The sequence below is a fragment of the Comamonas sp. FG99 genome (assembly GCF_057808605.1).
The window spans coordinates 1-53,857 of sequence record NZ_JBMDII010000011.1; the positions used below are offsets into that span (position 1 = coordinate 1).

The 53,857-nt window shown below is 67.7% G+C and carries 58 protein-coding genes, 1 tRNA gene and 1 pseudogene (1 of these 60 cut by a window edge); 26 read left to right on the forward strand and 34 right to left on the reverse strand.

Annotation, left to right across the window (positions count from 1 at the left end):
* The 3 genes from ggt to ACODRX_RS09285 form a co-directional block, all read left to right on the forward strand.
* Positions 1 to 1,674, forward strand: a 1,674-nt coding sequence (ggt, locus tag ACODRX_RS09275) for a gamma-glutamyltransferase (protein WP_488871134.1), incomplete at its 5' end; no start/stop codon positions are given.
* A 154-nt stretch (positions 1,675 to 1,828) separates the two neighbouring features.
* Positions 1,829 to 3,112: an O-acetylhomoserine aminocarboxypropyltransferase/cysteine synthase family protein gene (locus tag ACODRX_RS09280; protein ID WP_488871136.1), complete on the forward strand. Its 1,284-nt coding sequence runs from the start codon at positions 1,829 to 1,831 to the stop codon at positions 3,110 to 3,112.
* 159 nt (positions 3,113 to 3,271) lie between these two features.
* A complete protein-coding gene (locus ACODRX_RS09285; protein WP_488871137.1) occupies positions 3,272 to 3,910 on the forward strand; it encodes a TetR/AcrR family transcriptional regulator in 639 nt (212 codons plus the stop codon).
* A gap of 26 nt (positions 3,911 to 3,936) precedes the next feature.
* On the opposite strand, the gene ACODRX_RS09290 is transcribed toward ACODRX_RS09285, so the two are convergent.
* The 6 genes from ACODRX_RS09290 to ACODRX_RS09315 form a co-directional block, all read right to left on the reverse strand.
* Positions 3,937 to 4,629, reverse strand: coding sequence for an SDR family NAD(P)-dependent oxidoreductase (locus ACODRX_RS09290; protein WP_488871139.1), 693 nt, complete (start codon positions 4,627 to 4,629; stop codon positions 3,937 to 3,939).
* Positions 4,626 to 5,504 (reverse strand): phenylalanine 4-monooxygenase, encoded by an 879-nt coding sequence (gene phhA, locus ACODRX_RS09295; RefSeq protein WP_488871141.1) that lies wholly within the window; start codon positions 5,502 to 5,504, stop codon positions 4,626 to 4,628. Before phhA ends, ACODRX_RS09290 begins: the two co-directional genes overlap by 4 nt.
* Positions 5,505 to 5,509: 5 nt before the next feature.
* Positions 5,510 to 5,818: a 4a-hydroxytetrahydrobiopterin dehydratase gene (locus tag ACODRX_RS09300; RefSeq protein WP_488871142.1), complete on the reverse strand. Its 309-nt coding sequence runs from the start codon at positions 5,816 to 5,818 to the stop codon at positions 5,510 to 5,512.
* A 12-nt stretch (positions 5,819 to 5,830) separates the two neighbouring features.
* Positions 5,831 to 6,931, reverse strand: coding sequence for a 4-hydroxyphenylpyruvate dioxygenase (hppD, locus tag ACODRX_RS09305; RefSeq protein WP_488871143.1), 1,101 nt, complete (start codon positions 6,929 to 6,931; stop codon positions 5,831 to 5,833).
* Positions 6,932 to 6,954: 23 nt separating this feature from the next.
* On the reverse strand, positions 6,955 to 8,355 hold the full coding sequence (locus ACODRX_RS09310; RefSeq protein WP_488871144.1) for an amino acid permease: 1,401 nt from the start codon (positions 8,353 to 8,355) through the stop codon (positions 6,955 to 6,957).
* Positions 8,356 to 8,595: 240 nt separating this feature from the next.
* On the reverse strand, positions 8,596 to 9,375 hold the full coding sequence (locus tag ACODRX_RS09315; RefSeq protein ID WP_488871146.1) for an IclR family transcriptional regulator: 780 nt from the start codon (positions 9,373 to 9,375) through the stop codon (positions 8,596 to 8,598).
* A gap of 110 nt (positions 9,376 to 9,485) precedes the next feature.
* Between ACODRX_RS09315 and ACODRX_RS09320 the strand changes: the two genes are divergently transcribed.
* Genes ACODRX_RS09320 through ACODRX_RS09335 form a run of 4 tightly spaced genes read left to right on the forward strand, consistent with a single transcriptional unit; the run spans position 9,486 to position 12,196 of the window.
* A complete protein-coding gene (locus ACODRX_RS09320) occupies positions 9,486 to 10,241 on the forward strand; it encodes an SDR family NAD(P)-dependent oxidoreductase (RefSeq protein WP_488871147.1) in 756 nt (251 codons plus the stop codon).
* A gap of 27 nt (positions 10,242 to 10,268) precedes the next feature.
* Complete coding sequence (locus ACODRX_RS09325; RefSeq protein ID WP_488871148.1) at positions 10,269 to 10,601, forward strand: NIPSNAP family protein; 333 nt, start codon at positions 10,269 to 10,271, stop codon at positions 10,599 to 10,601.
* 19 nt (positions 10,602 to 10,620) lie between these two features.
* Entirely contained in the window at positions 10,621 to 11,184 is a 564-nt protein-coding gene (locus ACODRX_RS09330) for a VOC family protein (RefSeq protein ID WP_488871149.1), read from the forward strand.
* A gap of 28 nt (positions 11,185 to 11,212) precedes the next feature.
* A complete protein-coding gene (locus ACODRX_RS09335; protein WP_488871150.1) occupies positions 11,213 to 12,196 on the forward strand; it encodes a tripartite tricarboxylate transporter substrate binding protein in 984 nt (327 codons plus the stop codon).
* A gap of 9 nt (positions 12,197 to 12,205) precedes the next feature.
* Here the strand turns inward: ACODRX_RS09335 and ACODRX_RS09340 are convergent, their stop codons facing one another.
* Positions 12,206 to 14,680 carry a heavy metal translocating P-type ATPase gene (locus tag ACODRX_RS09340; protein WP_488871151.1) on the reverse strand — a complete coding sequence of 825 codons (2,475 nt, stop codon included), beginning with the start codon at positions 14,678 to 14,680 and terminating at the stop codon, positions 12,206 to 12,208.
* Between the two features lie 146 nt (positions 14,681 to 14,826).
* Between ACODRX_RS09340 and ACODRX_RS09345 the strand changes: the two genes are divergently transcribed.
* Together ACODRX_RS09345 and ACODRX_RS09350 are read left to right on the forward strand one after the other, a co-directional pair.
* The gene (locus ACODRX_RS09345) at positions 14,827 to 15,114 is read left to right on the forward strand and encodes a BrnT family toxin (protein WP_488871152.1); all 288 of its coding nucleotides are present in this window, start codon (positions 14,827 to 14,829) and stop codon (positions 15,112 to 15,114) included.
* Position 15,115: 1 nt separating this feature from the next.
* Positions 15,116 to 15,406 carry a BrnA antitoxin family protein gene (locus ACODRX_RS09350; protein ID WP_488871153.1) on the forward strand — a complete coding sequence of 97 codons (291 nt, stop codon included), beginning with the start codon at positions 15,116 to 15,118 and terminating at the stop codon, positions 15,404 to 15,406.
* A 186-nt stretch (positions 15,407 to 15,592) separates the two neighbouring features.
* Here the strand turns inward: ACODRX_RS09350 and ACODRX_RS09355 are convergent, their stop codons facing one another.
* The 3 genes from ACODRX_RS09355 to ACODRX_RS09365 all read right to left on the reverse strand — a co-directional run bounded on the left by ACODRX_RS09355 (position 15,593) and on the right by ACODRX_RS09365 (position 18,775).
* On the reverse strand, positions 15,593 to 17,107 hold the full coding sequence (locus tag ACODRX_RS09355) for a tripartite tricarboxylate transporter permease (RefSeq protein WP_488871154.1): 1,515 nt from the start codon (positions 17,105 to 17,107) through the stop codon (positions 15,593 to 15,595).
* Positions 17,107 to 17,694, reverse strand: a complete 588-nt coding sequence (locus tag ACODRX_RS09360) for a tripartite tricarboxylate transporter TctB family protein (RefSeq protein WP_488871155.1) — start codon at positions 17,692 to 17,694, stop codon at positions 17,107 to 17,109. Before ACODRX_RS09360 ends, ACODRX_RS09355 begins: the two co-directional genes overlap by 1 nt.
* A 115-nt stretch (positions 17,695 to 17,809) precedes the next feature.
* On the reverse strand, positions 17,810 to 18,775 hold the full coding sequence (locus ACODRX_RS09365; RefSeq protein ID WP_488871156.1) for a Bug family tripartite tricarboxylate transporter substrate binding protein: 966 nt from the start codon (positions 18,773 to 18,775) through the stop codon (positions 17,810 to 17,812).
* 131 nt (positions 18,776 to 18,906) lie between these two features.
* On the opposite strand from ACODRX_RS09365, the gene ACODRX_RS09370 reads away from it, so the two are divergent.
* Genes ACODRX_RS09370 through ACODRX_RS09380 form a run of 3 tightly spaced genes read left to right on the forward strand, consistent with a single transcriptional unit; the run spans position 18,907 to position 21,528 of the window.
* Positions 18,907 to 19,590 carry a response regulator gene (locus ACODRX_RS09370; protein ID WP_488871157.1) on the forward strand — a complete coding sequence of 228 codons (684 nt, stop codon included), beginning with the start codon at positions 18,907 to 18,909 and terminating at the stop codon, positions 19,588 to 19,590.
* A gap of 21 nt (positions 19,591 to 19,611) precedes the next feature.
* On the forward strand, positions 19,612 to 21,063 hold the full coding sequence (locus tag ACODRX_RS09375; protein WP_488871158.1) for a sensor histidine kinase: 1,452 nt from the start codon (positions 19,612 to 19,614) through the stop codon (positions 21,061 to 21,063).
* A gap of 27 nt (positions 21,064 to 21,090) precedes the next feature.
* On the forward strand, positions 21,091 to 21,528 hold the full coding sequence (locus ACODRX_RS09380; protein ID WP_488871159.1) for an RNA-binding S4 domain-containing protein: 438 nt from the start codon (positions 21,091 to 21,093) through the stop codon (positions 21,526 to 21,528).
* Between the two features lie 22 nt (positions 21,529 to 21,550).
* Here ACODRX_RS09380 and ACODRX_RS09385 read toward each other — a convergent pair whose 3' ends face one another.
* The 5 genes from ACODRX_RS09385 to ACODRX_RS09405 all read right to left on the reverse strand — a co-directional run bounded on the left by ACODRX_RS09385 (position 21,551) and on the right by ACODRX_RS09405 (position 24,168).
* The gene (locus tag ACODRX_RS09385) at positions 21,551 to 22,279 is read right to left on the reverse strand and encodes a response regulator transcription factor (RefSeq protein ID WP_488871160.1); all 729 of its coding nucleotides are present in this window, start codon (positions 22,277 to 22,279) and stop codon (positions 21,551 to 21,553) included.
* A 175-nt stretch (positions 22,280 to 22,454) separates the two neighbouring features.
* The gene (locus tag ACODRX_RS09390; RefSeq protein ID WP_488871314.1) at positions 22,455 to 22,964 is read right to left on the reverse strand and encodes a hypothetical protein; all 510 of its coding nucleotides are present in this window, start codon (positions 22,962 to 22,964) and stop codon (positions 22,455 to 22,457) included.
* Positions 22,965 to 23,186: 222 nt separating this feature from the next.
* Entirely contained in the window at positions 23,187 to 23,684 is a 498-nt protein-coding gene (locus ACODRX_RS09395) for a GNAT family N-acetyltransferase (protein WP_488871162.1), read from the reverse strand.
* A gap of 89 nt (positions 23,685 to 23,773) precedes the next feature.
* Positions 23,774 to 24,007 (reverse strand): BrnT family toxin, encoded by a 234-nt coding sequence (locus ACODRX_RS09400; RefSeq protein WP_488871163.1) that lies wholly within the window; start codon positions 24,005 to 24,007, stop codon positions 23,774 to 23,776.
* Positions 24,004 to 24,168, reverse strand: coding sequence for a hypothetical protein (locus tag ACODRX_RS09405; RefSeq protein WP_488871164.1), 165 nt, complete (start codon positions 24,166 to 24,168; stop codon positions 24,004 to 24,006). The genes ACODRX_RS09400 and ACODRX_RS09405 overlap by 4 nt, the downstream gene beginning before the upstream one ends.
* On the opposite strand from ACODRX_RS09405, the pseudogene rdgC reads away from it, so the two are divergent.
* The 4 genes and pseudogenes from rdgC to ACODRX_RS09425 all read left to right on the forward strand — a co-directional run.
* A pseudogene (rdgC, locus tag ACODRX_RS09410) lies at positions 24,159 to 24,331 on the forward strand (recombination-associated protein RdgC); the annotation flags it as partial. The gene ACODRX_RS09405 and the pseudogene rdgC overlap by 10 nt on opposite strands.
* A gap of 288 nt (positions 24,332 to 24,619) precedes the next feature.
* Positions 24,620 to 24,850, forward strand: a complete 231-nt coding sequence (locus ACODRX_RS09415) for a DUF4160 domain-containing protein (protein ID WP_488871166.1) — start codon at positions 24,620 to 24,622, stop codon at positions 24,848 to 24,850.
* Positions 24,847 to 25,305 carry a DUF2442 domain-containing protein gene (locus ACODRX_RS09420; RefSeq protein WP_488871167.1) on the forward strand — a complete coding sequence of 153 codons (459 nt, stop codon included), beginning with the start codon at positions 24,847 to 24,849 and terminating at the stop codon, positions 25,303 to 25,305. The genes ACODRX_RS09415 and ACODRX_RS09420 overlap by 4 nt, the downstream gene beginning before the upstream one ends.
* Positions 25,306 to 25,730: 425 nt before the next feature.
* Entirely contained in the window at positions 25,731 to 26,003 is a 273-nt protein-coding gene (locus ACODRX_RS09425) for a tyrosine-type recombinase/integrase (protein ID WP_488871168.1), read from the forward strand.
* Positions 26,004 to 26,027: 24 nt separating this feature from the next.
* Here ACODRX_RS09425 and ACODRX_RS09430 read toward each other — a convergent pair.
* The 5 genes from ACODRX_RS09430 to tolB form a co-directional block, all read right to left on the reverse strand.
* Positions 26,028 to 26,103: transfer RNA gene (locus ACODRX_RS09430), tRNA-Lys, on the reverse strand.
* 48 nt (positions 26,104 to 26,151) lie between these two features.
* Positions 26,152 to 26,973 (reverse strand): tRNA threonylcarbamoyladenosine dehydratase, encoded by an 822-nt coding sequence (locus tag ACODRX_RS09435; RefSeq protein ID WP_488871170.1) that lies wholly within the window; start codon positions 26,971 to 26,973, stop codon positions 26,152 to 26,154.
* Entirely contained in the window at positions 26,973 to 27,734 is a 762-nt protein-coding gene (gene ybgF, locus ACODRX_RS09440) for a tol-pal system protein YbgF (RefSeq protein ID WP_488871171.1), read from the reverse strand. Before ybgF ends, ACODRX_RS09435 begins: the two co-directional genes overlap by 1 nt.
* Positions 27,735 to 27,742: 8 nt before the next feature.
* Complete coding sequence (pal, locus tag ACODRX_RS09445) at positions 27,743 to 28,282, reverse strand: peptidoglycan-associated lipoprotein Pal (protein ID WP_488871173.1); 540 nt, start codon at positions 28,280 to 28,282, stop codon at positions 27,743 to 27,745.
* 73 nt (positions 28,283 to 28,355) lie between these two features.
* Positions 28,356 to 29,672: a Tol-Pal system beta propeller repeat protein TolB gene (gene tolB / locus ACODRX_RS09450; protein ID WP_488871175.1), complete on the reverse strand. Its 1,317-nt coding sequence runs from the start codon at positions 29,670 to 29,672 to the stop codon at positions 28,356 to 28,358.
* Between the two features lie 200 nt (positions 29,673 to 29,872).
* Between tolB and msbA the strand changes: the two genes are divergently transcribed.
* Positions 29,873 to 31,684 (forward strand): lipid A export permease/ATP-binding protein MsbA, encoded by a 1,812-nt coding sequence (gene msbA, locus ACODRX_RS09455; RefSeq protein ID WP_488871177.1) that lies wholly within the window; start codon positions 29,873 to 29,875, stop codon positions 31,682 to 31,684.
* 96 nt (positions 31,685 to 31,780) lie between these two features.
* Here the strand turns inward: msbA and ACODRX_RS09460 are convergent, their stop codons facing one another.
* The 5 genes from ACODRX_RS09460 to mltG are packed head-to-tail and all read right to left on the reverse strand — an operon-like array spanning position 31,781 to position 36,153.
* Positions 31,781 to 32,512, reverse strand: coding sequence for an ankyrin repeat domain-containing protein (locus tag ACODRX_RS09460; protein WP_488871179.1), 732 nt, complete (start codon positions 32,510 to 32,512; stop codon positions 31,781 to 31,783).
* Positions 32,513 to 32,520: 8 nt separating this feature from the next.
* Positions 32,521 to 33,327, reverse strand: a complete 807-nt coding sequence (locus ACODRX_RS09465; protein ID WP_488871180.1) for a TatD family hydrolase — start codon at positions 33,325 to 33,327, stop codon at positions 32,521 to 32,523.
* Positions 33,328 to 33,359: 32 nt separating this feature from the next.
* Positions 33,360 to 34,439 carry a DNA polymerase III subunit delta' gene (locus ACODRX_RS09470; RefSeq protein WP_488871181.1) on the reverse strand — a complete coding sequence of 360 codons (1,080 nt, stop codon included), beginning with the start codon at positions 34,437 to 34,439 and terminating at the stop codon, positions 33,360 to 33,362.
* Positions 34,436 to 35,086: a dTMP kinase gene (tmk, locus tag ACODRX_RS09475; RefSeq protein WP_488871182.1), complete on the reverse strand. Its 651-nt coding sequence runs from the start codon at positions 35,084 to 35,086 to the stop codon at positions 34,436 to 34,438. Before tmk ends, ACODRX_RS09470 begins: the two co-directional genes overlap by 4 nt.
* Before the next feature lie 44 nt (positions 35,087 to 35,130).
* Positions 35,131 to 36,153, reverse strand: a complete 1,023-nt coding sequence (gene mltG / locus ACODRX_RS09480; protein WP_488871184.1) for an endolytic transglycosylase MltG — start codon at positions 36,151 to 36,153, stop codon at positions 35,131 to 35,133.
* A gap of 10 nt (positions 36,154 to 36,163) precedes the next feature.
* On the opposite strand from mltG, the gene ygfZ reads away from it, so the two are divergent.
* A complete protein-coding gene (ygfZ, locus tag ACODRX_RS09485) occupies positions 36,164 to 37,075 on the forward strand; it encodes a CAF17-like 4Fe-4S cluster assembly/insertion protein YgfZ (protein ID WP_488871185.1) in 912 nt (303 codons plus the stop codon).
* Between the two features lie 446 nt (positions 37,076 to 37,521).
* Here ygfZ and ACODRX_RS09490 read toward each other — a convergent pair whose 3' ends face one another.
* Positions 37,522 to 38,379, reverse strand: a complete 858-nt coding sequence (locus tag ACODRX_RS09490; protein ID WP_488871187.1) for a LysR family transcriptional regulator — start codon at positions 38,377 to 38,379, stop codon at positions 37,522 to 37,524.
* A gap of 98 nt (positions 38,380 to 38,477) precedes the next feature.
* On the opposite strand from ACODRX_RS09490, the gene ACODRX_RS09495 reads away from it, so the two are divergent.
* Positions 38,478 to 38,864 carry a tautomerase family protein gene (locus ACODRX_RS09495; RefSeq protein ID WP_488871189.1) on the forward strand — a complete coding sequence of 129 codons (387 nt, stop codon included), beginning with the start codon at positions 38,478 to 38,480 and terminating at the stop codon, positions 38,862 to 38,864.
* A gap of 1 nt (position 38,865) precedes the next feature.
* Here ACODRX_RS09495 and ACODRX_RS09500 read toward each other — a convergent pair whose 3' ends face one another.
* From ACODRX_RS09500 to ACODRX_RS09530, 7 genes are all read right to left on the reverse strand, one after another.
* Complete coding sequence (locus ACODRX_RS09500) at positions 38,866 to 39,732, reverse strand: YbgC/FadM family acyl-CoA thioesterase (RefSeq protein ID WP_488871190.1); 867 nt, start codon at positions 39,730 to 39,732, stop codon at positions 38,866 to 38,868.
* Between the two features lie 5 nt (positions 39,733 to 39,737).
* The gene (locus ACODRX_RS09505; RefSeq protein WP_488871191.1) at positions 39,738 to 40,715 is read right to left on the reverse strand and encodes an alpha/beta hydrolase; all 978 of its coding nucleotides are present in this window, start codon (positions 40,713 to 40,715) and stop codon (positions 39,738 to 39,740) included.
* A gap of 125 nt (positions 40,716 to 40,840) precedes the next feature.
* On the reverse strand, positions 40,841 to 41,704 hold the full coding sequence (locus tag ACODRX_RS09510) for a 2-keto-4-pentenoate hydratase (protein ID WP_488871192.1): 864 nt from the start codon (positions 41,702 to 41,704) through the stop codon (positions 40,841 to 40,843).
* A gap of 55 nt (positions 41,705 to 41,759) precedes the next feature.
* Positions 41,760 to 42,881, reverse strand: coding sequence for a CaiB/BaiF CoA transferase family protein (locus ACODRX_RS09515; RefSeq protein ID WP_488871193.1), 1,122 nt, complete (start codon positions 42,879 to 42,881; stop codon positions 41,760 to 41,762).
* 71 nt (positions 42,882 to 42,952) lie between these two features.
* Positions 42,953 to 43,969: a tripartite tricarboxylate transporter substrate binding protein gene (locus ACODRX_RS09520; RefSeq protein ID WP_488871194.1), complete on the reverse strand. Its 1,017-nt coding sequence runs from the start codon at positions 43,967 to 43,969 to the stop codon at positions 42,953 to 42,955.
* A 30-nt stretch (positions 43,970 to 43,999) separates the two neighbouring features.
* A complete protein-coding gene (locus tag ACODRX_RS09525; protein ID WP_488871195.1) occupies positions 44,000 to 44,989 on the reverse strand; it encodes a Bug family tripartite tricarboxylate transporter substrate binding protein in 990 nt (329 codons plus the stop codon).
* A gap of 105 nt (positions 44,990 to 45,094) precedes the next feature.
* Positions 45,095 to 46,804: an acyl-CoA dehydrogenase family protein gene (locus ACODRX_RS09530; protein WP_488871196.1), complete on the reverse strand. Its 1,710-nt coding sequence runs from the start codon at positions 46,802 to 46,804 to the stop codon at positions 45,095 to 45,097.
* A 105-nt stretch (positions 46,805 to 46,909) separates the two neighbouring features.
* On the opposite strand from ACODRX_RS09530, the gene ACODRX_RS09535 reads away from it, so the two are divergent.
* From ACODRX_RS09535 to ACODRX_RS09545, 3 genes are all read left to right on the forward strand, one after another.
* Positions 46,910 to 47,800, forward strand: coding sequence for a LysR family transcriptional regulator (locus tag ACODRX_RS09535; protein ID WP_488871198.1), 891 nt, complete (start codon positions 46,910 to 46,912; stop codon positions 47,798 to 47,800).
* A gap of 100 nt (positions 47,801 to 47,900) precedes the next feature.
* The gene (locus ACODRX_RS09540; RefSeq protein WP_488871199.1) at positions 47,901 to 48,422 is read left to right on the forward strand and encodes an ATPase; all 522 of its coding nucleotides are present in this window, start codon (positions 47,901 to 47,903) and stop codon (positions 48,420 to 48,422) included.
* Complete coding sequence (locus tag ACODRX_RS09545; protein WP_488871200.1) at positions 48,419 to 48,616, forward strand: hypothetical protein; 198 nt, start codon at positions 48,419 to 48,421, stop codon at positions 48,614 to 48,616. The genes ACODRX_RS09540 and ACODRX_RS09545 overlap by 4 nt, the downstream gene beginning before the upstream one ends.
* Positions 48,617 to 48,691: 75 nt before the next feature.
* Here the strand turns inward: ACODRX_RS09545 and ACODRX_RS09550 are convergent, their stop codons facing one another.
* Positions 48,692 to 49,210 carry a MarR family winged helix-turn-helix transcriptional regulator gene (locus ACODRX_RS09550; RefSeq protein WP_488871202.1) on the reverse strand — a complete coding sequence of 173 codons (519 nt, stop codon included), beginning with the start codon at positions 49,208 to 49,210 and terminating at the stop codon, positions 48,692 to 48,694.
* Between the two features lie 132 nt (positions 49,211 to 49,342).
* Between ACODRX_RS09550 and badH the strand changes: the two genes are divergently transcribed.
* The 4 genes from badH to aliA form a co-directional block, all read left to right on the forward strand.
* Complete coding sequence (gene badH, locus ACODRX_RS09555) at positions 49,343 to 50,110, forward strand: 2-hydroxycyclohexanecarboxyl-CoA dehydrogenase (protein ID WP_488871204.1); 768 nt, start codon at positions 49,343 to 49,345, stop codon at positions 50,108 to 50,110.
* Positions 50,111 to 50,153: 43 nt separating this feature from the next.
* Positions 50,154 to 50,936, forward strand: coding sequence for a 2-ketocyclohexanecarboxyl-CoA hydrolase (gene badI, locus ACODRX_RS09560; protein ID WP_488871206.1), 783 nt, complete (start codon positions 50,154 to 50,156; stop codon positions 50,934 to 50,936).
* Positions 50,937 to 50,961: 25 nt separating this feature from the next.
* Positions 50,962 to 52,119, forward strand: a complete 1,158-nt coding sequence (gene aliB, locus ACODRX_RS09565; protein WP_488871207.1) for a cyclohexanecarboxyl-CoA dehydrogenase — start codon at positions 50,962 to 50,964, stop codon at positions 52,117 to 52,119.
* 121 nt (positions 52,120 to 52,240) lie between these two features.
* Positions 52,241 to 53,857, forward strand: partial view of a cyclohexanecarboxylate-CoA ligase gene (aliA, locus tag ACODRX_RS09570; protein WP_488871208.1) — the 5' portion only. Its footprint extends 27 nt past the window's final position; only the first 1,617 of its 1,644 coding nucleotides appear in the window; it begins with the start codon at positions 52,241 to 52,243; its stop codon lies off the right edge, out of view.

Genomic DNA, 53,857 nt, shown 5'->3' on the forward strand with positions numbered 1-53,857 from the left:
GCCAGCGCCGCCACGCTGGCCGCCGCCGCGGCCTACGACTTCGACATGGACGTGTTCCACCCCGTCATCGCCACCCAGGGCATGGTGGCGAGCGAGCAGGAACTCGCCTCCAAGGCCGGCCTCGACATCCTGAAGGCCGGCGGCAACGCGGTGGACGCGGCCGTCGCCATGGGCTTTGCGCTTGCCGTCACCCTGCCCAATGCCGGCAACATCGGCGGCGGCGGCTTCATGATGGTGCACGAAGCCAAGACCGGCAAGGACATCGCGCTCGACTTCCGCGAGATGGCGCCCCGCGCCGCATCGCGCAACATGTACCTCGACGCCAAGGGCAATGTGATCGACGACAAGTCGCTGCACACCCACTTCGCGGTCGGCGTGCCCGGCACCGTGGCCGGCATGGACCATGCGCTCAAGCGGTGGGGCACCATGCCGCTGTCGCGCGTGATGGCGCCGGCCATCGCGCTGGCCGACAAGGGCTACCCGGTGAGCGAAACCCTGGCCACCATCCTCAAGCAGGAACAGCAGAACATGGGCAAGTGGGATGCCACCAAGGCCATCTTCTGGAAGAACGGCGCGCCGCTCAAGCGCGACGACCGCCTGGTGCAGAAAGACCTCGCCAACTCCATGCGCCTGATCGCGCAGGGTGGCGCCAAGGCCTTCTACCAGGGCCCGATCGCCAAGAAGATCGCCGCCGAGATGGCCACGCACCAGGGCCCCATCACGCTGCAGGACCTGGCCGCCTACAAGGTGGTCGAGCGCGAGCCGGTGCGCGGCAGCTACCGCGGCTACCAGATCGTGACCATGCCGCCGCCCTCGTCCGGCGGCATCCACGTGGTGCAGATCCTCAACATGATGGAGCAGTGGCCGCTCAACCAGTGGGGCCACAACAGCGCCCGCAGCGTGCACCACATGGCCGAGGCGATGAAGCTGGCCTACGCCGACCGCTCCGAATACCTGGGCGACACCGACTTCGTGAAGGTGCCGGTCAAGGGCCTGCTGTCCAAACAGTACGCGGCCGAGCTGGCCCGGCGCATCAGCGACGAGCGCACCCTGCCCGCCAAGGACGTCAAGCCCGGCAAGCCCCAGCCCTACGAGAGCGACCAGACCACCCACTACTCGGTGATGGACAAGGCCGGCAACATCGTCGCCGTGACCTACACGCTCAACACCAACTTCGGCAGCGGCATCGTGGCCAAGGGCACGGGCATCATGCTCAACAACCAGATGGACGACTTCTCGGCCAAGCCCGGCGTGCCCAACGCCTACGGCCTGGTCGGCGGCGATGCCAACGCCATCGAGGCCGGCAAGCGCCCGCTGTCCTCGATGACGCCCACCTTCGTGCTCAAGGACGGCAAGCCCTGGCTGGTGACCGGCAGCCCCGGCGGCGCGCGCATCATCACCACCGTGCTGCAAGTCATCTCCAACAGCATCGACTTCGGCATGAACCCCGCCGAAGCCACCGCCGCGCTGCGCTTCCACCAGCAGTGGACGCCGGACGAGCTGCGCGTGGAAAAAGGCTTCTCAGTGGACACCATCAACCTGCTCAAGCAGCGCGGCGAGAACGTGGTGGTCAAGCCCTCGATGGGCCGCACCCAGACCATCCAGGTGCGCAACGGCGAGTTCTGGGGCTACTCGGACCCGCGCAACCCCGACGGCAAGACGCTGGGCTACTGAGCCACGCCCGCTCGGGCCAGACCGGAAGGAACGCCTGGCGGCGTTCCTTCTTTTTTTGTCATAAGCATAGGCCGATTGATTGTTTGGATACGTGGCCGAAAAGCTGCTACAAAGGCGGCTGCATCTTTACGACAACACCAAGGAGCCCGCTTCCATGCGCATCGAAACCCTGGCCGTCCACGCCGGCTATTCGCCCGACCCCACCACCAAGGCGGCGGCCGTGCCCATCTACCAGACCGTGGCCTACGCCTTCGACAACGCCCAGCACGGCGCCGACCTGTTCGACCTGAAGGTGCCCGGCAACATCTACACGCGCATCATGAACCCCACGACCGACGTGCTCGAAAAGCGCGTCGCGGCGCTGGAGGGCGGCATTGCCGCCGTGGCCGTGGCCTCGGGCATGGCGGCCGTCACCTACGCCATCCAGGCGATCGCCGAGGCCGGCGACAACATCGTCTCGGCCAGCACGCTCTACGGCGGCACCTACAACCTGTTCGCCCACACCTTCCCGCAGCAGGGCATCACCGTGCGCTTCGCCGATCCGCGCGAGCCGGCCAGCTTCGCACAGCACATCGACGAGAAGACCAAGGCCATCTTCATCGAATCCATCGGCAACCCGCTGGGCAACGTGACCGACATCGCCGCGCTGGCCAAGGTGGCGCACGAGCACGGCGTGCCGCTGATCGTGGACAACACCGTGCCCAGCCCCTACCTGCTGCGCCCCATCGAGCATGGCGCCGACATCGTCGTGCACTCGCTCACCAAGTACCTGGGCGGCCACGGCAACAGCGTGGGCGGCGCGGTGGTGGACAGCGGCAAGTTCCCTTGGGGCCAGCACAAAGCGCGCTTCAAGCGCCTGAACGAGCCCGACGTGAGCTACCACGGCGTGGTCTACACCGAGGCCCTGGGCCCGGCCGCCTACATCGGCCGCGTGCGCGTGGTGCCGCTGCGCAATACCGGCGCCGCCCTGGCGCCGCACAGCGCCTTCCTGATCCTGCAGGGCATAGAGACGCTCGCGCTGCGCATGGACCGCATCTGCGACAACACCCAGAAAATCGCCGAGACCCTGCAGAAGCACGCCAAGGTCGAATGGGTGCGCTACGCCGGCCTGCCCGATCATCCCGACCATGCGCTGGTGCAGCGCCAAAGCGGCGGCAAGGCCTCGGGCATCCTGTCGTTCAGCCTCAAATCCAGCGACAGCGATCCGCGCGCGGCTGGCGCGCGCTTCCTCGATGCGCTGCAGCTCTTCACCCGCCTGGTGAACATCGGTGACGCCAAGTCGCTGGCCACGCACCCGGCCTCGACCACGCACCGCCAGCTCGACGCCGCCGAACTCGCCAAGGCCGGCGTCAGCGAAGGCATGGTGCGCCTGTCGGTGGGCATCGAGCATATCGACGACCTGCTGGCCGACCTGAACCAGGCGCTGGACCAGGTCTAGCACCCCGCATTTCTTAGCCAAAATGGCTGCCTGCGCTTGTACAGCAAGCGCAGGCAGCTTTTGTTTTGATAGCAGTCGCCAAAGTGCCAACAACGCCGCCCATCCAGTGTAGGATGCACGCTGCATCATCCGTTAAATCAAAAATGTAAGGAGACGACGATGGACATCCAACCGCCCGGCGCAGCCAAGCCGATCAAGCGGCGCACGCAGGCGGAGCGCAGCCAGGAGACACAGCGCAAGATCATCGCCTCTGCACTCAAACTGCTGCAGGAGGTGGGCTACCAGCAGACCAACCTGCAGGAAATCGCCCGCGGCGCCGACGTGACGCTCGGCGCGGTGCAGCACCAGTTCGGCACCCGCAACGCGCTGATGGAGCGCCTGGTCGACGAGGTGATGGCGCCACTGGGCGAGCTGGGCTGGGTGGACGAAGGCGACATCAAGGGCGAGCCGCTGGAGAGCCGCGCGCAAATCTTCGTGCAGGCCGCGTGGGAGCGGGTGTACGGCACACCCAGCTACGTGGCGGCCTGGGGCATGTTCTTCGGCTGCAAGACCACACCGGCGCTGCTGGAGCGCATCGACGAGCACCGGGCCCAGCACGACCCGATGTATTTCGCGCACTTCGTCGACACCTTTCCCGAGATCGCCCGCAGCCACCCGCAGCCCGAGAACTTTGCGGCGGTGATCCTGGCGGCGCTGCGCGGCCTGTCGGTGCTGGGCCTGTTCAAGCTCGACCCCGAGGCCACGCGCCAGCAGCTGGCGGTGGTGGCGCAGATGATCGTGCAGGCGGGGCGCGGCTGATTGTCAGGGCAGGCACGGCCAGGAGCTCAGACCCGCCCGGTGACCGGGATGGCCGCGCCGTGCACGGCGCGCGCCGCGTCCGACGCCAGGAAGGCGATCACCTCGGCCAGCGCCTCGGGCGCGACCCAGCGGGCAAAGTCGGCATCGGGCATGCCGGCGCGGTTGTCCGGCGTGTCGATGATGGACGGCAGCACGCAGTTGACGTTGATGCCCTGGTCGCGCAGCTCGGCCGACATGGATTCGGTCAGCCGGATCAGCGCGCTCTTGGAGGCCGCGTAGGCGCCCATGTTGGCGCCGCCCTGGCGCGCCGCGCCGGCCCCCACCGTCACCACCTTGCCGCCGCCCTGCGCCACCAGCTGCGGCACGACCGCCGCCGCCACGTTCAGCAGGCTGCGGGCGTTCAGGTCCATCAGGAAGTCCCAGGTGGCGGGCGCCGTGGCGTGCACCGGCTCGCCCATGCGAAAGCCCCCGGCCAGATGGCATAGCACATCGATGCGGCCGGCGCCGCGCACGGTCTTGGCCAGCGCCTCGCGCTCCAGCAGGTCGGCGGCCAGCAATGTGGCGCCGGCCAGGTGGCCAAAGGCCTTGTTCAGCGCGCCGGCGTCGCGGTCGAGCAGTACCAGGCGCGCGCCTTGCGCCTGGAAGGCGGCGGCCACGGCCCGGCCCAGGTGGCCGGCGGCGCCGGTGATCATCACGGTTTGCGTTGCGCTATTCTTCATGCCACTGCCTGCTTGCGTTTTTGCTTGTGGTAGCTACCGGTGCCCCGGTGCAGCACGGTGTCGCCGGCCAGCACGTCGCCCGGCTCGTGGTCGCCGGCGGCCTTGACCCGCGCGTAGCAGGGGTCGAAGTCGATCTGCGCCAGCGCCAGCAGGTCGTCGAGCTTGTCGAGCACGAAATAGCTTTCCTGGAAGTCGTCGATGCGGTAGCGGGTGCGCATCACCCGCTCCAGCTCGAAGGCTATGCGGTTGGGCGAGGCATCCTCGACTGAGAACACGGTCTCGGTGGCCGACGAGACGATGCCCGCGCCGTAGATGCGCAGGCCCTCGGGCTGGCGCACCAGGCCGAACTCGACCGTGTACCAGTACACGCGCGCCAGCTTCTCCAGCACGCCCAGCTTCTTGGCGCGCAGCCCGCCCTGGCCATAGGCCTGGATGAACTCGGCGATCACCGGGTTCAGCAGCATGGGCACATGGCCGAACACGTCGTGGAACACGTCGGGCTCTTCCAGGTAATCGAGCTCGTGCGGCTTGCGGATGAACTGGCCGGCCGGAAAGCGGCGGTTGGCCAGGTGCTCGAAGAACACGTCGTCGGGCACCAGGCCGGGCACGGCCACCACCTGCCAGCCGGTGCGCTTCATCAGGATCTCGGACAGCTGCTCGAAGTTGGGGATCTGCTCGGGGCCGATGGGCAGGTGCTGCATGCCGGCCAGGAACTCGTCGCAGGCGCGCCCGGGCAGCAGGCGGCTTTGGCGCTCGAACAGCGTCTTCCACACCGCGTGCTCCTCGGCGCTGTAGTTGGCCCAGCCCTGGTCGATGGTCCAGTCGGGCCGCTCGGGCGCCTGGCCGCCGGCCAGGCCGTGCTTGGCGGATGACATATCGCTCACCTTTGCTGCGTGGCCAGTGCCTCGGCCACCTGGTCCATAGTGCGTGCCAGCTCGATGTCGTTCATCGACAGGCCGTCCACGTCGTGGGTGGTCAGCGTCACCGTCACCTTGTTGTAGACGTTGAACCACTCGGGGTGATGATTGCGCTTTTCGGCGATGACCGCCACCTGGGCCATGAAACCCATGGCCTGAGCGAAGTCATGGAAGCGGTATTCGCGCACGATGATGCCGCCGCGCTCGGCGGCGAAGCGCCATGCGGGCAGCTGCGCGAGCAGCGGCTGCAGTTGCTGGTCGGAGAGCTTCATCGTGGGTTCCTCTCAGGCAGTTTGGCCTTCTTCGTCGACCTTGAGCACGCCGCGGCTGATCTGGTCGCGCTCCATCGATTCGAACAAGGCCTTGAAGTTGCCTTCGCCGAAGCCTTCGCGGTAGTTGCCCTTGCGCTCGATGAACTCGAAGAACACGGGGCCCAGCAGCGGCTCGGAGAAGATCTGCAGCAGCAGGCGCGGGCGGCCGCCTTCGGTGGTGCCGTCCAGCAGGATGCCGCGCGATTGCAGCTCGCCCACCGCCTGGCCGTGGCCCGGCAGGCGCTTGTCGAGGTTGGCGTAGTAGATGTCGTTGGGCGCGGTCAGCAGCGGAATGCCGGCCATCTGCAGCTGGTCGATGGCGGTGGGCAGGTCTTCGCACAGCAGCGCGATGTGCTGGATGCCCTCGCCGTTGAACTGCATCAGGAATTCCTCGATCTGGCCACCGCCCTGGCGTGCTTCCTCGTTCAGGGGGATGCGGATCAGGCCGTCGGGCGCGGTCATGGCTTTGGAGGTCAGGCCGGTGTATTCGCCCTTGATGTCGAAGTACCGGATTTCCTGGAAGTTGAACAGCTTGTTGTAGAAGTCGGCCCAGTAGGCCATGCGGCCGCGGTAGACGTTGTGCGTCAGGTGGTCGACCACCTGGAAGCCGTGGCCCACCGGGTTGCGGTCCACGCCTTCGAGGTATTCGAAGTCGATGTCGTAGATGGACTTGCCTTCCTCGAAGCGGTCGATCAGGTACAGCGGCGCGCCGCCGATGCCCTTGATGGCCGGCAGGCGCAGCTCCATCGGGCCGGTGGGGATCTCGATGGGCTGCGCGCCCAGCGACAGCGCCAGGTTGTAGGCCTTGTGCGCGTCCTTCACGCGGAAGGCCAGGCCGCAGGCGCAGGGGCCGTGCTCGGCGGCGAAGTAGCCGGCCTGGCTCTTGGGCTCGCGGTTGATGATGAAGTTGATGCCGCCCTGGCGGTACAGCACCACGTCCTTGGAGCGGTGCTTGGCCACCAGCGTGAAGCCCATCTTCTCGAACAGGGGCTCCAGCACGCCGTGCGTGGGCGAGGCGAATTCCACGAACTCGAAGCCCATCAGGCCCATGGGATTGTCAAACAGGTCAGCCATGATTCATTCTCCAGAAAACAGGTTTAAGCAGACGCCCGAACCAGCGCGGACGACGGACGAACAATGGCGCGATAGGCTACGTAGACTAGCACTATCCACACCGGGATGGCGAGCGCCGAAGAGCGCACCGAAGGGGTCAGCAGCATCACGCCCACCACCAGCGCCATCGCCACCAGGCACAGGTAGTTGGACAGCGGAAACAGCGGCGCCAGGAAACCCAGCCTGGTGCCGCGCGCCACGTGCGCCTTGCGAAAACGCAGGTGGGCGATGACGATGATGGTCCAGGTGATGACCAGCGCCGCGACGATCAGCGACATCAGGATCTCCAGCACGCTGGCCGGCGCCACATAGTTCAGCACCACGCACAGCGCGGTGATGATGGCCGGATAGACGATGGCGCGCACCGGCACGCCGCGGCTGTTGACCTGCATCAGTGACTTGGGCGCATTGCCCTGCTGCGCCATGCCGTACAGCAGGCGACTGTTGCTGTAGACCATGCTGTTGTAGACCGACAGCGTGGCGGTGAGGATCACGAAGTTCAGCAGGTTGGCCGCCAGGTTGGCGCCCAGGCCCGAGAACACCAGCACGAAGGGGCTGCTGCTGTAGGTGTCGCCGCCGGCCTTGAGCTGGGCGACCAGCTCGGTCCAGGGCGTGAGCGACATCAGCACCGCCATCGAGCCCACGTAGAACACCAGCACGCGCAAGATCAGCTGGTTGATCGCCTTGGGAATCACGCGGCGCGGCTCCTCGGTCTCGGCGGCGGCAAAGCCCAGCATCTCGACCCCGCCGAAGGCCACCATGATGAGCGCGAAAGCCATCAGCAGGCCCGAGAAGCCATTGGGCAGGAAGCCGCCGTGCTTCCACAGATTGCTCACGCTTTGCTGCGGGTTGCTGCCGGTGGCCAGCAGGTAGATGCCGGTGGCGATCATGCCCACCACGGCCACGATCTTGATCAGCGCGAACCAGAACTCGAACTCGCCATAGGCCTTGACGTTGATGAAGTTCACGCCGTTGATCAGCACGAAGAACACCGCCGCCGTCACCCAGGTGGGAATGCCGGGCCACCAGAACTGGATGAACTTGCCCGCGGCCGTCAGCTCCAGCATGCCCACCAGCACGTACAGGGCCACGCAGTTCCAGCCCGACAGGAAGCCGGCGAAGCGCCCCACGTAGCGGTTGGCGAAATGGCTGAACGAGCCGGCCGTGGGCTCCTCCACCAGCATCTCGCCCAGGAAGCGCATGATCAGAAAGATCACCAGCCCGCACAGCGCATAGTCCAGCAGCACGGCGGGGCCGGCCAGCTCGATGGTGCCGGCCGAGCCGAGAAAAAGCCCGGTGCCGATCGTGCCGCCCAGGGCGATCAGCTGGATGTGGCGGCTCTTGAGCTTGCGCTCCAGGTGGCCGGAAGAGGAACTGCCGTGCATGGGAATGTGCTCCTTGGATATCTGTAGGTATGTTCCGGCCTGGCCTTGTGGGCACCGGCCTGTGCATGGACTGGGTTGCAATGGGCGGCAAGTTTATGCGCCGCAGATTCATGTTGCAATATACGTTTATTGTTTATTTATTAGGGATATTCCCCAATAGCACAGGCGGCCTGGCGCCGCCAGCCCGGAACGCAAGCGGGCGGGAAAAACCAGTGGCCATGGCGGGATCGGCGGCCGGGCTCAGCGCGCCGGGGTGCGCGCCCGCAGGCTCTGCGTGAGCTGCTGCGCGGCCAGCCGCACGCGCTGGGCAATGCCTTCCACCCGCGCAGCGGTCATGCGCTGCGACAAGGCCGCCACACTGACCGCGCCTATCGGCTGGCCCATGCTGTCGCAAAAATGCGCCCCCACCGCCGTGACCCCCAGGCTCACCTTGTTCTCGATGACGGCAACACCCTGCTGCGCGGTGCGCAGGCAGGCTTCGGCCAGGGCCTGTTCGCTCAAGCGGCCGAATGCCGGCAGGGCCGGGGCGACACGCGCGATGATTTCGGCGCGCTCCCCGGCCTCGATGGCCGCCAGCACCGCGAGGCCGCCGGCGCCCACGCCCAGCGGCCGGCGGCTGCCCACCTCGAGCACCAGGGTACGGATCGGGAACGAGCCCTCGATCCGGTGCATGCACACGGCATCGAAGCCGCTGCGGATGACCAGGTAGACCGTGTCCTCGGTGTCCCGCTCCAGCGCGGCCATGGCCGGCTCGCACAGGTCCCGGATGTCATGCATCGTCGATCCGGCAATGCCCAGCTCGAACGCCAGCGCGCCCAGCTTGTAGCGCTGCGTCTCGCCATGCTGCTGCGCCAGCCGCTCGGCAATCAGCTGCTTGAGGATGCGGTGCGCCGAGGAATGCGGCATGCCCGATTGCTGCGCCAGTTCGCTCAGCGGACAGCCCCTCGCCCCGGCCGTGGCCAGGAGCTTGAGCAGCACCACGCCGCGCTTGAGCGAGCCGGCATCGGAAGTGGTTTTCATGTTCATTTATCGGACATCACTGAGACACACAGGCAGTGATTACAAAACAATTCCTATACACCATCTCTCATCCCATCCAACTATCGGACATGCCAAGCGAGCCAGACTCCATGACCCACGTACAGACCCCAGCCCGCCTGGCGGGCAAGATCGCCCTTGTCACCGGCGGCAGCAATGGCATAGGCGCGGCCACCGTGCGCGTGCTCGCGCAGGCCGGCGCGACGGTGGTGATCGGCTACCACACCGGCCAGGAACGCGCCCTGGCGCTGCGCGACTCGCTGCCGGGCGAGCACCATGTGCTGCAGCTCACGCTGGACGATCCCTGCACCCATGCCGCAGCCGCGCAGTGGCTGCGCGAGCGCTTCGGCAGGCTGGACATCCTGGTGAACTCCGCGGGCCATACGCAGCGCATCGCGCATGCGGACCTGGCTACGCTCACGCCTGAGCTGTTCAACCGCATCCTGCTGTCCAACGCCGGCGGCAGCTATGCCATCACCCATGCGCTCATGACGCTGCTGCGCGCCAGCACGGACGCGGTCGTGGTGAACGTTTCCTCGGTATCCGCGTTCACCGGCAATGGCAGCAACATGGCCTACTGCGCGGCCAAGGCGGCGCTTGACACACTCACCCTGTCGCTGGCGCGCGCCTTCGGCCCGGTGCGTTTTCTCTGCGTCTCGCCCGCATCGGTGGACACCGGTTTCGTTGCCGGCCGCAGCCGGGAGGAAGTCGAGAAGAAGGCCGCCCAGACACCGCTGGGCCGCGTGGTGACACCGCAGGATGTGGCCGACAGCGTGCTGGCCTGCGTGGCACTGCTGCGCACCGCCACCGGCACACGCGTCGTCATCGACGGAGGGCACAGCCTGTGACCGCCACGCCCCCCCCGGAGGCCGGCCATGATCGTCGAGCAGCGCACCTACACGGCCCACCCCGGCAAATGGCGCGACTACCTGGCGCTCTACGAAGCCGAGGGCCTGCACATCCAGCAGCGCATCCTGGGCCGCATGGTGGGCTACTACACCACCGAGAGCGGCCCGCTCAACCAGATCGTCCACCTCTGGGCCTACGCCGATCTCAACGAGCGCGCCGAACGCCGCGCGCGGCTCGCCGCCCACCCCGGCTGGCAGGCCTATGTCGCCCGGATGCTGCCGCTGCTGCAAAGCCAGGAATCGAGGTACCTGCTGCCCGCCCGCTTCTTCACACCGCAATGGCAGCCGGCCAGAGACTGAACACACCAGGAGTCCATCCATGCTCTGCAAAAAGCTTCACCATGCCGCCTTTCGCTGCCAGGACGCGGCGGCCACCGTCAAGTTCTACACCGAGGTGCTGGGGCTCAAGTTCTCACACGCCATGGGCGAGGACCATGTGCCTTCCACCGGCAGGTACAGCCCGCACATCCATATCTTCTTCGAGATGGAGGACGGCAGCAATATCGCATTCTTCGAGTGCCCACTCGATGCCGGCGAGCCCTCGGGGCGCGACCCCCACACGCCGGGCTGGATACAGCACTTCGCCTTCGAGGTCGCCGACATGGACACGCTGCTGCGGGCCAAGGCCGAGCTGCAGGCCAAGGGCCTGTCCGTGGTAGGCCCGACCAACCATGACGACTTCATCACCTCGATCTATTTCTTCGACCCTTCCGGCCACCGGCTGGAGCTGACCACGCGCACCTGCGATGCATCGCGCTACCGGATCTTCGAGGCCGAAGCCCCGCAGGTGCTCGCGCTGTGGAATGCATCCCACGACTGGTCGCAGCGCGAGAAGCTCTACGGCGCCAAGACCGGGTATGCGCGCGCACCAGGCATGCAGTGAACACCAACACCATCCAGGAGACAAGACCATGCACCGTCACCACATCACACGCCGCCAGGCCTTGATGGGCACAGCCGCCGCCCTGGCGCTGCCGCGGGCAAGCCGGGCAGAGGAGGCCTATCCAAGCCGCCCCATCCAGCTGATCCACGGCTTTGGCGCAGGCGGCAATGCCGACGTGGTGGCCCGCCTGATCGGCCAGAAAATGGCCGAGGCGCTGAAACAGCCGGTGGTCGTGGACATCAAGAGCGGTGCAGGCGGCACCATCGCCAGCAATACCGTCGCCAAGGCCGCGCCCGACGGCTACAGCCTCGTCATGCTGACCGGGGCGCACACCGTATCCGCCGCACTGCGCCAGAAGCTGCCCTACGATCCGGTGAAGGACTTCGCCTTCATCTCCGGCGTATCCGCCTTCCCCTTCGTGGTGGCCGTGCGCGCCGAGCATCCCGCCAAGACGCTGGCCGAGCTGATCGAGGCCGCGAAACACAACCCCGGCAAGCTCACCTTCACCTCGGTCGGCGTGGGCTCCACGCAGCACATGGTGGGTGAGCTGCTCGGCTCCGCAGCCAAGGTGCAATTGCTGCATGTACCCTACCGCGGCGGCGGCGCGCCGGTGCAGGCCGTGATCGGCGGCGATGTGGACGTGCTCATCGACACGATCACCGTGGCCGCGCCGCACATCCAGTCGGGCCGGCTGCGCGCGCTCGGGGTGACCAGCGCCGCCGCCTGGCCCACGATGCCCGGGGTTGCGCCGGTAGCCGCCACGCTGCCCGGCTTCGAGGTGCGTTCCTGGCTCGGCCTGGCGGCGCCGGCAGGCACGCCGGCGCCCATCGTCGACCGTCTGGCCGAAGCCACCCACCTCGCGCTCCAGGATGCGGGCGTGCAAAAGACCCTGGCTGGCGCTGGCAGCATGCCGGCGCCAAGCACGCCGGCGGCCTTGCGCTCCATGGTGGAGAGCGAAATCGCCCGCTGGCATGCCGTCATCCGCCAAGTCGGCATTCCGCTGCAGGGCTGAGCGCCGTCGCTACCGCTGCTGCGCCATCGGCTGAAAGCGCTTGAGCCGCAGCGCATTGCCCAGCACGAACACGCTGGACATGGCCATCGCGCCCGCGGCGAACACCGGCGACAGCAGGGCTCCATTGACCGGATACAGCAGCCCGGCGGCCACCGGAATCAGCGCCACATTGTAGGCAAAGGCCCAGAACAGGTTCTGGCGGATGTTGCGCATGGCCGCGCGCGACAGCGCCACCGCCTGCGGCACGCCGCGCATGTCGCCGCCCATCAGCACCACGTCGGCCGACTCGATCGCCACATCGGTGCCGGTGCCTATCGCCAGCCCCACGTCGGCCTCGGCCAGCGCCGGCGCGTCGTTGATGCCGTCGCCCACATAGGCGATCGGGCCATGCGCGCGGCGCAGGCGCTGGATGGCCTGCACCTTGCCCTCGGGCAACACCTCGGCCACCACCTCGTCTATGCCCAGCCGGCGCGCAATCGCCTCGCCGGTGCGGCGGCTGTCGCCGGTGACCATCGCCACCTTCAGCCCCAGCGCATGCAGCGCGGCAATCGCATCGCGGCTGCTGGGCTTGATCGGGTCGGAGACCGCCAGCATGGCCGCGAACCTGCCGGCCATGGCCACGTACATCGGCGACTTGCCTTCGTCGCCCAGCCGCGCCGCATCGCCGGCAAAGCCCGCCAGCTGCGCGGCCAGGCCCAGCTCGCCCATCAGCCGGGCCGAGCCCACATGCACCTCGGCGCCATCCACCAAGGCGCGCACGCCGCGGCCGGTGAGCGACTCGAAACCCGACACCGTGCCCAGCGCCAGTTGCTCCTGCTCTGCCGCACGCACCAGGGCCTGCGCAATGGGGTGCTCGGACTGCGCCTCGACCGCCGCCACCGCGGCCAGCACCGCGGCCCGCTCGAAGCCCTGCGCCGCCAGCAGATCGGTCAGCTCGGGCTGGCCCTTGGTGAGCGTGCCGGTCTTGTCCACCGCCACCACGCGGGCAGCCTGCAGCGCCTGCAGCGCGTCGCCCTTGCGCAGCAGCACGCCCAGCTGCGCCGCGCGGCCGGTGCCCACCATGATCGAGGTGGGCGTGGCCAGCCCCATGGCGCAGGGGCAGGCAATGATCAGCACCGCCACCGCGTTCACCAGCGCCATGCTGAGCGCGGGCGAAGGCCCGAGCCACAGCCACAGCCCGAAGGTGGCCAGCGCCACCAGCATCACCGCCGGCACGAACCACATGGTCACGCGGTCCACCAGCCGCTGTATCGGCAGCTTGCTGCCCTGGGCCTGCTCCACCATGCGGATGATCTGCGCCAGCACGGTGTCGGCGCCCACCTGCGTGGCCCGAAAGCGCAGCGCCCCGGCCTGGTTGACCGTGCCGCCCACCACGCTGGCGCCCGCCGTCTTGCGCACCGGCACCGGCTCGCCGCTGATCATGGATTCATCGACGAAGCTGTCGCCCTCGCTCACCTCTCCGTCGGCGGGAATGCGCTCGCCGGGCCGCACCAGCACCTCGTCGCCCACCAGCACCTCGGCCACGGCGATGTCCAGCACCTCGCCGCCGCGCTGCACGCGCGCGGTGGTGGGCTGGATCTGCACCAGCCGCTGGATGGCCTGCGAGGTATGGCTCTTGGCACGCGCCTCCAGATAGCGCCCCAGCAGGATCAGCGCGATGATGACCACCGAGGCCTCGTAGTACACATGCACCGTGCCGGCCGGCAGCCACGCCGGCGCCCAGGTGGCCACCAGCGAATAGCTGAACGCCGCCAGCGTGCCCACCGCGACCAGCGAGTTCATGTCGGGCGCGGCGCGCAGCAGCGCAGGAATGCCCTTGGCATAAAAGTGCCTGCCCGGCCCCAGCAGCACGGCCGCGGCCAGCGCGCATTGCAGGTACCAGTTGAGCTGCTGCGGCAGATACTGCGCCAGCCAGTGGTGAAAGGCCGGCACCAGATGCCCGCCCATCTCCAGCACGAACACCGGCAGCGCCAGCGCCATGGCCCAGGCCATCGAGCGGCGCAACGCCACCAATTCCTGCCGCTGGCGCTCGGCCTGCGCCTGGCCGCCGTCAGCGCCGGCGAGCTGCGCCTCGTAGCCCGCCTTGGCCACGGCGGCCAGCAGCGCCGCCGCCGCCACGCCGCCATGCGCCTGCACCGTGGCGCGCTCGGTGGCCAGGTTGACGCTGGCGCTGCGCACGCCGGGCACGGCCCTAAGCGCACGCTCCACCCGGCCCACGCACGAGGCGCAGCTCATGCCCTTGACGGCCAGCGTGATGCTGGCATCGGGTACCTCATAGCCCGCGCGCTGCACCGCGCCTATCGCGCCCTGCAGCACGGCGGGCGCATCGCTGCCGGCGGCCAGCTCCAGGCTGGCGCGCTGCGTGGCCAGGTTCACCGCCGCGCCGGCCACGCCGGGCACCGCCTTCAGCGCCCGCTCAACCCGCCCCACGCACGAGGCGCAAGTCATGCCTTCGATCGGCAGTTGCATAGCTGTCTGGTTCATGCTCACTCCTATGCCCTGCACTCTAAACATTGCCATGGTGAGAGAGTCAAGCGATGAGGGCTCTGCGCCGGGCCCACCGCGATGACCATGCCAGCAGACGCGATTGGCACTTGTACCCCAGAATTTATGCATCTACAATAAATCAAATGAAAGCTCGGTTGATCTGGAGCGAGGCCAAGCGCAAACACAACTGGCGCAAACACGGACTGGATTTCGCCCATGCCCGATGGGTTCTCGATTCCCAGTACCGCCTGGATGTAGAAGTGGAGCGTGGCGGCGAGTTGCGGATTCAATCGTTTTCCTATGTGCTCGATGTGCTGGCCGTGCTGACGGTGGTGCATACCGGGCGCGAAGGCATGGCGCGCATCATCAGCTTCCGCCGCGCCAGCGCCGATGAACGCGAGGTCTACCATGAGTGGCTTGAAAGTGAATGACATGACGCGCAAGCAAGTGGCCGCAGCCGTGCAGGCCATCCCGGCTGGCACTGATTTCGTGTGGGACGGCAAGAATGAGGACGAGCGCCCGCTGACCAAGGAGGAAATGCGCGCAGGCATGGTGGCCGCGACCAAAAGGCGCGGCCGCCCCACAGGCAGCAACAACAAGGAGCAAGTGGCGATCCGCTTCGACCCCGAGGTGCTGGCAGCATTCCGCGCCGCCGGGCCGGGCTGGCAAACGCGCATGAACGATGCGCTCAAGGACTGGCTGCGCACGCATAGCCCGGCGTGAGCTGCCGGATTCGTGCGCCCAACCACATTCAGCCTGCTTGGCAAACCCAGCAAAGAAAACGCCGCACGAAGGCGGCGTTCCCTTTCAAAATCAGGAGCTGTCATCGCTTACAGTTCAATGATTTCAAATATATTTCATATAGAAACCTTTTCCTGGAAAGCGCCAGCAGCTCTCATTTTTAAAGCATCATGCGCCTTCGATCGCAGCCTCCAGGCGCTGCGCACGGCGCTTGAGCACGCGCGGCACGATCAGCACGGCCAGCACGATGACGATCAGCGCCAGCGACATGGGCCGCTGCCAGAAGATGCTCCAGCTGCCCTCGCCGATCGCCACCGCATTGCGCATCTGCGCCTCGGCCAGCGGGCCGAGGATCATGCCGACCACCACCGGCGCGGTCGGGAAGTCGAAGCGCCGCATCACCACGCCCAGCACGCCGATGGCCAGCAGCAGGAACAGATCGAACGTGCTCTGGCGCATGCCGTAGGCGCCCACGGTGGCGAAGATCAAAATGCCCGCGTACAGCTGCGGCTTGGGTATCTTTAGCAACTTGACCCACATGCCCACCATGGGCAGGTTCAGCACCAGCAGCATGATGTTGCCGATGTACAGCGACGCGATCAGCGCCCACACCAGCGCGGCCGAGGTGGTGAACAGCTGCGGGCCGGGGTTGATGCCATAGTTCTGGAACGCGCCCAGCAGCACCGCGGTGGTGTTGCTGGTGGGAATGCCCAGCGTCAGCAGCGGGATCAGCGCGGCGGTCACCGTGGCGTTGTTGGCGGCCTCGGGGCCGGCCACGCCTTCGATGGCGCCGGTGGTGCCGAACTCGGCCTTGTCCGCGCCCTTGGCCAGCTTCTTCTCGGTGGCATAGCTCAGGAAGGTGGGGATCTCGGTGCCGCCGGCCGGAATGCAGCCGAAGGGCGTGCCGATCACCGTGCCGCGTATCCACGCGGGCACCGAGCGCTTCCAGTCGCGGGCGGTCATGTGCACGCGGCCCATGCGGTTTTGCGTGTCGCGCGTCTTGCCTTCGTAGAGCGCAAAGTACAGCACCTCGGCCACCGCGAACAGGCCCACGGCCACGAGCACGATGTCGATGCCGTCGAGCAGCTCGGGCTTGCCCGCGGTATAGCGCGCCGTGCCGGTGATCTGGTCCATGCCCACGCAGCCCAGCGCCAGGCCGATGAACAGCGCGGTCATGCCGCGCAGGCTGCTCTTGCCCAGCACCGCGCTCACGGTGGTGAAGGCCAGCACCATGAGCATGAAGTACTCGGGCGGCCCGAGCTTGACCGCGAAGTCCGCCACATAGGGCGCGAACAGCGTCACCACCACGGTGGCGATGGTGCCGGCCACGAAGGAGCCGATGGCCGAGGTGGCGAGCGCCGCGCCGGCGCGGCCGCTCTTGGCCATCTTGTTGCCCTCCATGGCGGTCACCATGCTCGCCGTCTCGCCCGGCGTGTTCAGCAGGATCGAGGTGGTCGAGCCACCGTACATGGCGCCGTAGTAGATGCCGGCAAAGAAGATCATCGAGGCGGTGACTTCCACCTTGGCGGTAATCGGCAGCAGCATGGCCACCGCCACCGCGGGGCCGATGCCCGGCAGCACGCCCACGGCGGTGCCAAGCGCGCAGCCCACCAGCGCCCACAGCAGATTGACCGGCGTGGCCGCGGTGATGAAGCCCTGGATCAGTGCGTTGAAGATATCCATCACAGCCACCCCGTTTCCGTCAGCCCCGGCAGGTTGATCGCCAGGAATTGCGTGAAGGCCCAGAACACCGGCGCGGAGATCAAGGCGCCGGTGAGCACGTCCTTGCCAATGGTCTTGAAGCTGCCCACCTCGGACTGGCCCGTGGCGCGGCGCAGGCCCTGCGTAGCCAGCGCATAGCACAGGGTGCAGCTCAGGATGAAGCCCAGCGTGGTGATCAGCGCCGCGTTCATCAGCAGGCCGGCGCACACCCAGGCGAGCGCGCCCCAGTCGCCGTGCTGGGCGCCGTCGGGCGCATCGAGATGGCGAAAGCCGCCGCTCAGCGCCTCCCAGCACAGCCAGACGCCGCACAGGCCGAGCACGCTGGCGGCGAGCCAGGGCAGGAAGTCGGGGCCCACGCCGCTGTAGCCCGCCTGCGACGGGATGTGCAGCGCACCCCACGACAGCAGGCCGGCGGTGACGAGCACCGCAATGCCCACAAGCAGTTGCATCGAGGTGCGCGGCTGGTGCGCATGCTCGAAGTCAGGCGCAGCATCGGGCAGCGGCGAGGATACCGCAGCGCCCAAGGAGGAGGAAGGTAGTTCGGACATATGGCCTCAGGTATTTCTCTGTGGTCAAAAAAAGCCGCCTGCGCTTATGGCTAAAGCGCAAGCAGCTCTGCATTCAGGAGCAATCCGCATGCCGCAGGCGGCATGCGGGGGCCGGTCAGCCCTGCACCATGCCGGCGCGGGTCATGGTGTCGCGCAGGCTGGCGAACTCGGCGGTCACGAACTTGCTGAAGTCGTCGCCGGCCAGCCAGGCGGGCGTCCAATCGTTCTTCTTCACCGACTCGGCCCAGCTCTTGGTCTTCATGGCCTTGTCGATCATGTCGATCAGGTTCTTGCGCTGCTCGGCGCTGATGCCAGGCGCGCCGTACACGCCGCGCCAGTTGCCGATCTCCACGTCGATGCCCTGCTCCTTCAGCGTGGGCACGTCCACGCCGTCCAGGCGCTTGGCCGAGGTCACCGCGATCGGGCGCATCTTCTTGGCGGCGATGTATTCGGCGAACTCGCTGAAGCCGCTGCCGCCCACCGTCACATTGCCGCCCAGGATGGCGGCAATCGCCTCGCCGCCCCCGCGGAAGGCCACATAGTTGATCTTGGACGGATCCACGCCCACCGCCTTGGCGATCATGGCGGCGGCGATGTGCTCGGTCGAGCCGCGCGAGCCGCCGCCCCACTTGATGCTGCCCGGGTCTTTCTTGAGCTGGGCGATCACCTCGGCCATGCTCTTGTAGGGCGAGTTGGCCGGCAGCACGAACACGTTGTACTCGCTGGTCAGGCGCGCCAGCGGCGTGGCCTGGTTCAGATCCACCGGCGGCTTGCCGGTGATGATGCCGCCGAGCATCACCGCGCCCATCACCATCATGGCGTTGCCGTCGCCCTTGCTGCCGTTGACGAACTGCGCCAGGCCGATGGCGCCGGCCGCGCCGCCCTTGTTGTCGTAGGTCACCGAGCCGGCCACGCCGGCCTCCTGCAGTGCCTTGCCCAGGGCGCGGCCGGTGGTGTCCCAGCCGCCGCCGGGGTTGGCGGGCAGCAGCATCTTCAGGTTGGCGGCCGCACGCGCCGCCAGCGGCAGCGCGCCCACGGCGGCCATGGCCGCCAGCGATTTCAGGAATTGGTCACGACGCATGGCTGTCTCCTCGTTGAATGGTTTTCCGACAGCCGTGATCATCGGAGTCCAAGCTGTCATCTGGCTGTCACCCGGGGCCTCAATTCCTAGGGAAAACGCGCAACCCGATGGTTCAATGCTAAGGTTCGCGCATGCAATTGCTTTTGATCGAGGACGATGCCGCGATGCAGGCCACGCTGCAGCGCACCTTGTCGCGGCGCGGCATCCATGTGACCGCGGTGGGCGACGGCGCGCTCGCGCTGAATGCCTGGCAGGCCGCCAGGCCCGATGCGGTGGTGCTGGACCTGTCGCTGCCGGGCATGGACGGGCTGGAGGTGCTGGCCTCGGCCCGCGGCCGGGGTTGGGTCACACCGGTGCTGATCCTCACCGCGCGCGGCACTGTGGGCGACCGCGTGCTCGGGCTCAATACCGGCGCCGATGACTACCTGGCCAAGCCCTTCGACCTGGACGAGCTGGAGGCGCGGCTGCGCGCCCTGGTGCGCCGCGCCAAGCCCGACGATGCCGCCCTGCGCCCCGAGCAGGACGCCCTCGGCGCGGGCGGCGTGCGCTACGACAAGGCGGCCGGCGCCTTCTACCTGGGCAGCGAGCTGCTGGAGCTGTCGCCGCGCGAGGTGGCCCTGCTCAAGGCCTTGATGCAGCAGCTCGGCCAGGCCGTCACCAAGGAGCGGCTGTTTGCCGCGGTGTTCGCCGGCGAGGCCGAGGTGCAGCTCGAAGCCGTCGAGGTCGTGGCCTACCGCCTGCGCAAGAAACTGGCCGCCACCGGGCTGCAGCTGATGACCCTGCGCGGGCTGGGCTACCTGCTCAAGGTGGGCTGAAGCTACCATCCGCCTGCACCCGTGTCCGCCCCCGCCCTGCCCCTGCTGCGCACGCGCTCCATCCGCCGCGACCTGCTGTGGGGCATTTTGCTGCCCGTGGTGGTCTTCGTGCTCTACAACACCACCAGCCTGTACCGGCAATCGCTCGACGCGCTCAACACCGCCTATGACCGCAGCCTGCTGGCGTCGGCCAAGGTCATCAGCGAGCAGCTCGATGTGCAGGGCTACGACGATCTGGCCATCGTCAGCTCCACCGTGCCGTACTCGGCGCTGGAGGCCTTCGAGGCCGACAACCAGACGCGCATGTTCTACCGCGTCTCCACGCTGCAGGGCGAGATGATCTCGGGCTTTGCCGAGCTGCCCGCCTGGAAGGGCAGCATCCCGCAGCGCCCCGCCTATGCGGCGCTGGTGGACTTCTACGACACCCGCTTTCGCGGCATGCCGGTGCGCGTGGCCGCGCTGCTGCAGCCAGTAGCCAGCGCCAGCGGGCGTGGCATGGCGGTGATCCAGGTAGCCGAGACACTGGAGCAGCGCGAATCGCTGGCCCGCCAGATCCTGATCGCCACGCTCATCAAGCAAGGCCTACTGTTCGCCTGCATCGCCATCGTGGTGCTGGCCGTGGTGCGCCGCTCCACGCAGCCGGTGCTGCAGCTCAGCCGCCAGCTCACCGAGCGCTCGGGCGACGACCTGTCGGCGCTGCGCATTCCCGCAGACACGCCGCGCGAAATCCGCCCGCTGGCCGATGCCACCAACCAGGTGATGGCGCGGCTCGCGCACCTGCTGCGCCACCAGAAACGCTTTGTGCGCGACGCCTCGCACCAGCTGCGCACGCCGCTGGCCGTGCTCAAGACCCAGGTGCAGTCGGCACAGCGCGGCGACCTGCCCGCGCCCGAGGCGCTGGCCGAGATCGCCGCCACCGTCGAGCGCGCCACGCAGTTGGCCAACCAGATGCTGTCGCTCGCCAAGATCGAGCAGATGCGCCAAGAAGCGCCACCGCAGGACGAAGACCTGACCGAGATCCTGCGCGGCATGGTGATCGAGCTGTCGCCGCTGATCGCCGACAAGAACCTGCAGTTCGCGCTGGATGCGCAGCCGCTGCGCGTGCGCGCCCACCACTGGATGCTGCGCGAGCTGCTGCGCAACCTGCTGCACAACGCCATCCAGCATTCGCCGCCCGAGGCGCCGCTCGAAGTCAGCCTGCACACCACGCCGCGCCACATGGCCAACGGGCAGGTGCGGCTGTGCATCCGCGACCATGGCCCGGGCCTGAGCCCGGAGATGCAGGCCCGACTGTTCCAGCCCTTTGCCACCGCCAGCGGCGGCAGGCCCGGCGGCACCGGCCTGGGCCTGGCCATCTGCCACGAAATCGCGCAGGCCTGCGGCGCCACCATCCAGCTGCAAAACCGCAGCGAGCAAGGCCAGACCGTGGGGCTGGACACGGTGGTGGTATTTCCGCCAGCCGCCCCCATGTAGCATCAGTCACCGTTTTTCATCGACCCCATGACGGCACACGAAACCCCTGCCCTCACCACCTCCATGCGCCTGGACAAATGGCTGTGGTGCGCGCGCTTCTACAAGACGCGGGCCCTCGCCGTCGAGGAAATCGGCAAGGGCCGCGTCACGGTGAACGCCCAGGCGGCCAAGGCCGCCAAGGAGATCCGCGCCGGCGACACCATCGCGCTGCGCCAGGGCAGCGTGGCGCGCACCGTCGTCGTGCGCCAGCTCTCCAACTACCGTGGTCCCGCGCCGGTGGCCCAGCAGCTGTACGAGGAAAGCGCCGACAGCATCGCCGCGCGCCAGCAAGCCGCCGAGCAGCGCCGCCTCGCGCCCGAGCCGGCCGACACCATCGCCGCCGGCCGCCCCACCAAGCGCGACCGCCGCGACATGGACCGCGCCACCCGCTGGAACAACCGCTGGAGCGCCTCGCACGAGGAGTGATGCCGTCGCCAGGGCCTGGACGCTAGGCGTGCGGCTCTACCTCAAGAATGAAGCCCTTGCCGAACACATTGCGCACCGGCAAGGCCATGCCGGTGGACAGCTGCGTCTTGCGCCGCAGGCGGGTGAGCAGCGACTCGACGCGGTGGAAGGCATCCTTGTCGTGCTGGCACGCCATGGCGCGCAACAGATCGGCCTTGCCCACCAGCTCGCCGCGGGCCGCGAACAGGGCCTGCAGCAGCGACAGCTCGTTGTAGGTTAGCGGCACCGCCTGCTGATTGGGTGCCAGCAAGCGCGCCGAGCGCTGCTCTATCCGCCACGAGGCCGCGCCCCCTTTTTCGCCCTGCGCCGGCCCGCTTTCCCCCTCGCCTGGATGGGTATAGCGCAGGATGGCGCGCACGCCCGCGGCCAGCTCGCGCAGATCCACCGATCTGGCATGGCACTGCAGCGCCCCGGCCTCCAGCCCCGCAATGCGGCCCTGCAGATCGCCCCGGGGCATGAGCAGGACAGTCGGCACCCCTTGCGCCGCCAGGCGCCGCACCAGAGCCCGGCCATGGGCATCGGCACGGGCCCCATCCGCAATCACCAGGTCCGCCTTGCTGTGCAGCAGGCTGACATAGAAATCCTCCGCGCACGGCGCTCCCCAGGCCTGCAAACCGGCTTGCTGCAAAATGCCGCATATCGCGGCGCGAAGGCCGTCATCGGCACCGATGACGGCAACGGTGGATTGCGGCAGAGCGGACAGGGCTTGCATGAAAAATCTATACGAAGAAAATATTTATCGCAGTCAATCTTTCGATTATAGGAATACCGCACTGCAAGAGCGCATTCCGCATATTTCTTGAACATGGCCTGGCGCAACTACCCCCGAACAGTTGGGGGATGAAAGGCAGATGGCCTGGCCATGCGTGGCCTGCGGCGTCGAGGCCTCACCTCTCGCCCTGCACCTTGGAGTCCTCCTTCTTGGCATCCTCCATGGCCTCGGGCTCCAGCCTTTCGGCGGCGGTGTTGCAGCGAATGAACGCGCCCCAGCCCGCGAGCAAGACCCCGACCGCCACGATCAGGGCCGATGCATTGAGTATCAAGCCATGGTCTTCGGCGGCCTTGAAGGTGGTGATCAGGGCTTCGACGGCGAGCGCCACGACCAGCACCACCAGGAACCGCGAGAGAAAACGGCGCACGCGCGTGGGGCCGCTGATATGCGTGTCACGCACCACCTCTTCCTCCAGGATGGTCTGCGCGATCTGCAGCGCCACCACGCTGGCCGCCAGCACGCCCAGCGCCTCGACCAGCTTGAACATCTCGTCCTGGCCAAGCCCATTGTGCAAGGCGGTCCAACCCTTCCCCCCGGCGATCCACAGCAGGCCGATGGCGCAGAGGGTGAACATTCCCGCCATAACGCAATGTATGGCCATGAATACGGCATGCGCGAATTTCATAGGGCAATGGGTAGCGAACGGCTGGCAAGAAGCGATGCAGATGCAGCCGTATTGTTCGGCCCGCAGCGCGCGCCTCTTGTAGGAGAGCGGCTGCTGCATCTGGAAGCATTCGCACAGAGGTCGGCTGCCCGGCAGCGCCGCAGACGGCACAGGCATTCTCCGATGCGCCGGCCCACGCGCGGCACGCCAATCTGGGAGTTCAGGCAGCTTCGCGCAGCGCATTCAGCGCAGCATCAGCGCCATCAACACCTCATTGACATATGCCGAGTCGACCTTCAGCGCTCGCGGCTCCACCCCGTAAGCCTTGAAGCCGTGCTTTTCGTAGAGGCGGATCGCTGGCAAGTTGCTCTCCACCACCGACAGCATGATCTGCTCCACGCACTCGCGGCCGCAGTCGATGGCCGCCCCCAGCAGGGCATCAGCGGCGCCTCTACCCCGCATTTCGGGCTGGACAAAAACACTGGACAGGTGCGCCTTGTGGGCATCCTTGGGGCCGTCTTCTTGCGTCAAGACCGCCAGGCCCGCAAGCACCCCACCCTGGTATGCGCCGAACACCGATGAATACTCGAGGCGCTCCACAAATGCCTCCATGCCCTTCTTGACCTCGCGTTCATAGACGGAGCCGAACATTTCGGGAGATTTCCTCAGTGCGGCGAGCCTTATCTCACGGAATGCCACGGCATCGCCCACGGTCAAGCGCCGAATGATCACGTTGGCCACAGTACCTCCAAAGCAAGCCACTATAGCCCCATGCCGTGCAATGAGGCTGCTCGAAGAATGCATCTGTCAGCTCCGGTGCATCGTCCGGATCAACCCACTCTGTGGGCGTAGCGTGCTTGTTCGCGCTCATTGGCCTTCCTCATGCTGATAATGCGGCGGGCCTCGCCGCGCGGTGTCCACACCATGACAACCATCCGCTCATCGAGTTGCCCCACGGTGATGCAGCGCGGCTCGCTGTCGTCCTCTCGCAAGTCCTCCGCCGTGAAATGCCTGCCTGCAAACACATCGGCAGCGCGGGCAAAGTCCAAACCTCGCTCGGTCAACGCCTTTTGCCGCTTGGCTTCATGACGGCGAGCTTTTCGTCGATCAGCCGCTCCAGCTCTTTCAGGAAGGCCGGCTGCAATGTCTCCTGCATCAGTACATGGTCTTCATGGGCAGAACCAAACGCGGCCCTGGTGGCTGACTCAATGAACGATGCCTGCATCGGTGCTCGCGCGCAAGCCCAAGGAAAAAGTGGCGCAGATTGAGAGGGCCGCAAGCCCGGCAAGAAGGAGGCACAGGAGCTCAAGGATGAAATCAAGCTTGATCTGCTGCCCATGGCCTTCACCAAACAGGGCGGCACGTGGGTATGGATCGATCCCCAGGCGCTTCTGGGGCACACGACCGAAGCCATGAAATTTCCTTGGCATACATGACGGCATACATGCGCATGACACTGCCCTATGCCGCAGAGGGGTGTAGAGCATGATGAGCGCCATGGCTTGGCGCATCCAAGGCAGTCTTCGAGCATGTGCAACTCTGGCTTGCTCGGCCCTTCGGCTTTTTCGAGAATCCGGCAACCCGGGCGATGGCATAGCGGATTGGCTGGACGGGAAATTGCAGCCTTTATTGTGCAACCATTGCACAGTGCAATAGTTGCACATATAATAGAATCCATGCCGACACTCGCACGACTCACGCAAAGCACCATCGACATGTACGCTGGTGACCACCTGCCTCCGCACTTCCATGTGCGCATGAACGATGGCCGCGAAGCCCTGGTGGTGATTGCCAGCCTGGAAGTGTTGCGCGGCGCGATCCCCTCGCGTGAGCTGGCGGAGCCCATGAACTGGGCGCGTGCAAACGTCGAGTTGTTGGACCTCAAATGGAAGGAACTGAACCCATGAGCAAGGCATTCACTCTGGTGGCCGTCAAGGCCAAGGCTGGCCACGTGCTGCACCTCGAATTCGAAGACGGTGCGGAGTTCGATGTGGACCTGTCAGCCATCATCAAGAGGTACCCGACATTGGCGGCCCTGGCCGATCCAGCCGTGTTCAAGCGCGCCAAGCTGGGCGCCTGGGGAGGCACGGTGACATGGGGTACCAATGAACTGGAAATGGCCGCCGACAACCTGCGCGCCCGCGCTGTCGAACAGGCCGGTGGGTTCTCGCATGAGGATCTGCTGCAACTGATGCACCGGCACAAACTCACCCAGCAGCAGGCTGCCGACGTGCTAGGCCTGTCGCGGCGCATGCTGGGGTACTACCTGAGCGGCGAGAAGGTGGTACCTCGTACCGTGGCCCTGGCCTGCATCGGCTGGACGCACGCGGAGCACGATGAACGATTCCAGCTCGCCGCATAGCATCCGGCACCACCGCCGCGGGTAGGCCACCGCCGCCACCGACCACCTAAGGCCCGCCCAGAGCGGGCTTTGTCACGTTCGGCCGCCGGCCAGCAGTGCCAGGCCACATGCCCGCAATGGGCAGACCGATTGGCGGCATGGGCAGGGGCATTGCGCGCGCGCCTGCGCGGCGCTGACCAGCTGCAGGGACACGCAAGAGGGGTGGTAACCCGCCAGGAATCACCCGAAGCCCCCTCCACGCCCCCGCCGCGCGCAGTCGAGAAGCCACCCGCCGCCGTGCTGACACATGCGTAGCTGCAAGGCAGCCACCGGGAGCGCCTGCTACGCATTGATGCCGTGATGTTTCTCACCGGCTTGGGCCGCAGCGTGATCTATGGGTGCATGGCTGCCAGTGATTTTCCCAGCGCAGTGCGTGTGCATGGCAGGTGCGCCCGACAAAGTGGACGGCGAGCAAAGCATTCAAGGCGGGAGCCAGGGCCGCTGGCTATGGACACGCCCGCCTGCACGACTTGCGGCACAGCACGGCAAGCGAGATGATCAATGCAGGAGTTGATCTCTATACAGTAGGCGGAGTGTTGGGGCATAAGTCCGCGATCAGCACCAAGCGGTACAGTCATCTAGCCACGAAGCCACTCAAAAGCGCCGTTGCGTTGGTTGGCAAAAAAGCCCGCATACCACCAAAAAAGAAAGCCGCTTAAAAGCGGCTAACTTATTGAATTACATGGTGGGTCCTGCGAGATTCGAACTCGCGACCAACGGATTAAAAGTCCGCTGCTCTACCGGCTGAGCTAAAGACCCGTGTCTTTCATTGCGGCTTCATCAGCCCAAAATCCTGACAGCCTGAGATTATAACTTGGTTTTCGGCGCCTTCTGTTCTGCCGCCAATCTTTCGAAGACCAGGCTGGCGGCGCACATGCCGAAGGTGGCGGTGACCGCGACCGAGGAGCCGTAGCCGTGGCAGTTGAGCGAGCCATCGCCCACGGCATCGCTTGCGCCGTCCACGGCGCACGAGGCGTCGGGCCCGCGCACGGCTTCCTTGCTGAAGACGCAGGTGATCTTCATCTTCTTGCCATCCTTGGGCGCGCCGTAGTCCTTGCGCATGCGGTAGCGCATTTGCGCGAGCAAGGGGTCGTGCGTTGCCGTGGCCAGGTCGTCCGTCTGCACCAAGTGGGCCAGGCGCTTGCCGCCCGCGGCGCCCACATGCACCGCAAACACCGCGGCCCGGCGCGCCCAGGCCGCCATCGCGGCCTTGGCCCTGACCTGGTCGCAGGCGTCGATGAAGGCATCGACGCCGGCCAGCAGTTCGGCGCAGTTGTCGGCGGTGACGAAGTCCTCGACCACGTCCACGCGGCAGTGGGGGTTGATCTGCGCGATGCGCGCGCGCATCGCATCGACCTTGGCCATGCCCACGGTGCCGGTCAGGGCCTGGATCTGGCGGTTGATGTTGGATTCGGCGACGTTGTCCAGGTCGATGAGGCGCAGCCGCGCAACGCCGCTGCGCGCCAGCGCCTCGGCGGCCCATGAGCCAACGCCGCCGATGCCGACCACGGCCACGCTGGCACGGGTGATGCGCTGCGCCGGCTCCATGCCGTACAGGCGCTGCAGGCCGCCAAAGCGCCGCTGCAGGTCGATGGCGCCGCCCTCGGCGGGCTCGATCGGCTGCTGCATTACTTGAGCTTGGACAGGCGTTCCTTGGCGGCGTTGGCCGCTTCGGTCTCGGGGTAGGCCTTGACCAGGTCTTCGAGGGTCTTGCGGGCCGCCTTGGTGTCTTTCAGCTCGATCTGACAGTTGGCGATGGACAGCGCCGAATCGGGCGCGCGCAGGTGCTTGGGCGCGGTCGCCAGGATCTGCTTGAAGTTGTCGATGGCCGACTTGTAGTCGCGATTCGCGTACTGGGCATTGCCCAGCCAAAAGCGCGCCGACGGCAGGTACCCGCTTTGCGGGTAGCGCTGCACGAAGGTGCTGAAGGCCTGGGCCGCATCGGTGAACTTGCCGGCGCGGAAGATGTTCAGCGCAGCCTCGAAATCGCTCTTCTCCGCGGGCTCGGCCTTGAACTCCTGGCCATCGATGGTGACGCTGGCGGGCTCGAACTGGCGCAGCCGGTCGTCCATGCCCTTGGCCAGGTCCTTCTGGCCGCGCTGCAGTTCGGCCACCTGCCGCCGCAGGGCCTCGTTCTCGCCGCGCAGCGTGGCCACGTCGTTGCGCAGCGCGTCGAGCTGGGACTGGAAGTCCAGCAGGCTGCGGCGCACCTGCGAGGTGTCTTCGCCATTGCGCGAATTGCTCTGGGTCAACTGGTCCACGCGCTGGCGCAATTCGATGATGGCGTGGCGTGCATCCGTGTCTTCGAACAATGCGGCGTGGGATACCCCGCTGCACAGCACCAGGGCTGCGAGCGCGACGGAACGGGGAATGCGGCGGGCGAGGCTCATCGGCGGTATCAGCGGTAGTTCAGCTCAACACGGCGGTTCTGCGCGTAGGCGTCTTCGGATGCGCCCTGGACCGCGGGCTTTTCCTTGCCGAAGCTCACCGCCTCCATCTGGCTGTCCTGCACGCCCAGCACGCCCAGCGCGCGGCGCACGGCCTCGGCACGCTTTTGACCCAGGGCCAGGTTGTATTCGCTGCCGCCGCGCTCGTCGGTATTGCCTTCGAGCATGACCTTGCGCGACGGGTTGGCCTTCAAGAAGCGGGCATGGGCATCCAGCGTGGACTGGTCTTCGGGCTTGACGGTGTAGCTGTCGAAGCCGAAGTAGATGATGCGCGCGGCGCCGACCGGGCCCTGGCCGTTGGCGGCGCTGTTGTTCAGGTCCACGCCCGAGACACCGCTCTGGCCTGCGGCGCCGGATCCCGCACCGTTGTTGGTGGTGGAAGTGGCACCCTTGTCCTCCACGGGGGCCTTGTCCAGCGACGGTGCGGAACTGCAGCCGGCCAGCACGGCAGCGACGAGCACTGCCAAAGAAGCTTTTTTCAACGACAACATACGACTCTCCAAAAAATCCTCGAACAAAAACAGATCAACAGATCGCTTGATGCGACAAACCAACCAATGCAAGTCAGGGCTGATACGGGCCCCAGTCGGGCTCCCGGATGTCGCCATTCTGTCCAGCCAGCCGCGCCTTGATCTTGCCGTCGAGCGTGGTGGTCATCAGGGCATCACGGCCGCCCTGGCGCGTGGCATACACGATGAGCTTGCTGTTGGGCGCAAAGCTGGGGCTTTCGTCGGCGGCGGTGTCGGTCACCGATGCCACCGTGCCCGAGGCCAGGTCCATGACCTGCAGCTTATAGGCACCGCCAATGCGCGAGATGTAGGCCAGCGTCTTGCCATCCGGGCTGATGGCCGGGGAGATGTTGTAGGAGCCGCTGAAGGTCACGCGCTCGGCGCTGCCGCCGCTCGCGCCGATGCGGTAGATCTGCGGCGCGCCGCCGCGGTCGCTGACGAAGTAGATGTAGCGCCCGTCCCGCGAATAGGTCGGCTCGGTGTCGATGCCGCTGCTTTGCGTGAGGCGGCGCGGCTCGCCGCCGTTGGGGCTGATGGTGTAGAGCTGCGAGCCGCCGTCGCGGCTGAGCGTCACCGCCAGCGAGCGGCCGTCGGGCGACCAGGCGGGCGCGCTGTTGGAGCCACGGAAGTTGGCCACCAGGCGCCGCCGGCCCGAGGATACCTCGTGCACGTAGACCACCGGCTTGCGCGATTCGAACGACACGTAGGCGAGCTGCGTGCCCGACGGCGACCAGGCCGGCGAGATGATGGGCTCGGGGCTGGAGAGGGCCGACTGGGCGTTCTCGCCGTCCGAATCGGCCACCCACAGCGTGTAGCGCGAGCCGCTCTTGGTCACGTAGGCGATGCGGGTGGAGAACACGCCCTTCTCGCCAGTGAGCTTTTCATAGATGTAGTCGGCAATCTTGTGGGCCACCAGGCGCAGGTCGGCCTGCGGCACCTGGTAGCTTTGCCCGCCCAGGTCCTGGCCCTGCACCACGTCCCACAGGCGAAAGCGCACGTCGAAGCGGCCGTCCGCGGTGCGGCTGACGCTGCCGGCGGCCAGGGCTTCGGCGGCTTTCTGCTTCCAGGTGGACAGGTCGGGCCGCGAGGATTCGTCGAGCTGCTCGCCGCTGGCGTCTACGCTGCGAAACAGGCCGCTGCGCTCCAGGTCGGCCAGCACGATGGCCGAGATGCGCTGTGGCGACTGGGCTTCGCCCCGGAAGGGTGCGACCGCGATGGGTGTCTGCTTGACGCCAATGCCGCTGATCTCCACCTTGAACTGCGCCAGCGCGGGCAGCGCGGGGGCCGCGAGGGCGGCACCGAGAATAAGGCGGCGGTGCAATGGAGGCAAAACCGAGGAGAGCGAAACCAAGGGAAAGCGATTAGTAGTCATTGCCGGCCATCATATATGCGATGCGCATCATGTACGTAGGAGAATCACAACTTCGCAAATCTTGCATCAGCAAGCATCTCCCCGGGGAGTGCAGGCTCCATGCACCCCCGTTTGCGTAAGCTCTGTTACGTGGTGCGCAATTTTTCCATACGCCGGAACCGGTTCCAGGCGATTGGCGCGCATTCTAGAATCTCCGACCCATGTCCACAATAGAAAAACCATCTTCCGCTCAGGCATCCAGCCCCCCCGACGCCGCCGCCAAGGTGAATGAGCTTTCGCTGCGCCAGCGCCTGTCGCGGCTGGCGCCCTACTTCGGCTACCAGCGCTGGACCTGGGTGCTGGCGGTGCTGGCCACCGTGGTGGTCGCGGCGACCGAGCCGGCGATTCCCGCGCTGCTCAAGCCCCTGCTGGACAAGGGCTTCACCAGCGGCACGCTGGCGCTGTGGATGGTGCCGGTGACGATTGTTGGCGTTTTCCTGGTGCGCGGCATCGGCCAGTTCGTGAACCAGTATGCGCTGGCGCGCATCGCCAATGACGGGATGATGCGGCTGCGCGAGAACCTGTTCTCGCGCGTGCTCAATGCCGACCTGGGGCTGTTCTCGCGCCAGTCGGCGAGCATCCTGTCCAACACCGTGGTCTACGAGGTGCAGAACGGCTCCACGCTGCTGGTGCAGGCGCTGCTGAGCCTGTCGCGCGACGGCTTCACCGTGGTGGCCTTGCTGATGTACCTGCTCTACCTCAACTGGCAGCTGACGCTGATCGTGGCCGTGCTGCTGCCGGGCGTGTCGTGGATCATGAAGACGCTGTCGCGGCGCCTGTACCACATCACCAAGAGCAGCCAGCAGGCCACCGACGAGCTGGCCTATGTGGTCGAGGAGAACGTGCTCGCCCACCGCATGGTGCGCCTGCACGCGGCCGAGCAAGGCCAGGTGGCGCGCTTCGTCGCGCTGAGCAAGCGGCTGCGCCAGCTGGCGATCAAGGCCACGATCGCCTCGGCGGCGATGACGCCGCTCACCCAGCTGCTGGCCGCGGTGGCGCTGTCGGTGGTGATCTGCATCGCGCTGTGGCAAAGCCGCAGCACCGGTATCAGTGCCAAGGACGTGACGGTGGGCGGCTTCGTGGCTTTCATCTCGGCGATGCTGATGCTGATCGCCCCGATCCGCCGCCTGGCCGATGTGGCCAACCCCATCACCCGCGGCGTGGCGGCGCTGGAGCGCGGCCTGGGCCTGCTCGGCGAGGTGCCGGCCGAGACCGGCGGCAGCTTCAAGCCGGCGCAGGTGCGCGGCGCGATCGAGCTGCGCGACCTGAGCGTGGCCTATGGCCGGGACGGCAGCGAGAAGGCGCCGGCGCTGCAGCACCTGTCGCTCAGCATCCGCCCCGGCGAGGTGGTGGCGCTGGTGGGCCCGTCCGGCGCGGGCAAGACCACGCTGGTCAACGTGCTGCCGCGCTTCGTCGCGCCTACCGGCGGTTCGGTGGCCGTGGACGGCGTGGCCATCGAGCAATGGGATCTGCCCACGCTGCGCAGCCAGTTCGCGCTGGTGAGCCAGGATGTGGTGATGTTCAACGACACGGTGGCGGCCAACGTGGCGCTGGGCGCCGAGGTGGATGCCGCCAGGCTGCGGGCCTGCCTGGCCGCGGCCAACCTGCAGGGCTTCGTCGACAGCCTGCCGCAGGGGATCGACACGCTGGTCGGGCACAATGCCTCGCAGCTGTCGGGCGGGCAGCGCCAGCGCCTGGCGATCGCGCGCGCGCTGTACAAGGATGCGCCCATCCTGATCCTCGACGAGGCCACCTCGGCGCTCGACACCGAATCGGAGCGCCTGGTGCAGGACGCCCTCTCGCGCCTGATGAAGGACCGCACCACGCTGGTGATCGCGCACCGCCTGTCCACCATCGAGCATGCCGACCGCGTGGTGGTGATGGAGCGCGGCAGCATCGTCGAGCAGGGCACGCATGCCGAGTTGCTGGCGCTGGGCGGCCTGTATGCGCGGCTGCAAAGCCGGCCCAGCTGAGCATCAAAAACAATAGCTTTTTACGCTTTATACACGGGGATTTCAGGTATAAAATACCTGAAAACCTTACCCATCAAGCGCCAGCAGCTATCCTTTTTACCACTGGCTGCGTACGCGTGGCGCCTGCGGCGCCTTCTTGCGCTGCGCCTGCTCCAGCCAGCGCACCACTTCCTGGCGGTCCACGCGCAGCGCGAAGTCCTTGGCGGTGAGGCCCTGCTGGTTCTTCAGCGCCGGGTCGGCCCCCTCGTCCAGCAGCAGCTGCACCGCGCTGCGCGTGCCGTACTGGGCCGCCATCATCAGCGGCGTGGTGCCGTTGGGCGACTCGGCGTCGATATAGGCGCTGTGCTGCAGCAGCAGCGCCACCATCTTCAGGTCGGAGCCGTCCTCGCTGGGCACCGAGACCGCGTAGTGCAGCGGCGTCCAGCCGGTCTTGTTCACATCGGCGTCGCGCTCGATCAGCTGCTGCGCAAGGCCGAGCTGGCCCTTGATCGCGGCCATCATCAGCGGCGTCTCGCCCTTGCTGTTGGCGCGGTTCACATCGGTCTGCGGCAGTGCTATCAGGCCTTGCGCGGCGCGGTAGGATTCCTGCTTGAACGCCTGGGTGAGCCCGGTCTCGCCGCGCTGGTTGGTGGTGTTGGGATCGAACCCCATCCCCACCAGCGCGCGGATGCCGGGGGCATCGTCGCGGATGATGTAGGTGAAGAAGGCCTCATGCGAGCCCCCCGAGCCACCCAAGCCACCCGAAGGGGCCGCACAGCCGGCGAGCAGCGCCGCGCCTGCGCCCAACACGGCCAGCGCCGCCCCTGCCACGAAGCGGCGTCTTTGCATCCAAGGTTTCATGCCAGCACTCCCGGAAACAGGCGGTCGAAATTCGTGCTCGTGGCCTCGGCCACGCGCTCCAGCGGCAGGCCGCGCAGCTGGGCGATCTGCTGCGCCACATAGGGCACGTACGAAGGGTTGTTGGTCTTGCCGCGGTACGGCACCGGCGCGAGATAGGGGCTGTCGGTCTCGATCAGCATGCGATCGAGCGGCACGAAGGCGGCCACCTCGCGCAGCTCCTGCGCGCTCTTGAAGGTGACGATGCCCGAGAACGAGATGTAGAAGCCCAGGTCCAGCGCGGCGCGCGCCACCTGCATGGTCTCGGTGAAGCAGTGGAACACGCCGCCGGCGCTGCCGGCCGCGCCGCTCTCGCCCTCCTCGCGCAGCAGGCGCAAGGTGTCGTCCGAGCTGCTGCGGGTGTGGATGATCAGCGGCTTGCCCACCTGCCGCGCGGCGCGGATGTGCACCCGAAAGCGCTCGCGCTGCCACTCCAGGTCGGCAATGCTGCGCCCGCCCTTGCGGTCCTCCATGCCGTAGTAGTCCAGCCCGGTCTCGCCGATGGCCACCACCCGGGGCAGGGCCGAGCAGGCCACCAGGTCGGCGACCGAGGGCTCGATCAGCCCCTCGGTATCGGGGTGCACGCCCACGCTGCACCAGAAGTTGTCGTAGCCGGTGGCCAGCGCATGCACCTGGGGAAACTCTTCCATCGTGGTGCTGATGCACAGCGCGCGCGTGACCTGCGCCGCCTGCATGGCCTCACGGATGGCCGGCAGCTGCGCGGCCAGCTCGGGAAAATTCAAATGGCAGTGGGAATCGGTGTACATGAAATCAAACGGTTGGCGTGGCTGCCCCGGAATCAGCGGCGCGAGCGCAGCACACTGTGCGCCTGCGCCACCAGGGCCTCCAGCATCAGGCCCTGGTTGAACGGGTGGTCGGCTGTGCGCATGCTCTGGCGCAGCGCCTGGGCCCAGCGGGTGAGCGGCGCCAGGCCCGGCGCGGGCGGCAGGTCGGCGGCGGCGAAAAAGCGCGGCGCCGCGCCCACGCGCAGCATTAGCAGGTCGTGGCAGAGCTTTTGCAGCGCATCGACCACCTGCGCCGGCGCCAGGCCCGCCAGCGCGCCGGCCTGGCCCTGGGCCAGCTCGCGCGGCAGGCGCTGCCACACCGCGGGCGAGTGCCCGGCGCCATGGCGGGCCAACGCATCCTCGGGCCGCCCGCCCGCGGCCTGCAACAGCGCCTCGATCTGCTCCGCCGGCACGCCCTGCCGCGCCAGCCAGGCGTTCGCCTCGGCCGGCTGCGGCCATTGCAGCGTATGCGCCAGGCACCGGCTGCGGATGGTGGGCAGCAGCTGGTGCGCGGCCTCGGTGGCCAGCACGAAGCGCACCTCGCCCGGCGGCTCCTCCAGCGTCTTGAGCAAGGCATTGGCGGTGACCGCGTTCATCTGCTCCGCCGGAAACACCAGCACCGCCTTGCCGCGCCCACGGCCCGAGGTGCGCTGGGTGAACTCCACCGCATCGCGCATCGCATCCACCCGGATCTCCTGGCTGGGCTTGCGCTTCTTGTCGTCGATATCGGCCTGGGCCTTTTCGGACAGCGGCCAGCCCAGCGCCAGCATGTGCGTCTCGGGCATCAGCACGCACAGGTCGGTATGCGCATGCACGTCGATCGCGTGGCAGCTGGCGCATTGGCCGCAGGCGCCGTGCACGGTGGGTACATCCGAGCCGCCGCCGGGCCGCCCCAAGGCGGCGAGCGCCCCCCCGGGGGGCAGCGAACCTCGCGCAGCGGGGAGCGTGGGGGCATCACACAGCCATGCGCGCACCAGCTCCAGCGCCAGCGCGAACTGCCCCAGGCCCGAAGGCCCCTGCAGCAGCCAGGCATGGCCGCGCTGGGCCAGCAGCGCATCGCGCTGGCGCGCGATCCAGGGAGCGATTTCACTCACCGCAGCCACCCCCTGGCCGCCACCGCAGCGTGCACTGCCTGCCACACCACGTCCTTGGCCTGGTTGGAGTCGATGCGCGCAAAGCGCTGCGGCTGGGCCGCGGCGCGCTGCGCATAGCCGCCGGCCACCTGGGCGAAGAAGGCCTGCGGCTGCGACTCGAAGCGGTCGGGCACGCGCGCATGGTTCACGCGCGCGGCGGCCACGTCGGTGGGCAGGTCGAACCAGATGGTCAGCTCGGGATGGCGCACGAAATCCGGGCCCAGCGCAGGGTTGGCCTGCACCATGCGCTCCAGCTGCGCCAGCACGCCCAGGTCGAACCCGCGCCCCGCGCCCTGGTAGGCGAAGGTGGCATCGGTGAAGCGGTCGCACAGCACCACGTCGCCGCGCGCCAGCGCCGGCTCGATCACCTGCGCCAGGTGGTCGCGGCGGGCGGCGAACACCAGCAGCGCCTCGGTCAGCGCGTCCATCGCATCGCGCAGGAACAGCTCGCGCAGCTTTTCGGCCAGCGGCGTGCCGCCCGGCTCGCGCGTCAGCACCACCTGGCGGCCGGCGGCCACGAAGGCCTCGCGCAGGTGGTGGATGTGCGAGGTCTTGCCGGCACCGTCTATGCCTTCGAAGGTGATAAACAAGCCTGGGCTGCTGCTCACTGGGGGTCCTTTATGCTGGTGTGCCGGATGGCAAGTATCCCTGATCACTTGCCACCGCGCTGGTACTGGTTGACCGCACGGTTGTGCTCGTCCAGGTTATCGCTGAAATGGCTGCTGCCGTCGCCCCGGGAGACGAAATACAGCGCCTTGGTCTTGGCCGGCTGCACCGCCGCCATCAGCGCGGCCTTGCCCGGCATGGCTATCGGCGTGGGCGGCAGGCCGCTGCGGGTATAGGTGTTCCACGGGGTGTCGGCCTGCAAGTCGCGCTTGCGCAGGTTGCCGTCGAACTTCTCGCCCAGGCCGTAGATCACCGTCGGGTCGGTCTGCAGCAGCATGCCGATGCGCAGCCGGTTGGTGAACACGCCGGCGATCTGGGCGCGGTCGTCCGCGCGGCCGGTCTCCTTCTCGACGATGCTGGCCAGCGTGAGCAGCTCGGCCGGGGTCTTGAGCGGCGAATCGGCCTCGCGCAGCGCCCAGATGGCCTCCAGGCGCTTGTCCATCGCCGTCTGCGCGCGGCGCAGCAGCGCCAGCTCGCCGCTGCCCTTGGCATAGGCGTAGGTATCGGGGTAGAAGCGCCCCTCGGCAGGCATGCCGGGCTGGCCGAGTGCGGCCATGATCTCCTCGGGCGCCATGCCGGCGGTGTCGTGCTTGAGAAACTCCTCCTTGGCCAGCGCCGCGCGCACCTGGCGGAAGTTCCAGCCTTCGACCAGGGTGATCACGCGCTGCGTCTCCTCGCCACGCACCAGCCGCGCCAGCAGCGAATGCGGCGTGGTGCCGGGCGGGATTTCATAGTTGCCGGCACGGATCTTGCGATCCTGCCCCGACAGGCGGAACCACCAGTAGAGCCAGTCGGGGTTGACTTGCATGCCCGCCTGGCGCACGGCGCGGGCCACGTTGCGCGGCGTGGTGCCGGGCTCGATCTCCAGCTCGATGGCCTGGTCGCCGGCCACCACCGGCTGGTGCAGCCACCAATAGGCGCCGCCGGCAGCAGCCAGCGCCAGCAAGACCAGCACAAACAGAAAACGCTTCACAACCCCACCACCTCCATGCCCAGCAGCGCGCATCATAATTCACGCCATGATTGAAGCGCTCCAAGGACATGTAACGCTGACGCATCTGGGCGTCATCCGGGCCGAAGGCGAAGACGCCGCCGGCTTTCTGCAAGGCCAGCTCACCAACGATGTGCAGCTGCTGCCCGCCGGGCAGGCCAGGCTGGCGGCCTTTCTCTCGGCCAAGGGCCGCATGCAGGCCAGCTTCCTGGTCATCAAGCGTTCGGCCACCGAGTTCTGGCTGATCACCGGCCGCGATGTGCTGGCGCCCACGCTCAAGCGCCTGTCGATGTTCGTGCTGCGCGCCAAGGCCAGGCTGAGCGACGCCAGCGACGCCATCCGGCTCGTGGGGCTGGCGGGCGCTGTCGCGGAGCACTGCGCGCCCTCGGCCACCGCCTGGGAAACCGCTGCCGACGGCGCCGCCAGCGTGGTGCGCCTGTACCCGGCCGACGGCCAGGCCCGGGCGCTGTGGGCCGCGCCCGCCGACACCCCCCTGCCCGCGGCCATCGCGGCCAGCCCCGCGCTCGATGCCGCGGCCTGGCTGCGCGGCGAGGTGCGCAGCGCGGTGCCGCGCATCGGCACGGCGGTGGTGGATGCCTTCGTGCCGCAGATGCTCAACTTCGAGTCGATCGGCGGCGTGAGCTTCAAGAAAGGCTGCTATCCCGGCCAGGAGGTGGTGGCGCGCAGCCAGTTCCGCGGCACGCTCAAGCGGCGCATGTTCCTGGCGCAGTGCAAGGCCGCCGAGCTGCAGGCCGGCCAGAAGGTCTATGCCGCCGGCGATGCCGAGCAGCCGGTGGGCACCATCGCGCAGGCCGCGGGCCACGACGCCCTGGTCTCGCTGCAGCTGGCGGCGGCCGCGCAGCCGCTGCACGCCGGCTCGGCCACCGGGCCGCTGCTGCAGCTGCAGCCCCTGCCCTATGCACTGCTGGAAGACATTTGAGCTGAATCGGCGCTTATCACCACGGTTTTGCCGGCCCGCCGGCCGCCCCCGACACAAAGATTGCACAAAAACGCGCACAAGCGGGCCGCCCATTGGTACACTCGGGGGGTTTTTGTGAGCAAGTGCAAGACTGTGCCATCATTTGCACCGGTTCACTGCCCGACAACAACTCAAGCGCATCTTGACCATCACTTCTTACCGGGTCCTGGCGGTTTTGCAAAAAGCCTCCAGACCCGGTTTTTTATCGCCGGGCCGCCCCAAGATAAAAAAGCGCCCCTCTCGGAGGGGCAGCGGCTACACGAAGTGAGCAAGCGTGGGGAGCCATTTTTTATCGCCGGGCCGCCCCAAGATAAAAAGCGCCCCTCTCGGAGGGGCAGCGACCCAACGCAGTGGGGAGCCTGGGGTGCCATTTTTTATCGCCTGCAGCCAGCAGGCCCCATCAGCCCTTATCCGCGCACGGCACTCTTGAAGGCCGCAGACAGCGCGGCCAGCGCATCGCGCGAGCGGCCATCGCGGATGCGGGTGTGCAGCAGCACCGGCAGGCGCGGCAACTCGGGCAGCCCGAGCCGCCCCCCTAGCTCCAGCGCGCCCCAGGGCAGCATGCGCGGCGCCAGCGCCGCAACCCCCAGCCCCGCCATGACGGCGGCGGCAACCGCCGCCACCCCACCGCCCACAAACCGCTCCGTCCAGCGCACACCGGCCGCATCGAGCAGCTGGCCCGCCAGCGCACGCACTCCGCAGGGCTCGGCCAGCGTGGCCAGCGGCAGGGGCTCGTCCGCGAAGTGTTGCCAGCCCGGCGCCGCGAACCAGCCCAGCTGCTCGTCGGCAATCAGCTCGCCGTCATCGCGCCCGGCATGCAGGCGCACGATTACCGTATCGAGTTCGCGCCGGTCGAAGCGCTGCAGCAGCTCGCCCGACGAGCCGATGCGGATCTCGATCAGCAGTTGCGGGTCTTGGGCGTTCATGCGCGCGATCAGTGCGGGCAACTCCGGCCCCGCCACATGGTCGCTGATGCCGATGGTCAAACGCTGCCGGGTTTCGGCCAGGGCAGCGAGCGCACGCTCGTGCGCCGCCAGCAGCTCGCGGGCATGCGCGAGAAAGGCCGTCCCGCGCGCCGACAGCTCCACATACCGCGGCGTGCGCTCGATGAGCCGGCAGCCCAGCCGGTCTTCAAGCCGTTTGAGCCGCAGGCTCACCCCGGCCTGCGTCGTCTGCATGGCATCTGCCGCCAGCGTGAAGCTGCCCAGCTCTGCAATGCGGATGAAGGCCTTGACGGCATCGAGATCGAGGGGGCGCTCAGTCATTTCAGATAGTTATCATTGAAATAATTATGAATATCATAATGAAATAGATACCATGAAGCCAGGGTCACCTTGAAAAGTCACCGCGAAAGGAACTCGCCATGCCCCTGGTCCATATCTCCATGCGCGCCGGAAAGCCGGAACCCTACCGGCAAGCCATTTTCGACAGCGTGTACCGCGCCTTGCGCGAAACCTTCAACGTGCCCGAGGATGACCAGTTCATGGCCATCACCGAGCACGAGGCCGCCAGCTTCCGCTACGGCGCAAGCTACCTGGGCGTGGCGCGCAGCGACGATCTGCTGTTCATCCAGATCACTGCCAACAACACCCGCACGCTGGAGCAGAAGAAGGCGCTGTTTGCGCGGACGGCGCAGCTGCTGACCGAAAGCCCGGGCCTGCGCCCCGAGGACGTGTTCATCAACCTGGTCGAGGTCGAGAAGGAGAACTGGTCCTTCGGCCACGGGCTGGCGCAGTACGCCCCAGGCTGACTCAGAGGTCCTGGTACATGCTGACGTGCGGTATGCCGGCCTCCTCGTACCGCTCGCCCAGCACGGTGAAGCCGGCGCGGCGGTAGAAGCTCTCGGCGCTGCACTGGGCATGCAGCTCCACGCGGCGCATGCCCTTGCGGCGCGCCTCGCCGACCAGGGCGTCCAGCACCTGCCGGCCCCATTGCTGGCCGCGCAGCGCCCGGTGCACGGCCATGCGGCCGATGCGCATCACGCCGCTTTCGCCCGCCGGCAGCATGCGGCCGGTGGCCACGCACATGCCCAGGCCGTTGGTGGCCACCGCATGCAGCGCGCTGGCGTCGTATTCGTCGGCCTCGATCTCCGCGGGAATGCCCTGCTCGCGCACGAACACCTCCATGCGCAGCCGCATGGCCTCGCGGCCCAGCTCGTTCCAGTGGCCGGTACGCAACTGCACCACCGGCTCGCCGGCCTCGAAGCGCTGCACCATGTCGCGGTAGGCCTGCGGCAGCGGTGTCGGCTTCTGGTCGGCATCGGCAAACACATAAACCAGGTGCGCCGTCACCAGCAACCGGTCGCCGCAGAAGATCGCGGCCTCGAAGCTGGCCGACGTATTGCCGAGCCTGGCGCAGCGCAACCCTACGTCGATCACGTCGTCGAGTCGCGCCGAGGCGTGGTATTCCAGCGCAGTGGCCTTCAGGTACGGCTCGCAGCCCAGGCGCTGTGCGCCCTCTTCGTAGGGCACGGCCAGCGCGCGCCAGTACTCGGACGAGGCCACGTCCACGTAGCTGAGGTAATGGGCGTTGAAGACCACCTTCTGCATGTCCACCTCGGCCCAGCGCACGCGCAGGCGGGTCTTGCAGCGGAAGTCGGCGGGCTTCGGAATGGTCATATCGGTCATAGGTCGAAGGCCGCGCGCAGCGCGGCGGCGGCAAAGGCATGGGCCTGGCGCGCTTCCTTCAGCGCGCGGCCCATCTTGATGAATTCGTGGCTCACGCCGCGGTAGATTTCCAGATCGACCGGCACGCCGGCCATGCGCAGCCGGTCGGCGTACAGCACGCCCTCGTCCACCAGCGCGTCGCATTCGGCCAGCAGCACGCAGGCCGGGGCCACGCCCTGCAGCTCGTCGGCCAGCAGCGGCGCAAAGCGCCAGTCGTCGCGGTCGGCCGGCGTGCGCAGGTAGTTGGCGAACATCCAGCTGATCATCGCCTCGGTCAGCACCGGGCCGTGGGCATAGGTGGCGTGCGAGGGCGTGTCCTGGTGCGCGGCGCAGCCGGGGTAGATCAGCAGCTGCAGCGCCAGCGGCAGGCCGGCGTCGCGCGCCAGTATCGCGTTCACCGCGGCCAGCGTGCCGCCGGCGCTGTCGCCGCCCACCGCGATGCGGGCCGCATCGGCGCCAATGGCCGCGGCATGGCCGGCCAGCCATTGCAGGGCGTCCCAGGCGTCGTTGCTGGCGGTGGGGAACCTGTGGCCGGGCGCGAGCCTGTAGTCCAGCGACACCACCATGCAGCCCGCCTGGCGCGCGAGCTCGCGGCACAGGATGTCGTGCGTGGCCACGCTGCCAATGGTGAAGCCCCCGCCATGCGTGAACAGCAGCACCGGCTGATGCGGCTCGTGGCTGGTGGCGTAGAGCCTGGCGGCCAGCAGCTGGCCGTCGCGCGCGGGGATCTCCAGCGGCTGCACCCGCGCCAGCTCGGGCTTGGGGATTTCGAGCACGCCAGCGCCCAGCTCGTAGGCGGCGCGGGCCTGTTCCACCGTCTGCCGCTGCAGCGGCACATGCTGGGCGCGCGCCATGCGCTCGACCACGCTGCGCATGATGGGGGTGAGTTGCGCCAACACGGCGGGCGGGAGCTTGGAGGGCGACGAAGCGGACATGAGGGAAAAACAAGCCCAAGCGCTTATGCATAAAGCGCTGAAAGCTATCCTAAAAGAAGCAAACCGCCAGCCAGCAAGCGCTGGCGGCCGTGGCGATTATCCCCGAGCGCGGGGCATCGCGGCCATCACTCGAACGACACCCGCACCGGCTGCGCGCCCGGCAGGCCGTGGAACTGCAGCGTCACCGTCTGGCCGGCCTTGGGCGGCAGCAGCGCCGAGAACGAGCCCAGGCTGACCCAGTCGCCCACCTGCAGCGCGCGCCCTTCGCGGGCCAGCGCGCCCGTCAGCCAGAGCACCGCGTTGAGGGGCTGCTCCATCAGGTCGCTGCCCTTGCCGCCGCCAATGCGTACGCCGCCCTGGTCGGAGAGGGTCACTTCCATGCGCTGCAGCGCGTCGAGCAGTGCATAGCGTTCGGCACGGTAGCCCGGCACGGCAATGGGCTCGCCCATCACCCCCAGGCGGGCGCCCACATTGATGGCCTCGACACCCGCGCCATTGAGCTTGCCCGGCTCGGCCACCACCAGGTCGGGCAGCTCGATGAAGGGCACGATGCGGTCGATGGCCGCCAGCACCTGCAGCGGCGTGGCGGCCTGGTTGATCGTGGGGCTTGAGACGCGCACCAGCATGTCGGCCTCGAACAGCGGGCGGGCGCCAAACTGGGCCGGCACGCGCGCGCCGTTGGGCAGCAGCATGCCGTCGTAGAGCATGCCCCATACCGGCTGGTCGGTGCCGAAGCGCTTTTGCACCGCCGGGTTGGTCAGCCCGGCCTTGTAGCCCACGGGCTTGCGGCCGGCCTGCTGCAGCGCGGCGTTGAACTTGGCGCGGGTGCAGCGCCCATCCGCGTCGCCGAGCGGCGGCGGGTTGGCGGCCGGCTGCCTGGCGTTGTAGGCCGCCACCATGGCGGCGAGCTGGGCGTCGTCCAGGCAGGCGGCCTGGGCCGCCGTAGCGCCCAGCGCGGCCAGCGCCAGTGCGGCAAACTTCTTCTTCATCGATGTCTCCTCGTTCAGTGATGCTGCCACAGCATGCACCAAGCCGAGGGCGGCATCAAGCCATGAAATCCTTGCCCTCGGTCAGCGGCACATGGCGGTAGGTGGCGGGCGTGCGGCTGAGCTTGACCGGCGCGCCTATGCCGGTGTATTCGCCCATCTTCACCACCAGCTCGCGGTGCAGGGTGTGCGGCGCGCTCAGCGCCTGCTCCACGTTCAGCACCGCCGCGGCGGGCACGCCGATGGCCATCAGCTCGTCGGCGAGCTTCGCGCCATCCATGGAGGCGAAGGCCTGCTCCAGCAGCGGCTTGAGCGTGGCGCGGTGCACCGAGCGCTGGCCGGCCGTGGCGAAGCGCTCGTCGTCGGCCATGCCGGGCTGGCCGATGTGCTGGCACAGCAGGCGGAACTGCCGGTCGTTGCCCACGGCCAGGAAGATCGGCGAGCCGCCGGTGTTCACCACGTCGTAGGGGTAGATGTTGGGGTGGGCGTTGCCCGAGCGGCCGGGGATCTTGCCGTTCATGAACCAGTTGGCGCCGTGCGGGTGCAGCAGCGAGATGCCCGAGTCGTAGAGCGCGGCATCGACGAGCTGGCCCAGGCCGCTCTTGGCGCGCTCGTGCAGCGCCAGCAGCACGCCGATCACCGCGTTCAGCCCGGTCACCATGTCCACCACCGGCAGGCCCACGCGCAGCGGGTCGCGCTCGGCCTCGCCATTGATGCTCATCAGCCCGGCCATGGCCTGGATCGCGGCATCGTAGCCCGGCAGGCTGCCCAGCGGGCCGTCGGCGCCAAAGCCCGTCACCCGGCACCAGATCAGCTGCGGGAACTGCGCGCGCATCTGCTCGTAGCCTATGCCCCATTTCTCCATGGTGCCGATCTTGAAGTTCTCGACCACCACGTCGGCCTGGGCCATGAGCTCGCGCACGCGCTGCTGGCCCTCGGGCGTGGCGAGGTCCAGGAACTGGATGCGCTTGTTGCGGTTCAGCCCGAAGTAGTACGAGGCCACGCCATCGCGAAACGGCGGGCCCCAGGCGCGGGTGTCGTCGCCCTGCGGCGGCTCCACCTTGAGCACGTCGGCGCCGTGGTCGCCCAGGATCTGGCCGCACAGCGGCCCGCCCAGGATGCGCGACAGATCCAGAACCTTGACGCCTTGCAAGGCGCCGGCCATGGCGGGAATGGGCATACCGTATCTCCTTGTGGATTCTTCAAAAATATAACTTGCCTGCCGCTGCCGAGCTATGCCGCCGGCCCGCCTCAGGCCAGGGCCTTGCGGCCCACGGCCTCGACCAGGGCCCGGATGCGCCGGTAGGAGTCGTCGAACCACTGGTCGGACTGCTGCTGGTTGATCACCGGCTGGGGAATGTACTTGCCCTCCTGCTCCAGCCGGCCGCGGATGCCGGGGTCGCGCAGGGCCTGGGTGATGGCGCCGCGCAGCACCGCCACGCGCTCGGGGGGCGTGCCCTTTTTCACGAAGTGGCCCGAGCCTATGGTGTATTCGAAGTCGGGGCTGGACTTGCTTTGCGAGATCAGCGGAATATGGCTCAGCGGCTTGGGCAGCACCTTGGAGAAGCTGGTCAGTATCTTCAGCCGGCCCTGCTTGGCCATGGCATCGAAGCTGGTCTGGTAGGGCAGGATGGCGCAGTCCACCTGGCCGCCGGCCAGGTCCTGCAGCGCCGGCGCGCCGCCCTTGTAGGGCACGTGCAGCAGCGGCAGCTGGAGCTTGGCGGCCAGCGCGTCGCCGATGAGGTTGTACATCGAGTCGACGCCCACGGTGCCGTAGCTCAGCGGCTTGCCCTTGCTGCGGCGGGCGTAGTCGACGAACTCGTCGTAGCTATTGACCGGCATGTCGCTCTTGACCATGAGCACGATGGGCGCCTCGGTCAGCGGCGCCGCCAGCGTGAAGTCCGCCGGCTTGTAGCGGGCCGCGGCGTTGAGCATGGGCGCGAGGAAGATCTCGTTGAACGAGCCGTGGAAGAACATGTAGCCATCGGCCGGCGCGGCCAGCACCTTGTTGGCCGCGAGCAGCCCGGTGCCGCCGCCCAGGTTCTCCACCACCACCTGCTGCTTGAGGCTGTGGCCGATGAATTCGGCATAGATGCGCGCCGCCACGTCGCTGGCGCCGCCGGCCGGGTAAGGCACCATCAGCACCAGCGGCTTGGCGGGAAACGCCTCCGCGGCCCAGGCGCTGCGCCCGGCCAGGGCGCCGGCCGCGGGCATGGCCGCCAGCGCCGCGCCGCGCTGCAGGAAGTGGCGACGGTTGAATGCATGCATGTTTCGCTGTCCTTACGGTTTGCCGATGACTTAGTCGAGCTGCACGCCCGATTGCTTGACCACCTTGGCCCACTTGTCGACCTCGGTCTTGATGAGCTGGCCCAGGTAGGCCGGCGAGCGGTCGGGCGAGGCCTCCAGCCCCTGCGCGGCAAAGGCCTTTTTCACCGTGTCCGAATCCAGCGCGCGCGAGAAGGCCTGGTTCAGCAGCTTGATGCGCTCGGCCGGCGTGCCCTTGGGGGCCACCACGCCGAAGAACACGCTCACGTCGTAGCCCTTCATGCCCTGCTCGGCGATGGTCGGGATGTCGGGCAGCGCGCTCGAACGCTTGGCGGTGGCCACGCCCAGTGCCTTGACCTTGCCGGACTTGATGTAGGGCATGGCGGTGAGGATGTCGGTGAAGGTCATGTCCACCTGGCCGGCCAGCAGGTCGGTGAGCGCCGGCCCGGTGCCCTTGTAGGGCACGTGCACCAGCGTGGTTCCCGCCATGCCGTTGAACAGCACGCCGGCCAGGTGCGAGGACGCGCCGTTGCCCGACGAGGCGAAGTTGAGCTTGCCGGGGCTGGCCTTGTCCTTGGCGATCAGCTCCTGCACGCTGTTCACGCCCAGGTTGGGCCGCACCACCAGGATGTTGGGCAGGTAGCCCACGTAGATCACCGGCGCGAAGCTGGTGCGCGGGTCGTAGCGCAGCGCCTTGTACAGGCTGTGGTTGATGGCCAGCGGCCCCGAGGTACCGAACATGATGGTGTAGCCGTCGGGCTTGGCGCGGGTAAGGTACTCGGCGCCGATGTTGCCGCCGGCGCCAGCGCGGTTTTCCACCACCACGCTCTGGCCCAGCTCCTTGGTCAGCTCGGTGGCCAGGATGCGCGCCATGGCATCGGTGGGGCCGCCGGGCGGAAACGGCACCTGGAACATGATCGGGCGGTCGGGGAATTTGTCCTGCGCCACGGCGGGCAGCGGCAGGGTGGCGGCCATGGCCGCGCCCGCGGCCAGGCCCAGCATCAAACGTTTGCTGATCAGCATAAAAGTCTCCTGAACTATGGTTTTAAGAGCACCCAGCGCTTATCAGAAAAGCGCTGGGCCGCTATTCGGCTTGAATTCTCGGGTACCGCCCTGGCTTGCGGCAACCTAGGCCAGCCAGGCCGCCGGCAGCGCTGCCGCATCCGACAGCGGATCGCGCGGCAGCACGCGGTGCAGCAGCACCAGCTGCGACAGGCGCAGGCGCTCAGCCGAGCCGGTCTGCGCGGCCTCCCAGGCCATGGCGATGGCCGTGGTGCAGTTGTACAGGCCGGTGGCGGCCTGGCGGGCGAGCACGTCGCCGCCGGCCTGCGCCGCCTTTTCCGCCAGGGCGCTGGCGCGCTGCAGCGCATCTTCCAGCGCCTGGCGGTAGCCGGGCGCCAGGCGCGCCTGCTCCAGCAGGCCGTGCAGGTACTGCTGCAGCACCGGCAGCGAGCCTTCGCGCTTGATGGCGCGGATCACGTCCAGCGCCACGATGTTGCTGGTGCCTTCCCAGATCGAGCCCAGGTGGGCGTCGCGCACCAGGCGCGGGTCGCTCCACTCCTCGATGTAGCCGCAGCCGCCGCGCACTTCCATCGCGTCGCCGGTGACCTTGCGCGCATCGCGGCAGGCGCGGAACTTGATCATCGGCGTGAGGATGCGCAGCAGCGCATAGGCATCGGGCTCGCCCGCGTCCGAGCGCATCAGCGTGTGCGCGGTCTGGAACACCATGGTGCGCGCCTGCTCGGCGGGCACGCGCAGCTTGTCGAGCTGGCGCTGCATCAGCGGCATGTCTTCGAGGCGCTTGCCGAAGGCGATGCGCTCGTGGGCGATGAACTCGGCCTCGGCCACCGCGCGGCGCATCATGCCGGCCGAGCGCACGCCGTTGGACAGGCGCGAGTTGTTGACCATGTCGGCCATCTGCACGAAGCCCCGGCCCTGCTCGCCCACCAGGTAGGCGACGGCGCCGTCCATGCGGATCTCGCCGCTGGCCATGGACTTGGTGCCCAGCTTGTCCTTCAGGCGGACGATGCGGTAGTGGTTGGCGCTGCCGTCGTCTAGGGTGCGCGGCAGCAGGAACAGCGAGATGCCCTTCATGCCCGGCTGGCCGCCGTCCACGCGCGCCAGCACCATGGCGAACTCGGCGTCGGGGTTGGAGCAGAACCACTTGTCGCCGGACAGAAGCCAGGAGCCGTCGGCCTGCGGGTAGGCCATGGTCAGCGTGTTGGCGATGTCGGAGCCGGCGGCCTGCTCGGTCATGAACATCGCGCCCTGGGCCTGCTCGTCCCAGTCCAGCGACAGCAGCTGCGGCAGGTACTTGCTGACCAGCTCGGGGGCGCCGAACTTCTTGAGCGTGCGCGTGAGCGAATCGGTCATCGACAGCGGGCAGCACAGGCCAAACTCGGACTGCACGAACATATAGGTGAGCGCATACTTGACGGCCGGCGGCATCTTGCCCTGCCAGCCCAGCATGTCCTCGCGGTGCGAGATGGCCTGCAGCCCGAACTCGCCGTAGGCGATGCGCTCCAGCTCCTCGTAGGCGGGGTGCTTGATGATGCGCTGCTGGTCGACGCCGGCGCGGGTGCGGTACTCCAGCACCGGCGGGTTCTTGTCGGCAATGCCGGCCAGCTCGTCCACCCGGCCGCCCGCCAGCTCGCCCATGCGCCGCAGGTAGGGCTGCAGGTGCGCCAGCAGCTCGGCCGGCAGGTACAGCCCCAGCAGCGCCTGCAGCTCGCGGTCGGTGTCGTAGAAGTTGGCGCCCTGGCGGTCGGGCACGGGATGGGCGGCAACGGTGGCGGCCTGGGCCACGGCGTGCATCTGGGTGGGGTCGTTGGCGGACATGCTGGCGTCTCCTGCTGGAATGTGTTGCCGCAATTTTCAGCAGCATGGAGTATTCGCGTCAAATATTATTAAAATCTGAACTGATATTTTTTTAATATAGACACCATGGAACTGCGGCTGCTGCACTACTTCGTCACCCTGGCGGAAGAACTCCACTTCAGCCGGGCGGCGCAGCGCCTGTCGATCTCGCAGCCGCCGCTGTCGGTGGCGATCAAGCAGCTGGAAGAGGCGCTGCAGGCCCAGCTCTTCGTGCGCAGCAGCAAGGGCGTGCGGCTCACCGCCGCCGGCGAGCACCTGCTGGGCAAGGCGCGCCAGCTGCTGGCGCTGAGCCGCCAGGCCGCGCAGGAGACGCGCGACGTGGCCGAGGGCACGCGCGGCCACCTGCGCCTGGGCTTCGTCGGCTCCAGCCTGTACCGCGGCCTGCCGCAGGCGCTGGAGCGGCTGCAGCAGTCGCACCCCCAGGTGCGGGTGGACATGCTGGAGGCCAACAGCGGCGAGCAGATCCTGGGCCTGCAGCAGATGCGGCTCGACATGGCGCTGGTGCACTCCATCCAGCCGCCCGAAGGCATAGAAAGCCAGCTGATCGTGGAGGAGCCCTTCGTGGTCTGCCTGCCCGAGCAGCATCCGCTGCAGGGCAATGCGAGCATCGACCTGGCCGAGCTGCAGGGAGACCGGCTGATCCTGTTTTCCAGCCTGGTCTCGCCCGCCTACCACCAGCGCATCTACGACATGTGCCTGGCCCATGGCTTCGCGCCCGAGGTGCGCCACGAGGTGCGGCACTGGCTGTCGGTGATCTCACTGGTCTCGCTGGGCCAGGGCGTGGCCCTGGTGCCCGCGGCGCTGGAGCGCGTGGGCATGCCGCACCTGCGCTTTCGCCCGCTGCAGGGCGCGCACCCCTCGTCCGAGATGCTGGCCATGTGGCGCCGCTCGCCCGCCAACCCGCTGGTGCAGGCGCTGCTGCAGTGCCTGCGGGAGGCGGCGGCGGGGCTGCAGTAGGGGCATTCCGGGAGCGGTGATGCCGGCCCGCCGCCCTCCACGAACACCTTCACTAGCCTTGAGACATGGATAATTAAGCCAGCCCTCGCTTACCGGCCATATGACCGAAAAGAAGATCATCATCATCGCAGGCCCCAACGGAGCGGGCAAAACCACCTTCGCCCGCTCCTTCCTGCCGCAAGAGGCGCAGTGTCCGCGCTTCATCAACGCCGACCTGATCGCGGCGGGGCTGTCACCTTTCGCGCCAGAGGCTGCCGCCATCAAGGCGGGACGCCTGATGCTGGAGGAGGTAGCCACCTGCGTGGGGCGAGGCGAGAGCTTTGCCTTCGAGACCACGCTGGCCGGGCTGGGCTATCTGCGGCACATCGACCAATGGCGCGCGCAGGGCTATCGCGTCAAGCTGTATTTTTTGACCCTGCCCAGCGCCGAGGCAGCCATGGCACGCGTGGCCGAGCGCGTGAGCCAGGGCGGACACGACATACCCGAATCCGTCATTCGGCGTCGCTTTGCAGCCGGACGGCGCAACTTCGACCGGCACTACAAGACCAAAGTGGATGCCTGGGCTTTGTATGACAATGCGGGTGCCATGCCCGCCCTGCTTGAATGGGGAGAGAACACATGAAGACGCCCGATATTTCCACGGCCAAAGACCCCGACCTGCGCACATCGGTGGCGGCCATGGAGCGCGCCGCCGCGCTGGCCCGCAAGACGGCTATCCAGACGGACACCGGCATCGTCATTGTGCGAGATGGACGGATCGTGCATGTGTCGGCACAAGAGCTGCGCCACACCGCATCGGCGGACAAGAAGGACTGACTGGCACGCTCCGGGCGCTTGCGCGGCCACGGAATATCATCCCAGACAGGCAGGCACCGGCCTCTTATCCCCAGCCTATACGGCCTCGGCCTCCTCTGCATCCCGACCATCCGCCCCCTGCGCCTCGTCGATGCGCTGCATATTGTCCAGCAGCTTCAGCAGGTAGTGCAGCGCATGCACCTGGTCGCTGACTGAAAAACCCTCAAGCGCCTGGCCGTAGTAGTCCTGGATGCGGGCCTGCGCACCCACCTCCCAGGTGCGACGCCCGGCCTCGGTCATCGCCACCAGGCGTGAGCGCCGGTCGCGCCCGTCGGGTGCGCTGGCCACATGGCCTTCGCGCTCCATGCGGCTGATCAGCCCGGCCAGGTTCTGCCGGCTCACCATCAGATAACGCGCCAGCGCGCCGATGCTCAGGCCCTCGGGCGCACGCGACAGCGCCCCCATCACCGCCCACTGCTGCGTGGTCAAACCCTCCGACTCCACTGCCCTGGAGCCGGTTTTATGCAACATATTTGCACATTGATAGAGCTTGAAGAACAGGCGATTGGCCAGCTCGGTTCGCACAATCTCAGTGTTTTCCTCTATATTTTTCATACGCCACCTGTCCAAAAAGGGCTTGACGATTTTCCATTCATCGCCCAATATATGCAACATATTTACTCAAATGCCAGCAGCTGCTGGCCCACCCGCAAGCATAGCAACCCCAGCACTCCAGGAGATACAAGCATGCAAAACCTCAAGGACCAGACCATCATCGTCACCGGCGGCGGCGGCGGCATCGGCGGCGCCACCTGCCGGCGCCTGGCGCGCGAGGGCGCGCGGGTCGCGGTGTTCGACCGCAACCTCGAAGCCGCAACCCAGGTGGCGCAGGCCATCGCCGCCGAAGGCGGCCAAGCCGCGGCCTTTGGCTGCGACATCACCGACCGCGCCTCGGTCGACGCCGCGGTGGCCGCGGCGCAGGCGCAGTTCGGCCCCATAGCCGTGCTGGTCAACAACGCCGGCTGGGACGTGTTCAAGCCCTTCCTCAAGACGGTGCCCGACGAGTGGCAGCAGCTGATCGCGATCAACCTGGTGGGCGCGCTGCACATGCACCATGCGGTGCTGCCCGGCATGGCCGAGCGCAAGAAGGGCCGCATCGTCAACGTGGCGTCGGATGCGGCGCGCGTCGGCTCCTCGGGCGAGGCAGTGTACGCGGCCTGCAAGGGCGGGCTGGTGGCGCTGTCCAAGACGCTGGCGCGCGAGCATGCGCGCCACGGCATCACGGTGAACGTGGTCTGCCCGGGCCCGACCGACACCGCGCTGCTGGCCGGCTTCGCCGAGGGCGCAGCCAACCCCGAGAAGCTGCGCGAGGCCTTCACCCGCGCCATTCCGCTGGGCCGCCTGGGCCAGCCCGACGATCTGGCCGGCGCCATCGCCTTCTTCGCCAGCGACGACGCGGGCTTCATCACCGGCCAGGTGCTGAGCGTCTCGGGCGGCCTCACGATGAACGGCTGAGCGCCCCCCACCGAACCCCATTCCCCCAACCGGAGCAAGCACCATGAATTTCGAAGACATCCTGTACGAAGTGAAGAACGGCGTGGCCTGGATCACCATCAACCGGCCCGAGAAGATGAACGCCTTTCGCGGCACCACCTGCGACGAGCTGATCCGTGCGCTGAACAAGGCCGGCTACGACCGCGCGGTGGGCGCCATCGTACTCGCCGGCGCGGGCGACAAGGCCTTTTGCACCGGCGGCGACCAATCGGCCCACGATGGCAACTACGACGGGCGCGGCACCATCGGCCTGCCGATGGAAGAGCTGCACACCGCGATCCGCGACGTGCCCAAGCCGGTGATCGCCCGCGTGCAGGGCTATGCCATCGGCGGGGGCAACGTACTGTGCACCATCTGCGATCTGACCATCTGCTCCGAGAAGGCGATCTTCGGCCAGGTCGGCCCCAAGATGGGCTCGGTGGACCCGGGCTACGGCACCGCCTTCCTGGCGCGCGTGGTGGGCGAGAAGAAGGCGCGCGAGATCTGGTACCTGAACAAGCGCTACTCGGGCGCCGAGGCCGTGGCCATGGGCCTGGCCAACATCTGCGTGCCGCCCGAGCAGCTCGACGCCACCGTGCAGGAGTGGGCCGAGACCATCTGCGAGCGCAGCCCCACCGCCATCGCCATCGCCAAGCGCAGCTTCAACATGGACACGGCCCACCAGGCGGGCATTGCCGGCATGGGGATGTATGCGCTCAAGCTCTACTACGACAGCGACGAGTCGCGCGAGGGCGTGAACGCGCTCAAGGACAAGCGCAAGCCCGAATTCCGCAAGTACGCCAAGTAAAGACCCGAGCCAAGGAGCACGCGCGATGCAAGCCAACCCCTATATCACCGAAGACCTGCAGACGCTGGCCGACGCGGCGCGGCGCTTCGCCCGCGAGCGCGTGGCGCCGGGCTTTCTGGAGCGTGACCGCAGCCGCACGCTCGACCGCGCCCTGCTGCGCGAGATGGGCGCGCTGGGCCTGATCCTGCCCGAGCTGCCCGAGGCCTTCGGCGGCCTGGGGCTGGGGTGCCTGGCGGCCGGCGTGATCCACGAGGAGATCGCCCGCGCCGACCTGAGCTTTTCGTACCTGAACCTGCTGGCCTCGCTCAACGGCCAGATCCTCGCGCGCTACGGCGAGCCCGAGGTGGTGCGGCCCTGGCTGGAGCGGCTGCTCGCGGGCGAGGCGATCTGCGCGATCGCGCTGACCGAGCCGCGCGGCGGCTCGGACGCGGCCCGCCTGGGCCTGCGCGTGGAGCGCGATGGCGGCGACTACATCCTCAACGGCGAGAAGACCTCGATCTCGGCCGCCGACCAGGCCGACATCTGCGTGGTGTTCGGCCGCACCGGCACGCCCGAGTCGCTCGCCCACGGCGTGACCGCGCTGCTCGTGCCCATGGATGCGCCCGGCATCACCACCAACCGCTTCGACTGCCACGGCCAGCGCGCCATCGGCCGCGGCTCCATCTTCTTCGAGAACGTGCGCGTGCCCGTCAGCCATCGTCTGGGCGACGAGAACCAGGGCTTCGTGCAGGTGATGCAGGGCTTCGACTTCTCGCGCTCGCTGATCGGGCTGCAGTGCCTGGCGGTGGCGCGCGCGGCGCTCGACGAAACCTGGAGCTACATCACCGAGCGCCAGGCCTTCGGCCAGCCGCTGGCCGCCTTCCAGGGCGTGACACACCCGCTGGCCGCCTACGACACCGAGGTCGAGGGCGCGCGCCTCCTGTGCCTGCAGGGCCTGTGGCTCAAGGACCGCGGCCTGCCCCACAGCGCCGAGGCCGGCATGGCCAAGTGGTGGGGCCCCAAGCTGGCCTACGACGTGATCCACCAGTGCCTGCTGAGCCACGGCCACGGCGGCTACGACCGGGGCCCGATGGAGCAGCGCCTGCGCGATGTGCTGGGCTTCCAGATCGGCGACGGTACCGCGCAGATCATGAAGACCATCATCGCCCGCACCCGCGCCGGCCGCCGTTTCGTGCCGGCCTGAACAATAAAAGCATAGCTTCTAGCGCTTATATATCAATGATTTCAATAATAAAACTATTTGAAACTGTTTATTTATAAGCGATAGCAGCTCACTTTTTTATATAAATCCCAAGGAGACAAGCATGCAATTCGACGCCGTCCTGCTGCCCCCACGCCGTGAGCGCATGATCGCCCAGGGCCTGTGGCACGAGCACACCATCAACGACTACCTCGACGCCGCGGCCGCCGCCTGCCCCGACAAGCCGGCGCTGACCGCGCTGCAGGTCGAGACCGGCGCCCTGCAGCGCTTCAGCTACCGCGAGCTGGCACGGATGGCCGACCGCATCGCGCTGGGCCTGGCGCGGCTGGGCGTGGGCGCGGGCGACGTGGTGGCCTGCCAGCTGCCCAACTGGTGGCAGTTCACCCTCACCTACCTGGCCTGCTCGCGCCTGGGCGCGGTGATGAACCCGCTGATGCATATCTTCCGCGAGCGCGAGCTGTCCTTCATGCTGCGGCATGGCGAGGCCAAGGTGCTGATCGTGCCCCGGCTGTTTCGCGGCTTCGACTTCGAGGCCATGGCCCGGGCGCTGCAGCCCACGCTGCCGCAGCTGCAGCAGGTGATCGCGGTGGGCGGCCAGGGGCCGGACAGCTTCGAGGCGCTGCTCAGCGGCCCGGCCTGGGAGAGCGAACCCGATGCACGGGGCATCCTCACCCGCCACCGCCCCGGCCCGGACGAGGTGACCCAGCTCATCTACACCTCGGGCACCACCGGCGAGCCCAAGGGCGTGATGCACTCGGCCAACTCGCTGATCGCCAACATCATCCCCTACGCGCAGCGCCTGGGGCTGGGTGCCGAGGACGTGGTGCTGATGGCCTCGCCCATGGCGCACCAGACCGGCTTCATGTACGGGCTGATGATGCCCATCATCCTGCAGGCCGGCGCGGTGCTGCAGGACATCTGGGAGCCCAGGCAGGCCATAGCGCTGGTGCAGCGCGAGCGCGTCAGCTTCACCATGGCCTCCACCCCCTTCCTCACCGACCTGGCGCGCACCGTGGCCGACAGCGGCCAGGCGGTGCCCACGCTGCGCATCTTCCTGTGCGCGGGCGCGCCCATCCCCGGGCCGCTGGTGGAGCAGGCGCGCGCCGCGCTGGGCGCCAAGATCATCTCCGCCTGGGGCATGAGCGAGAACGGCGCGGTCACCACCACGCTGCCGGGCGACGAAGACGAGCGCTCCATCCACACCGACGGCTGCCCGCTGCCCGGCGTGGAGGTGAAGGTGGTCGACGTGGACGGCAGCGCGCTGCCCGCCGGCACGCCGGGCAAGCTGCTGCTGCGCTCGTGCTCCAACTTCGGCGGCTACCTCAAGCGCGCCCAGCTCAACGGCACCGACGCGCACGACTGGTTCGACACCGGCGACCTGGCCCGCATCGACGAGCGCGGCTACATCCGCATCACCGGCCGCAGCAAGGACGTGATCATCCGCGGCGGCGAGAACATTCCGGTGGTGGAGATCGAATCGCTGCTCTACCAGCACCCCGCCATCGCGATGGCCGCCGTCGTGGCCTACCCCGACGAGCGCCTGGGCGAGCGCGCCTGTGCCGTGGTCGTGCCCAAGCCCGGCCAGCAGATCGACCTGCCGGCGATCGTCGAATTCCTCAAGTCGCGCAAGGTGGCGCTGCAATACATCCCCGAGCGCCTGCTGGTGCGCGAGGCCATGCCCGCCACGCCGGCCGGCAAGATCCAGAAGTTCAAGCTGCGC

Coding starts and splice junctions, on each gene's coding strand:
- ACODRX_RS09545 (WP_488871200.1), top strand. CDS start 48,419: ATGAAGACGCCCGATATTTCCACGGCCAAAGACCCCGACCTGCGCACA.
- ACODRX_RS09435 (WP_488871170.1), bottom strand. CDS start 26,973: ATGCAGCAGCCGATCGAGCCCGCCGAGGGCGGCGCCATCGACCTGCAG.
- ACODRX_RS09515 (WP_488871193.1), bottom strand. CDS start 42,881: ATGCCCATTCCCGCCATGGCCGGCGCCTTGCAAGGCGTCAAGGTTCTG.
- ACODRX_RS09335 (WP_488871150.1), top strand. CDS start 11,213: ATGCACCGTCACCACATCACACGCCGCCAGGCCTTGATGGGCACAGCC.
- ACODRX_RS09325 (WP_488871148.1), top strand. CDS start 10,269: ATGATCGTCGAGCAGCGCACCTACACGGCCCACCCCGGCAAATGGCGC.
- ACODRX_RS09415 (WP_488871166.1), top strand. CDS start 24,620: ATGCCGACACTCGCACGACTCACGCAAAGCACCATCGACATGTACGCT.
- ACODRX_RS09300 (WP_488871142.1), bottom strand. CDS start 5,818: ATGAAGCTCTCCGACCAGCAACTGCAGCCGCTGCTCGCGCAGCTGCCC.
- ACODRX_RS09390 (WP_488871314.1), bottom strand. CDS start 22,964: ATGAAATTCGCGCATGCCGTATTCATGGCCATACATTGCGTTATGGCG.
- pal (WP_488871173.1), bottom strand. CDS start 28,282: ATGTTGTCGTTGAAAAAAGCTTCTTTGGCAGTGCTCGTCGCTGCCGTG.
- phhA (WP_488871141.1), bottom strand. CDS start 5,504: ATGTCATCCGCCAAGCACGGCCTGGCCGGCGGCCAGGCGCCCGAGCGG.
- ACODRX_RS09405 (WP_488871164.1), bottom strand. CDS start 24,168: ATGCAGGCATCGTTCATTGAGTCAGCCACCAGGGCCGCGTTTGGTTCT.
- ACODRX_RS09505 (WP_488871191.1), bottom strand. CDS start 40,715: ATGTCCGCTTCGTCGCCCTCCAAGCTCCCGCCCGCCGTGTTGGCGCAA.
- aliB (WP_488871207.1), top strand. CDS start 50,962: ATGCAAGCCAACCCCTATATCACCGAAGACCTGCAGACGCTGGCCGAC.
- ACODRX_RS09535 (WP_488871198.1), top strand. CDS start 46,910: ATGGAACTGCGGCTGCTGCACTACTTCGTCACCCTGGCGGAAGAACTC.
- ACODRX_RS09490 (WP_488871187.1), bottom strand. CDS start 38,379: ATGACTGAGCGCCCCCTCGATCTCGATGCCGTCAAGGCCTTCATCCGC.
- ACODRX_RS09520 (WP_488871194.1), bottom strand. CDS start 43,969: ATGCATGCATTCAACCGTCGCCACTTCCTGCAGCGCGGCGCGGCGCTG.
- ybgF (WP_488871171.1), bottom strand. CDS start 27,734: ATGAGCCTCGCCCGCCGCATTCCCCGTTCCGTCGCGCTCGCAGCCCTG.
- badH (WP_488871204.1), top strand. CDS start 49,343: ATGCAAAACCTCAAGGACCAGACCATCATCGTCACCGGCGGCGGCGGC.
- ACODRX_RS09320 (WP_488871147.1), top strand. CDS start 9,486: ATGACCCACGTACAGACCCCAGCCCGCCTGGCGGGCAAGATCGCCCTT.
- ACODRX_RS09525 (WP_488871195.1), bottom strand. CDS start 44,989: ATGCTGATCAGCAAACGTTTGATGCTGGGCCTGGCCGCGGGCGCGGCC.
- ACODRX_RS09500 (WP_488871190.1), bottom strand. CDS start 39,732: ATGACCATTCCGAAGCCCGCCGACTTCCGCTGCAAGACCCGCCTGCGC.
- ACODRX_RS09380 (WP_488871159.1), top strand. CDS start 21,091: ATGACGGCACACGAAACCCCTGCCCTCACCACCTCCATGCGCCTGGAC.
- ACODRX_RS09370 (WP_488871157.1), top strand. CDS start 18,907: ATGCAATTGCTTTTGATCGAGGACGATGCCGCGATGCAGGCCACGCTG.
- ACODRX_RS09345 (WP_488871152.1), top strand. CDS start 14,827: ATGAAAGCTCGGTTGATCTGGAGCGAGGCCAAGCGCAAACACAACTGG.
- ACODRX_RS09510 (WP_488871192.1), bottom strand. CDS start 41,704: ATGAAGAAGAAGTTTGCCGCACTGGCGCTGGCCGCGCTGGGCGCTACG.
- ACODRX_RS09315 (WP_488871146.1), bottom strand. CDS start 9,375: ATGAAAACCACTTCCGATGCCGGCTCGCTCAAGCGCGGCGTGGTGCTG.
- ACODRX_RS09285 (WP_488871137.1), top strand. CDS start 3,272: ATGGACATCCAACCGCCCGGCGCAGCCAAGCCGATCAAGCGGCGCACG.
- ACODRX_RS09350 (WP_488871153.1), top strand. CDS start 15,116: ATGACGCGCAAGCAAGTGGCCGCAGCCGTGCAGGCCATCCCGGCTGGC.
- msbA (WP_488871177.1), top strand. CDS start 29,873: ATGTCCACAATAGAAAAACCATCTTCCGCTCAGGCATCCAGCCCCCCC.
- ACODRX_RS09530 (WP_488871196.1), bottom strand. CDS start 46,804: ATGTCCGCCAACGACCCCACCCAGATGCACGCCGTGGCCCAGGCCGCC.
- ACODRX_RS09330 (WP_488871149.1), top strand. CDS start 10,621: ATGCTCTGCAAAAAGCTTCACCATGCCGCCTTTCGCTGCCAGGACGCG.
- ACODRX_RS09365 (WP_488871156.1), bottom strand. CDS start 18,775: ATGCGTCGTGACCAATTCCTGAAATCGCTGGCGGCCATGGCCGCCGTG.
- ygfZ (WP_488871185.1), top strand. CDS start 36,164: ATGATTGAAGCGCTCCAAGGACATGTAACGCTGACGCATCTGGGCGTC.
- ACODRX_RS09495 (WP_488871189.1), top strand. CDS start 38,478: ATGCCCCTGGTCCATATCTCCATGCGCGCCGGAAAGCCGGAACCCTAC.
- ACODRX_RS09280 (WP_488871136.1), top strand. CDS start 1,829: ATGCGCATCGAAACCCTGGCCGTCCACGCCGGCTATTCGCCCGACCCC.
- ACODRX_RS09360 (WP_488871155.1), bottom strand. CDS start 17,694: ATGTCCGAACTACCTTCCTCCTCCTTGGGCGCTGCGGTATCCTCGCCG.
- mltG (WP_488871184.1), bottom strand. CDS start 36,153: ATGATGCGCGCTGCTGGGCATGGAGGTGGTGGGGTTGTGAAGCGTTTT.
- badI (WP_488871206.1), top strand. CDS start 50,154: ATGAATTTCGAAGACATCCTGTACGAAGTGAAGAACGGCGTGGCCTGG.
- ACODRX_RS09465 (WP_488871180.1), bottom strand. CDS start 33,327: ATGTACACCGATTCCCACTGCCATTTGAATTTTCCCGAGCTGGCCGCG.
- ACODRX_RS09340 (WP_488871151.1), bottom strand. CDS start 14,680: ATGAACCAGACAGCTATGCAACTGCCGATCGAAGGCATGACTTGCGCC.
- ACODRX_RS09540 (WP_488871199.1), top strand. CDS start 47,901: ATGACCGAAAAGAAGATCATCATCATCGCAGGCCCCAACGGAGCGGGC.
- ACODRX_RS09550 (WP_488871202.1), bottom strand. CDS start 49,210: ATGAAAAATATAGAGGAAAACACTGAGATTGTGCGAACCGAGCTGGCC.
- ACODRX_RS09355 (WP_488871154.1), bottom strand. CDS start 17,107: ATGGATATCTTCAACGCACTGATCCAGGGCTTCATCACCGCGGCCACG.
- ACODRX_RS09460 (WP_488871179.1), bottom strand. CDS start 32,512: ATGCAAAGACGCCGCTTCGTGGCAGGGGCGGCGCTGGCCGTGTTGGGC.
- ACODRX_RS09290 (WP_488871139.1), bottom strand. CDS start 4,629: ATGAAGAATAGCGCAACGCAAACCGTGATGATCACCGGCGCCGCCGGC.
- ACODRX_RS09385 (WP_488871160.1), bottom strand. CDS start 22,279: ATGCAAGCCCTGTCCGCTCTGCCGCAATCCACCGTTGCCGTCATCGGT.
- hppD (WP_488871143.1), bottom strand. CDS start 6,931: ATGGCTGACCTGTTTGACAATCCCATGGGCCTGATGGGCTTCGAGTTC.
- ACODRX_RS09310 (WP_488871144.1), bottom strand. CDS start 8,355: ATGCACGGCAGTTCCTCTTCCGGCCACCTGGAGCGCAAGCTCAAGAGC.
- tolB (WP_488871175.1), bottom strand. CDS start 29,672: ATGACTACTAATCGCTTTCCCTTGGTTTCGCTCTCCTCGGTTTTGCCT.
- ACODRX_RS09420 (WP_488871167.1), top strand. CDS start 24,847: ATGAGCAAGGCATTCACTCTGGTGGCCGTCAAGGCCAAGGCTGGCCAC.